Source organism: Bradyrhizobium sp. SZCCHNR1053, assembly GCF_032381235.1.
Lineage (GTDB): Bacteria > Pseudomonadota > Alphaproteobacteria > Rhizobiales > Xanthobacteraceae > Bradyrhizobium.
On record NZ_JAUHJM010000022.1, the window covers coordinates 1 to 41,449 of the forward strand.

Annotated in this window: 45 protein-coding genes and 2 pseudogenes; 29 read left to right on the plus strand and 18 right to left on the minus strand. The window is 65.6% G+C overall.

Annotated elements, in window-relative coordinates; all coding sequences use genetic code 11:
• From QX051_RS29005 to QX051_RS29020, 4 genes are all read left to right on the plus strand, one after another.
• The coding region (locus tag QX051_RS29005) for a flagellin (RefSeq protein WP_315778473.1) at positions 1-848 on the plus strand (848 nt) is incomplete at its 5' end.
• Between the two features lie 226 nt (positions 849-1,074).
• Entirely contained in the window at positions 1,075-2,646 is a 1,572-nt protein-coding gene (locus QX051_RS29010) for a flagellin (RefSeq protein WP_315738794.1), read from the plus strand.
• A gap of 365 nt (positions 2,647-3,011) precedes the next feature.
• Entirely contained in the window at positions 3,012-3,377 is a 366-nt protein-coding gene (gene flaF, locus QX051_RS29015) for a flagellar biosynthesis regulator FlaF (protein ID WP_315738793.1), read from the plus strand.
• A gap of 32 nt (positions 3,378-3,409) precedes the next feature.
• Positions 3,410-3,778, plus strand: a complete 369-nt coding sequence (locus tag QX051_RS29020; RefSeq protein WP_315778474.1) for a hypothetical protein — start codon at positions 3,410-3,412, stop codon at positions 3,776-3,778.
• 97 nt (positions 3,779-3,875) lie between these two features.
• Here QX051_RS29020 and QX051_RS29025 read toward each other — a convergent pair whose 3' ends face one another.
• The 4 genes from QX051_RS29025 to QX051_RS29040 all read right to left on the minus strand — a co-directional run bounded on the left by QX051_RS29025 (position 3,876) and on the right by QX051_RS29040 (position 6,528).
• The gene (locus QX051_RS29025) at positions 3,876-4,262 is read right to left on the minus strand and encodes a hypothetical protein (protein ID WP_315738790.1); all 387 of its coding nucleotides are present in this window, start codon (positions 4,260-4,262) and stop codon (positions 3,876-3,878) included.
• A gap of 213 nt (positions 4,263-4,475) precedes the next feature.
• Entirely contained in the window at positions 4,476-4,961 is a 486-nt protein-coding gene (locus tag QX051_RS29030) for a hypothetical protein (protein WP_315756569.1), read from the minus strand.
• Between the two features lie 56 nt (positions 4,962-5,017).
• Complete coding sequence (flgJ, locus tag QX051_RS29035) at positions 5,018-5,404, minus strand: flagellar assembly peptidoglycan hydrolase FlgJ (protein WP_315756568.1); 387 nt, start codon at positions 5,402-5,404, stop codon at positions 5,018-5,020.
• Complete coding sequence (locus QX051_RS29040) at positions 5,404-6,528, minus strand: flagellar basal body P-ring protein FlgI (protein WP_315738786.1); 1,125 nt, start codon at positions 6,526-6,528, stop codon at positions 5,404-5,406. The genes flgJ and QX051_RS29040 overlap by 1 nt, the downstream gene beginning before the upstream one ends.
• 269 nt (positions 6,529-6,797) lie before the next feature.
• Between QX051_RS29040 and QX051_RS29045 the strand changes: the two genes are divergently transcribed.
• Positions 6,798-7,211, plus strand: coding sequence for a flagellar assembly protein FliX (locus tag QX051_RS29045; protein WP_315716005.1), 414 nt, complete (start codon positions 6,798-6,800; stop codon positions 7,209-7,211).
• A gap of 14 nt (positions 7,212-7,225) precedes the next feature.
• On the opposite strand, the gene QX051_RS29050 is transcribed toward QX051_RS29045, so the two are convergent.
• Positions 7,226-7,600 (minus strand): helix-turn-helix domain-containing protein, encoded by a 375-nt coding sequence (locus QX051_RS29050; RefSeq protein ID WP_315716006.1) that lies wholly within the window; start codon positions 7,598-7,600, stop codon positions 7,226-7,228.
• A 143-nt stretch (positions 7,601-7,743) separates the two neighbouring features.
• On the opposite strand from QX051_RS29050, the gene QX051_RS29055 reads away from it, so the two are divergent.
• From QX051_RS29055 to QX051_RS29070, 4 genes are all read left to right on the plus strand, one after another.
• Positions 7,744-8,355, plus strand: a complete 612-nt coding sequence (locus QX051_RS29055) for an NAD(P)-dependent oxidoreductase (RefSeq protein WP_315778475.1) — start codon at positions 7,744-7,746, stop codon at positions 8,353-8,355.
• A 228-nt stretch (positions 8,356-8,583) separates the two neighbouring features.
• Positions 8,584-8,949, plus strand: a complete 366-nt coding sequence (gene dksA / locus QX051_RS29060; RefSeq protein WP_170323279.1) for an RNA polymerase-binding protein DksA — start codon at positions 8,584-8,586, stop codon at positions 8,947-8,949.
• Positions 8,950-9,154: 205 nt separating this feature from the next.
• Entirely contained in the window at positions 9,155-11,254 is a 2,100-nt protein-coding gene (locus QX051_RS29065; protein WP_315778476.1) for a sensor histidine kinase, read from the plus strand.
• Positions 11,255-11,547: 293 nt separating this feature from the next.
• A complete protein-coding gene (locus QX051_RS29070) occupies positions 11,548-12,339 on the plus strand; it encodes a 2-keto-4-pentenoate hydratase (RefSeq protein WP_315778477.1) in 792 nt (263 codons plus the stop codon).
• 54 nt (positions 12,340-12,393) lie between these two features.
• On the opposite strand, the gene QX051_RS29075 is transcribed toward QX051_RS29070, so the two are convergent.
• The 6 genes from QX051_RS29075 to flgF form a co-directional block, all read right to left on the minus strand.
• Positions 12,394-12,687 carry a helix-turn-helix transcriptional regulator gene (locus tag QX051_RS29075; protein WP_315738781.1) on the minus strand — a complete coding sequence of 98 codons (294 nt, stop codon included), beginning with the start codon at positions 12,685-12,687 and terminating at the stop codon, positions 12,394-12,396.
• Complete coding sequence (locus tag QX051_RS29080; RefSeq protein ID WP_315738779.1) at positions 12,687-13,022, minus strand: type II toxin-antitoxin system RelE/ParE family toxin; 336 nt, start codon at positions 13,020-13,022, stop codon at positions 12,687-12,689. The genes QX051_RS29075 and QX051_RS29080 overlap by 1 nt, the downstream gene beginning before the upstream one ends.
• Positions 13,023-13,408: 386 nt before the next feature.
• Positions 13,409-14,188: a flagellar basal body L-ring protein FlgH gene (flgH, locus tag QX051_RS29085; protein WP_315738777.1), complete on the minus strand. Its 780-nt coding sequence runs from the start codon at positions 14,186-14,188 to the stop codon at positions 13,409-13,411.
• A 5-nt stretch (positions 14,189-14,193) separates the two neighbouring features.
• Positions 14,194-15,261, minus strand: coding sequence for a flagellar basal body P-ring formation chaperone FlgA (gene flgA, locus QX051_RS29090; RefSeq protein WP_315778487.1), 1,068 nt, complete (start codon positions 15,259-15,261; stop codon positions 14,194-14,196).
• A 19-nt stretch (positions 15,262-15,280) separates the two neighbouring features.
• Positions 15,281-16,069: a flagellar basal-body rod protein FlgG gene (flgG, locus tag QX051_RS29095; RefSeq protein ID WP_315756560.1), complete on the minus strand. Its 789-nt coding sequence runs from the start codon at positions 16,067-16,069 to the stop codon at positions 15,281-15,283.
• Between the two features lie 22 nt (positions 16,070-16,091).
• On the minus strand, positions 16,092-16,856 hold the full coding sequence (gene flgF / locus QX051_RS29100) for a flagellar basal-body rod protein FlgF (protein ID WP_315778478.1): 765 nt from the start codon (positions 16,854-16,856) through the stop codon (positions 16,092-16,094).
• A 377-nt stretch (positions 16,857-17,233) separates the two neighbouring features.
• Between flgF and fliL the strand changes: the two genes are divergently transcribed.
• From fliL to QX051_RS29130, 6 genes and pseudogenes are all read left to right on the plus strand, one after another.
• Complete coding sequence (gene fliL / locus QX051_RS29105) at positions 17,234-17,728, plus strand: flagellar basal body-associated protein FliL (protein WP_315738773.1); 495 nt, start codon at positions 17,234-17,236, stop codon at positions 17,726-17,728.
• A gap of 20 nt (positions 17,729-17,748) precedes the next feature.
• The gene (fliM, locus tag QX051_RS29110) at positions 17,749-18,951 is read left to right on the plus strand and encodes a flagellar motor switch protein FliM (RefSeq protein ID WP_315738772.1); all 1,203 of its coding nucleotides are present in this window, start codon (positions 17,749-17,751) and stop codon (positions 18,949-18,951) included.
• Complete coding sequence (locus tag QX051_RS29115) at positions 18,948-19,427, plus strand: DUF6468 domain-containing protein (protein WP_315716016.1); 480 nt, start codon at positions 18,948-18,950, stop codon at positions 19,425-19,427. Before fliM ends, QX051_RS29115 begins: the two co-directional genes overlap by 4 nt.
• Positions 19,424-20,194, plus strand: a complete 771-nt coding sequence (locus tag QX051_RS29120; protein ID WP_315778479.1) for a flagellar protein FlbB — start codon at positions 19,424-19,426, stop codon at positions 20,192-20,194. The genes QX051_RS29115 and QX051_RS29120 overlap by 4 nt, the downstream gene beginning before the upstream one ends.
• 103 nt (positions 20,195-20,297) lie before the next feature.
• Positions 20,298-24,056 carry a tetratricopeptide repeat protein gene (locus QX051_RS29125; protein WP_315778480.1) on the plus strand — a complete coding sequence of 1,253 codons (3,759 nt, stop codon included), beginning with the start codon at positions 20,298-20,300 and terminating at the stop codon, positions 24,054-24,056.
• Positions 24,057-24,096: 40 nt separating this feature from the next.
• Positions 24,097-24,332, plus strand: a pseudogene (locus tag QX051_RS29130) (hypothetical protein).
• Between the two features lie 86 nt (positions 24,333-24,418).
• Here the strand turns inward: QX051_RS29130 and QX051_RS29135 are convergent.
• Positions 24,419-24,826: a helix-turn-helix domain-containing protein gene (locus tag QX051_RS29135; RefSeq protein ID WP_315778481.1), complete on the minus strand. Its 408-nt coding sequence runs from the start codon at positions 24,824-24,826 to the stop codon at positions 24,419-24,421.
• Between the two features lie 66 nt (positions 24,827-24,892).
• On the opposite strand from QX051_RS29135, the gene QX051_RS29140 reads away from it, so the two are divergent.
• The gene (locus tag QX051_RS29140) at positions 24,893-25,555 is read left to right on the plus strand and encodes a cation transporter (RefSeq protein ID WP_315778482.1); all 663 of its coding nucleotides are present in this window, start codon (positions 24,893-24,895) and stop codon (positions 25,553-25,555) included.
• 64 nt (positions 25,556-25,619) lie between these two features.
• Here the strand turns inward: QX051_RS29140 and fliP are convergent, their stop codons facing one another.
• Entirely contained in the window at positions 25,620-26,372 is a 753-nt protein-coding gene (fliP, locus tag QX051_RS29145) for a flagellar type III secretion system pore protein FliP (protein ID WP_315738765.1), read from the minus strand.
• Positions 26,369-27,433 carry a flagellar biosynthetic protein FliO gene (locus QX051_RS29150; RefSeq protein ID WP_315738764.1) on the minus strand — a complete coding sequence of 355 codons (1,065 nt, stop codon included), beginning with the start codon at positions 27,431-27,433 and terminating at the stop codon, positions 26,369-26,371. Before QX051_RS29150 ends, fliP begins: the two co-directional genes overlap by 4 nt.
• Before the next feature lie 356 nt (positions 27,434-27,789).
• Between QX051_RS29150 and flgB the strand changes: the two genes are divergently transcribed.
• The 12 genes and pseudogenes from flgB to QX051_RS29210 all read left to right on the plus strand — a co-directional run bounded on the left by flgB (position 27,790) and on the right by QX051_RS29210 (position 37,071).
• Positions 27,790-28,197: a flagellar basal body rod protein FlgB gene (flgB, locus tag QX051_RS29155; RefSeq protein WP_315756551.1), complete on the plus strand. Its 408-nt coding sequence runs from the start codon at positions 27,790-27,792 to the stop codon at positions 28,195-28,197.
• A 29-nt stretch (positions 28,198-28,226) separates the two neighbouring features.
• A complete protein-coding gene (gene flgC, locus QX051_RS29160; RefSeq protein WP_315716023.1) occupies positions 28,227-28,652 on the plus strand; it encodes a flagellar basal body rod protein FlgC in 426 nt (141 codons plus the stop codon).
• A gap of 16 nt (positions 28,653-28,668) precedes the next feature.
• Positions 28,669-29,025: a flagellar hook-basal body complex protein FliE gene (fliE, locus tag QX051_RS29165; RefSeq protein WP_315738761.1), complete on the plus strand. Its 357-nt coding sequence runs from the start codon at positions 28,669-28,671 to the stop codon at positions 29,023-29,025.
• 107 nt (positions 29,026-29,132) lie between these two features.
• The gene (gene fliQ / locus QX051_RS29170) at positions 29,133-29,396 is read left to right on the plus strand and encodes a flagellar biosynthesis protein FliQ (protein WP_008965881.1); all 264 of its coding nucleotides are present in this window, start codon (positions 29,133-29,135) and stop codon (positions 29,394-29,396) included.
• Between the two features lie 203 nt (positions 29,397-29,599).
• Entirely contained in the window at positions 29,600-30,367 is a 768-nt protein-coding gene (fliR, locus tag QX051_RS29175) for a flagellar biosynthetic protein FliR (protein WP_315738760.1), read from the plus strand.
• A gap of 12 nt (positions 30,368-30,379) precedes the next feature.
• On the plus strand, positions 30,380-31,459 hold the full coding sequence (flhB, locus tag QX051_RS29180) for a flagellar biosynthesis protein FlhB (RefSeq protein ID WP_315738759.1): 1,080 nt from the start codon (positions 30,380-30,382) through the stop codon (positions 31,457-31,459).
• A 155-nt stretch (positions 31,460-31,614) separates the two neighbouring features.
• Complete coding sequence (cckA, locus tag QX051_RS29185) at positions 31,615-34,182, plus strand: cell cycle histidine kinase CckA (RefSeq protein ID WP_315778483.1); 2,568 nt, start codon at positions 31,615-31,617, stop codon at positions 34,180-34,182.
• 167 nt (positions 34,183-34,349) lie between these two features.
• On the plus strand, positions 34,350-35,321 hold the full coding sequence (locus tag QX051_RS29190) for a Tim44 domain-containing protein (RefSeq protein WP_315778488.1): 972 nt from the start codon (positions 34,350-34,352) through the stop codon (positions 35,319-35,321).
• A 56-nt stretch (positions 35,322-35,377) separates the two neighbouring features.
• A pseudogene (locus QX051_RS29195) lies at positions 35,378-35,480 on the plus strand (lectin); the annotation flags it as partial.
• A gap of 60 nt (positions 35,481-35,540) precedes the next feature.
• Complete coding sequence (locus tag QX051_RS29200) at positions 35,541-36,245, plus strand: glutathione S-transferase (protein ID WP_315778484.1); 705 nt, start codon at positions 35,541-35,543, stop codon at positions 36,243-36,245.
• A gap of 59 nt (positions 36,246-36,304) precedes the next feature.
• Positions 36,305-36,631, plus strand: coding sequence for a metalloregulator ArsR/SmtB family transcription factor (locus QX051_RS29205; RefSeq protein ID WP_315756586.1), 327 nt, complete (start codon positions 36,305-36,307; stop codon positions 36,629-36,631).
• A complete protein-coding gene (locus QX051_RS29210) occupies positions 36,631-37,071 on the plus strand; it encodes an SRPBCC domain-containing protein (protein WP_315756547.1) in 441 nt (146 codons plus the stop codon). The genes QX051_RS29205 and QX051_RS29210 overlap by 1 nt, the downstream gene beginning before the upstream one ends.
• 42 nt (positions 37,072-37,113) lie before the next feature.
• Here the strand turns inward: QX051_RS29210 and QX051_RS29215 are convergent, their stop codons facing one another.
• From QX051_RS29215 to QX051_RS29230, 4 genes are all read right to left on the minus strand, one after another.
• Entirely contained in the window at positions 37,114-37,338 is a 225-nt protein-coding gene (locus tag QX051_RS29215) for a hypothetical protein (RefSeq protein ID WP_315738755.1), read from the minus strand.
• Between the two features lie 162 nt (positions 37,339-37,500).
• Positions 37,501-37,980, minus strand: a complete 480-nt coding sequence (locus QX051_RS29220; protein ID WP_315778485.1) for a hypothetical protein — start codon at positions 37,978-37,980, stop codon at positions 37,501-37,503.
• Between the two features lie 139 nt (positions 37,981-38,119).
• Positions 38,120-38,443 (minus strand): Kazal-type serine protease inhibitor domain-containing protein, encoded by a 324-nt coding sequence (locus tag QX051_RS29225; RefSeq protein WP_315778486.1) that lies wholly within the window; start codon positions 38,441-38,443, stop codon positions 38,120-38,122.
• Positions 38,444-38,552: 109 nt separating this feature from the next.
• A complete protein-coding gene (locus QX051_RS29230; protein ID WP_315738753.1) occupies positions 38,553-39,230 on the minus strand; it encodes an alpha/beta hydrolase in 678 nt (225 codons plus the stop codon).
• Positions 39,231-39,465: 235 nt separating this feature from the next.
• Here QX051_RS29230 and QX051_RS29235 point away from each other — a divergent pair, with 235 nt between their 5' ends.
• Positions 39,466-41,121, plus strand: a complete 1,656-nt coding sequence (locus QX051_RS29235) for a fumarate hydratase (protein WP_315738752.1) — start codon at positions 39,466-39,468, stop codon at positions 41,119-41,121.
• Positions 41,122-41,449 lie beyond the last annotated feature (328 nt).

The following is a 41,449-nucleotide window of genomic DNA, read 5'->3' on the forward strand; positions in this document are numbered from 1 at the left end:
TCTCGGGCAGCACCGGCACCTTGGGCAAGCTCGGGCTGACTGCTGTCGGCGACGGCTTGTCAGGTCAGACCTTGACGATCGGCGCGACAGGGGGAGGCACGGCGACGAGTGTCACGTTCGGTCTAGGGACAGGGCAGGTCAAGTCGCTGAACGATCTCAACACCAAGCTCGCAGCCAACAACCTGCAAGCCTCGATCGATACCACCGGCAAGATCTCGATCACCACGACCAACGACGCGGCTTCGGCCACGATCGGTGCGATCGGCGGTACGTCGGCTGCATCCAGCCAGGCCTTCAACGGTCTGACGGCGGCGGCTCCGGTGGCGGATGCGACCGCGCAGACGCAGCGCGCGAGCCTAGTCTCCCAGTACAACAACGTGCTGGCGCAGATCAACACCACCGCGGCCGACGCTTCGTTCAACGGTGTCAACCTGCTGAACGGCGACACGCTGAAGCTGACCTTCAACGAGAACGGCAAGTCGACGCTCTCGATCACCGGCGTGACCTTCAATACCGGCGGTCTTGGTCTGTCGACCCTCACCTCGGGCACCGACTTCCTCGACAACAACTCGGCGAACAAGGTGATCACCCTGTTGAACTCGGCGAGCTCGACGCTGCGGTCGGAAGCCTCCACGCTGGGTTCGAACTTGTCGGTGGTGCAGATCCGTCAGGACTTCAACAAGAACCTGATCAACGTGCTGCAGACCGGCTCGTCGAACCTGACGCTGGCCGACACCAACGAGGAAGCGGCCAACAGCCAGGCGCTGTCGACCCGCCAGTCGATCGCGGTGTCCGCGCTGTCGCTCGCCAACCAGTCGCAGGCGAGCGTGCTGCAGCTGCTGCGCTGATCCGCAAGTATCGCATCTCGACGACCAAGGCGGCGGGGGAAACCCCGCCGCTTTTTTCGCCTGGTTTGGCCGTCCGGCCCGTATCAATACTGGCACGGAACCGGACGCGAGTGGAGCCAAGGATCGCAACCAGTCGTTAAGCAAGAAATTTAAAGCGCCATTAACCATGTTTTAAAAGTGGCTGGACTAGAACCTCCTGGTGAATAACTAGGAAGGTTTCACACATATGTCCGGTATCGTTCTCTCGGCTTCGGTTCGCCAAAACCTGCTGGCGCTGCAAAACACCGCATCGCTGCTGGCCACGACTCAAAACAACCTGGCCACCGGCAACAAGGTCAACACGGCGCTCGATAACCCCACCGAATTCTTCACCTCGCAATCGCTCAACAACCGCGCGAGCGACATTGCGAATCTGCTCGACAGCATCGGCAACGGTGTCCAGGTTCTCCAGGCTGCGAATACCGGTCTCACCTCGCTTCAGAAGCTCGTCGATAGCGCCAAGTCGATCGCAAGCCAGGTCCTCCAGGCCCCGACGGGGTACACCACCAAGTCGAGCGTGACCTCCGCGGTCATCTCAGGGGCGACGGCGAACAACCTGCTCGGCAGCTCCTCAAACAATTTCGTGACCGGCAGCGCGGTCAACAACGACAACCTCAGCTCGGCCGTTGCGATCACCGGATCCACCAGGCTGTCGGGTACGGCGAGCTCGACCTCGAACGACCTGGCGAGCAGCGTCACCACCGGCGATACGCTCGTGGTCAACGGTGTCGTGTTCACCTTCGTGGCCGGCTCGGTCTCGGCCGGTACCAACATCGGCGTCGGCGACACCGTCAGCAACCTCCTGGCTGCCATCGATTCGGTGACCGGAGCCACCGCAACGCCGTCCACGGTGGCAGCCGGCAAGATCCAGCTGGCGACAGGCACGGCGCAGGATCTGACAGTATCGGGCACGGCCCTGGCCAAGCTCGGATTGACCGCCGGCACGACCACACGAAATCCGCCAGCCTTGACAGGACAGACGCTGACAATTGCCTCGACAGGGGGCGGCGTCGCAACGAACATAACGTTCGGCACAGGTGCTTCGCAGATCTCGACGCTGGCACAGCTCAATACGGCTCTCGCGACCAACAACCTGCAGGCCAGCCTGAGCACGACGGGTCAGCTTACGATCCTCACCACCAACGAAGCGGCATCGTCGACGATCGGCGCGGTCGCCGGCTCTTCGACCGCGGCCAGCATGGCCTTTAACGGCGTGACGGCATCGACCCCGGTGGCCGACACCAACTCCCAGACGACGCGTGCCGGCCTGATCGCGCAGTACAACAACGTCCTGGCGCAGATCAACACCACGGCGCAGGACGCCTCGTTCAACGGCATCAACCTGCTCAACGGCGACACGCTCAAATTGGTGTTCAACGAGACCGGACGGTCCACGCTGAACATCACCGGCGTGACCTTCAACAGCACCGGTCTCGGCCTGTCGGCGCTGGTGGTCGGAAGCGACTTCCTCGACAGCAACTCGGCCAACAAGGTGCTCACGACCTTGAACAGTGCATCGACTGCGATCCGCTCTGAAGCGTCGTCGCTCGGTTCGAACCTCTCGATCGTGCAGATCCGTCAGGACTTCAACAAGAACCTGATCAACGTGCTGCAGACCGGTTCGTCGAACCTGACCTTGGCCGACACCAACGAGGAGGCGGCCAACAGCCAGGCGCTGTCGACCCGCCAGTCGATCGCGGTCTCCGCGCTAGCGCTGGCCAATCAGTCGCAGGCGAGCGTGCTGCAGCTCCTGCGCTGAGCGCGAACGCGCTGGAATGATATCTCATCGAAGCGGCGGGCCATGCCCGCCGCTTCTGCTTTTGGCTATGCCGTGCGTGGCAGCGCGGGTCTCCGTTCGATGTCGGTGGGTGAGCTGCGTGAAGGCGCCGTTGTTCGTGTAGTTCGCGCCGCCGAGGCGTGATGAACAACGTACGATCCTCGTCCGGACATTTTGAATCATCGCGTTCGCAAGAAATTAAGAGGTGCACCAAACAAGGCGATTTGCGGTGCTCCGTGGCGCTACGAAACGAATTCCGCTAACGGCCGCTAACCATATTTTAAAGGCACGCAAAGTACAAAACCTGAGCAGTTTGGTCGTGTCCCTGCGTCAGTCCGGAGTAGTTGATGTCATATGCCGCTCAAGCCTATGCCCGCACGTCGCAGACGACGGCATCACCACGGGAGATCGAAGCTCAGGCTCTGTTGAAAGCGGCGCGGCAGCTGCAGGAAGTCCAGGCCAATTGGAGCGGCCCTGATCGCAACATGTACAAGGCTCTGCTCTTCAATCGTCGCTTGTGGACGATCTTCATGAGCGCGATGGAGGCGGACGACAATCCGAATCCGCTCGACATCCGCCAGAACATCGCCAACATCGGCGTGTTCGTGATGAAGCAGACGATCGAGATGCAGATGGATCCGGATCCGGCGAAGCTCAAGTCGCTGATCGACATCAACTGCCACATCGCCGCGGGATTGTCCGGGCGGAGCTGACCGTCGGGGACAGGGGCGGGTGGCGCGTCGTCATGACCGATATCACCAGCATCCTGTCAGCGTCCTACAAGTCGAACCTGCTCAGTACGGCGCGAAGCAACAGCAAATACGTGGCCGTCGATCCGACGCTCTATCAGGGCGGCTGGAGCGGAAAATATGCCAACGGGAAGTCGTTCACGGTCTCGGTCTCCAACGTCAAGGGCTTTCACGCCAAGGTTCGCTACCAGGGCGAGGGCGTGAACAAGTATCAGGACGTGCTGATCAGGGATAATGCGTTGGGGATCGGCGATACGAAGTTCACGCTGACCGGCAACGGCAAGGCCCAGATCAAGAACGTGGTCACCGACGCCGCCTCGGGCCAGACCTATCTCGACACCGCCTACGCGACCCGGAGCAGTTGATCCGCCAAAGCTGCGCCGCTCGATACGGCAACGCCGCCCGGTGGGGCGGCGTGCAGGCGGCGGCGGAATGAAGCGGTCGGCCCCGTGGGGGCTCAGCTCAGGCGGTGCGATCGGTCGCCACGACGCGCGGCACGTCCGCCTTCTGCATATCCTTCTGAAGGTCGAGCGTGTTGAAGTAGGCCCGGCGGCGCAGCACGGCCTCATCCGGATATTGGGTCACGACCTGATCGGTCTTGCGGTTGACCACCTGGAACACCAGGGCGGCAGCGGCGCGATCGTAATAGGCCTGCCGCGACACCGACAGATCGTTCGCGACGTTGACCGGGACGTCGTTGCGCACGGAGGCGCCAGGCTCGGCCGCGGTCACGGTCTGGCTGGGAGGAAGGTCCGTTGGAACAGCGCTCACCACCGCCTGGCTCGACGGCGGAATTATCGGAACGGACGCTGGCGTCCCTACCGCTCTTACGCTGAAATCGGAACTCATGGCAGCCTCCTCATGGCCATCGAGTCAATTCCCAACCCATCCCGCTTGCAACTATGCCGATGACCAATCAACGTTATGTTAGGAAATAGGATGAACGGCGCGTTGTGATTCGCCAGGGCCTTTTAAGCTTATCCGAGCGTTAAACGGCGACGGCCGCGCGGCCCTCGAGGCGGCGCGGCGCTGCAATGCAGTGGGGGGTGCCGGTGGTGAGGCTCAGAGCGTCCGGCTGACGGCGAGCGGGGTGAGGTGCCGTGCGCCCGGGGCGGCGCGGCGGCCGCCGGCGGTATACGTGCTGGGGATGTTCTTGCGCTGAACCTCGGCATTGACGCCGCGCACGATCTTTTCCGAGATCGCGTGCGCAGTCGCCAGCACGGTCAGGTTCACCTGCAACAAGGCGCGGAAGGTGTCGTGGTGGCGGTGCAGGGTGGCGAGCAGCTCCGGCGCGGTCTGCTTCATGAAATCCTGACTCGCCTTGAGGCGGCCCACGGTCGTGACGTAGTGGCGGGACAGCTCGGTCTTCTTCGGGCCGAACGCCATGCCTTCGCGCAGCTTGCCGGCGCGGACCAGCTCGGTCTCCTGCTCGATGACCGCGATCAGCTCGCTCATGACGCTCACCATCTCGTCGGCGAGCGCGCGTGCCTCTGCGGCGCTGGTGGCGGCGGCGTAGGTCGTCTTCTTCGCTTGGCCCTGTGCGGTCATTTCATAACTCCCTTCGGCGTGAGCGTTTGCCGCCCACGCGCTTGTCACGCGAACATTTACGCTTTGCCGTTGGCGCCGGAGCTGCTGCCGGCCTGTTGCAGGATGAGTGTGCGGAAGACGTCGTTGGAGATGCCGACGCCGCCGGCCTTGGCGAAGTTCTTGGAATATTGCTCCGTCAGCATCGAGCGCCAGACGCCGGTGCCCGGCGTGTCGCCGAACGGCCCTTCGCCCTTCACTCCGCTGGTCATCTGCGAAAACATGCTGTTGAGGAACATTGCTTCGAAGTCGGTCGCCGTCGCCTTGGCCCTGGCCTGCGCCTTGGGCGAGACCTTGGTCAGGGCCTCGGCGAGATCGAGATCGGTGCGCGGCGCGGTGACGGCCGCGGCCGTCGGCATGTTGAGAGCGACGCGGCCATGATAGGAGTCGATGAAGGACGTCGCCATCACATCACCTCGATGTCGGCTTCGATCGCACCCGCCGCCTTGATGGCCTGCAGGATGCTGATCAGGTCGCGGGGACCGATGCCGAGGCCGTTGAGGCCGTCGACCAGCTGCTGCAAGGACACACCGTCCTTGACGACCGCGAACTTCTTGCCTTCCTCGGTGACACCGACGCTGGTGCGCGGTGTGACCACGGTGCGGCCGCGCGACAGTGGATTGGGCTGGCTGACCTGCGGACTTTCGGAGATCGTGACGGTGAGGTTGCCTTGCGCCACGGCGACGGTCGCCACGCGCACGTCGCGGCCCATCACGATGATGCCGGAGCGCTCGTCGATGACGATCTTGGCGGCGAGATCAGGATCGACCTGCAACTGCTCGATCTCGGTCAGGAAGGCGACGACATTGCCCTTGAACTCGGCGGGAACGCTGAGCTGCACCGTCGAAGGGTCGATCGGCTCGGCGGTCTTGACGCCGAGGAAATCGTTGATGGCGGCGGCGATGCGCTTTGCGGTGGTGAAGTCGGCGTTGCGCAGGGCGAGCCGCACGTTCGGCAGCCGGTTCAGCGCGAACTCGATCTCGCGCTCGATGATGGCGCCATTGGCGATGCGGCCGACGGTCGGCACGCCGCGCACGATCTTGGCGGCCTCGCCCTCGGCCTGGAAGCCGGAGATCGCGAGCGAGCCCTGCGCCACCGCATAGACGTTGCCGTCGGCGCCGAGCAGGGGGGTGACGAGCAGGGTGCCGCCCTGCAGGTTCTTGGCGTCGCCGAGCGCGGACACCGTGACGTCCATGCGCGTGCCTTGCGTCGCGAATGGCGGCAGGTTGCCGGTGACCATGACAGCGGCGACGTTGCCGGTGCGGATGGTGGCGCCGCGGATGTTGACGCCCATGCGCTCGAGCATCGCCTGCAGCGACTGCTTGGTGAACGGGATGTTGTTCAGCGTGTCGCCGGTGCCGTTGAGGCCGACCACGAGGCCATAGCCGATCAACTGGTTCTGGCGCACGCCCTCGATATTGGCGAGATCCTTGATCCGCGAGGTCGCATTCGCAGACATGACGGTAGATGCCAGCGCCAGCACGGCGGCGCAGGCGACCTGAAACAGGCGCGTGGTTCGGACGCGTCGCATCTTATGCTCCCCTCGAACTCTTCAAGTGATCACTCGGCCACTCCCATGACCGCATGATCGACGTTAACTATGCGAGCGCCGTGCCACGGCGATGCTCCGGGCTAACTCATTGAAAGAGTGTGAAATCGACTCGAAGCTTTGTCGCGGTCCAGGGGTGCTCGGGGGGAACGAAGCTGCCGCCCCGGCAGAATTTGCCGGGCCGTTTACGCACCGTTAACCACGGCGGAGCCAATCTCCCGCTCGACACGCGAAGCTTGCGGGAGCCATCGATGCGCATCTACGGACCGAACGGCACGACCCTGGGCTCGTCGACCAGCAGCACGCGGAAGGCCTCGTCCAGCGGCTTCAAGCTGCCTGACGTCGGCACCACGCAGGACACGCGCGCGACGCTCGCGCCCAAGCAGACCGCGAACATCGATGCGCTGCTGGCGCTGCAGGGTATCGAGGAGGAGCCGGCGGAGCGCCGCAAGCGCTCGGTCCAGCGCGGCAAGCGCGCGCTCGACGTGCTCGATGATCTCAAGCTGACGCTGCTGTCCGGCAAGCTCGACACCGCGATGGCGCTGCGGCTGCGCGATGCCGCGGCCGACCTGAAGCAGACCTCGGGCGACCCGGGACTGGATGCGATCCTCTCCGAGATCGAGCTGCGCGTCGAGGTCGAGCTCGCCAAGGCCGGGCGGAGCTGAGACGCTTCGCGCGTTCAAGCCGCCTTCGACGGCTGTTGCGCGTCGTAGCGCCGCTGCGCGGCGGTGACCTCCTTGAGATGGCGCTCGGCCCAGTCGCGCAGCGGATCGACCGCGGCGGCGAGCGTCAGCCCGAGCGGCGTGATCGAATATTCGACGGTGACCGGAACGGTCGCGATCGCGCGCCGCCGCACCAGGCCATCGCGCTCCAGGCTCTTCAGCACCTGGGACAGCATCTTCTGCGAAATCCCTTCGATCGACCGCCGCAACTGATTGAAGCGCAACGGTTCGTTGCGCAGCAGGATCAGGATCAGCACGGCCCATTTGTCGCCGACGCGATCGAGGATCTGTCGCGTTGGGCAGTCGGCCGAATAGACGTTCGCGGCTCTCATCGGTTACTCCGGCGTGACCAGGTGATCTTAAAGTGCGCTCTTAACACCAGCATTCGTTCCGCTATCTAGTCACTATCGGATACCGAGGCGGCTTCGTCCAGATCTCGGATCCGACCTCGTGATCTCGAACATAGGAGCTTCCCATGAAGATCGCCGTCGCCGGCGCGTCCGGCCGTGCCGGGTCCCGCATTACCGCCGAGCTGGCCAGCCGCGGCCACCAGGTCACCGGCATCGCCCGCAACCCGGAGAAGATCGCCGGTCACGCCAACGTCAAGGCGGTGCGGGGCGATGCCAACGACCGCGCCGCGCTGGCAAAGCTCTGGGCCGGCCATGACGTCGCGATCAGCGCGATCCATTTCTCGGCCAGCGATGTCGAGACCCTGATCGGGGCGGCCAAGGACTCCGGCGTATCGCGTTACCTCGTGGTCGGCGGCGCCGGCTCGCTCGAGGTCGCGCCGGGTGTGCGGCTGGTGACGACGCCCGGCTTTCCGGCCGCCTACAAGGCCGAAGCGGAGAAGGGCGCCGCGTTCCTCGATCGTCTGCGCCAGGAGAAGGAGCTCGACTGGACCTTCCTGTCGCCCTCGGCGATGATCGATTTCGGCGCCCGCACGGGCAAGTTCCGGCTCGGAACGGACCAGTTGCTGGTCGATGCCGACGGCAAGAGTTTCATCACCTTCGAGGACTTCGCGGTCGCGATGGCCGACGAAATCGAGCGTCCGGCGCACCGGCGGGCCCGTTTCACGGTCGGTTACTGAGGCCGTCCACGGCGTCCCGCCGGCTGCGGCCAAATTTGCCTGTGCAACGGCCCGAACGGCGGGGCGCCCGTGCCGATCGAAATATTGTCTGTCACATGAGGCCGCTATATAACGCGGCCGCGAACGGGCGTATTCCGTCCGCCGGTGCCGAAACCGGCGCCAGCACGTACAGATGGGCTGACCTTGGAAAAGTTGAAGAACTACAAACCTTCCGAAAAAGAGCCTTTCATGAACGAACGCCAGCGCGACTATTTCCGCGCCAAGCTGCTGGCATGGAAGGAGGAGATCCTGCGCGAATCGAAGCTCACCCTGCAGGCTCTGCAGGAGGAGAACGTGAACCATCCGGACCTCGCCGACCGTGCGTCGTCCGAGACCGACCGGGCGATCGAGCTTCGCGCCCGTGACCGCCAGCGCAAGCTGATCTCCAAGATCGACGCGGCGCTCCAGCGCATCGAGGACAACACCTACGGTTATTGCGAGGAGACCGGCGAGCCGATTTCGCTGAAGCGGCTCGAGGCCCGGCCCATTGCGACGCTGTCGGTGGAGGCGCAGGAACGCCACGAGAAGCGTGAAAAGGTCTATCGCGACGAGTAGGTCGCGACACTGACCTGAACGAGCGGGGATTGCGGCCGCCTGCCGGGTGCGGCCGCAGTATCTGTTGACGGCTGAGACGGTGCTTGTGCGATCCGCACAGGCTGTGCGGGAGCGAGCGCAAGCGCCTTTGGTTTTCCGAACGTCAGGAACTTTTTCGCGCCTGCTGAATTAACTGCGGTTCCATCTCGGAACGCCGCGGGGAATCATGGGCGAGCCGGACATAGCCAGAGGCGCGCTGGCGACGATGCAGCGCTCCTACGGCGCCCTGAGCATCAAGGGACGCCTCCTTCTGCTGGCCGGCATTCTGTTCCTGCCCTGCGTCGGGCTGATTGCCTATGTCATCGTGTCGATGGCGCAATCCGCCGACGCCTCAATTCGGCACGGCCTGTCCTATGCCGCGCAGACGATCTCCGGAGCTGTCGACGCCGAATTGCGGCGCTATATCGCGCTCGCCGAGGTGCTGGCGAAGTCTCCTGATCTCAGCGCGGCCGATCTCAGCGACTTCGAGGCGGAGGCGCGCCGCGTCGGTGCGGTCAGCGGCGAAGGCTGGATCATCGTGTCGGACGCGAGCGGCCGCATCCTGCTCAACACCGGGGCGACGCCGGGCAAGCCGCTCGGCGAGCGCACGCCCGAAGGCCGGCACTCGCAGGAGCGCGCTTTTCAGTCAGGAAGGCCATCGATCTCCGACATCTTCACCGGTCCCAATTCCGGCGCGTGGGTGGCGACCGTCGATGTCCCCGTCTTCAAGGATGGCAAGCCGTTCCGTTGCCTGTCGATCGCCATGCCGGCCGCGAACTACACCCGGCTGCTGGCCCAGCAGCAGCTGCCGGCCGACTGGCTCGTCGGCATCATGGACGGCCAGGGCCGCTACATCTCGCGCATTCCGAAGAACGCCACCACGATCGGGCAGCCGGCGTCGGCCGGCTGGCGGGCGACTGCCAAGGCCGAGGGGATCGCGGAGTTTCCGTCGATCGAGGGCGATCGTGTCATCAACGCCAATGCGCGTCCCCAGCTGAGCGAGTGGACGGTCGGCGTCGGCATCAAGCAGGCGGCTTTCGCCCAGGCGATCTCCTCGACGGTCCAGACCGCAACCATCGCCGCGACCACGATCTGCGCCCTGGCGCTGCTGCTGGCGGCCGGCATCGGCCGAAGCATCGCCCGGCCGCTCGAAAGCATCGCCGTCAAGAGCGCCATTCCAGGCGAGGCCGCGCCCTCCGATCCTCCGGAGGTCCGGGCGCTCAACGCCCGACTGGCTGCGGCCGAAAAGGCGCAGGCGGAGAGTGCGCGCGTCATCCAGGAGAATTTCGGGATGCTCGCCCAAGCCAGGGACGATGCGTCGCGCACGGCCGGGCAGCTCAAACTCGCCGCGAAATACGGACGGCTTGGCACCTTTACCTGGGACGGCAGATCCGGCGCCAGCCACTGGTCCGACGAGATCGAAGAACTCTATGGGCTCGCGCCGGGCACGTTCCCAGGGACCTATGACGCTTGGCTGGCGCTGGTGCATTCCGAGGACCAGGCGCGTGCCGATCGGGACAACAAGCAGGCGCTGATCACCGGCGAGCTCGATTCGGAGTGGCGGGTGGCGCTGCCCGACGGCTCGATCCGGTGGATCGAGGCGCGCGCCCGCATGTTGGGCGGCGAGGGCGGCGGCGATCCGTACATGATCGGCGTCAACATCGACGTCACGGCCGCGAAGGAAGCCGACCGCAAGCGCGAGCTGCTCGTGCATGAGCTCGCCCATCGCGTCAAGAACAGCCTCGCCGTGGTGCAATCGCTGGCGCATCAGCTGCTGCCGCGGCACGACGCCAAGGTCCGCGATTTCACGTCACGCCTGCATGCGCTGGCGACGGCGCACACGAGCCTTGCCGAGAACGACTGGCAGGGCGCCGATCTCGCCGCCCTCATCAGGAGTCAGGTCGCGCCGTTCGCCAGCACACCGGATCAACTCGCCACCAGCGGCCCCGCCATCCTGGTCCCGGTCGAGCTGACGACGCAGCTGGCTCTCGTCATCCACGAGATGGCCTGCAACGCCAGCAAATATGGAGCGCTCACCACGCCCAACGGTCACGTCGATGTCAGCTGGTCGCTGGCCCAGGACGCGCTGCATGTCCGTTGGCAGGAGAGCGGCGGTCCGCCGGCGCGTGAGCCTCCGGTGGTCGGCTTCGGCAGCCGGCTGCTGACCCGCACGGTCAGGCATCTGCAGCGCACATTTGCCGAGAGCGGGCTGACCTGCCAGTTCGAGCTGCCCTGGCTCACGACACGTGACGAGAGCTCGATGGCCGCAACGGGCGAGGCGAGTTGAGCGTCAGCGCGCGAAGCGCCGCTCGGCTGGTCCTGACATGGCCTCACATGGCCTCGCCATCGCGCTCTGCCATACCCGCGTCCGGGGTATCGGCGCAGAGACGGCAATTCCGATGAGCGAGGTACTGGTTACGGGCGGCTGGTCGGTTGAAAGTGCTGCTTGCGCCCGCGGCCGCGCCGTCTCAAATTGTTGATGAAGCTGAGATGGGAGCCAAAATCTCGTTAATAAACAATCCGTTCACCATAAATCCTGCGATGCCGGTTCGGGCCGCGGGCCAGGGGAGTTGAAGGGCCATGGGAGCAGACGAGATCCTTGCCGCTGCGCAACTGATTGTAGATGCCCGCAAGCGGCGGGCGCCCTTGGGCGCTCTGCCGCCGCAGCTTCAGCCGAAGGATGAAGCTGCCGGTTACGAGATCCAGCGTGAAGTCCATTGGCTGCTCGCCGAACAGGCCGGTGACTTCGCCGGCTACAAGATCGGCTGCACCAGCAAGGTGATGCAGGACTATCTTGGCATTCCGCATCCCTGCTCCGGCGGGGTGTTCGCGCGCGGCGTTCACCAGACGGGGGTCGGATTGCGCACGGCCGACTTCGTCCGCGTGGGCGTCGAATGCGAGATCGCCGTGCGGATCAAGCACGACCTGCTGCCGTTGGACGCGCCGTTCACCATGGATCGTGTCGTCGAGGCGATCGGCGACTGTCATGCGGCGATCGAGATCGTCGACGACCGTTATGTGCAATGGCAGACGCTGGGGGCGCCGACGCTCGTCGCCGACGATTTCTTTGCTGCCGGCTGCGTCCTCGGCCCGGCGCTCCCGCGCGCTGCCGTAGCGGACTTGGCCGCGGTGCAGGGCCGTGCCATCGTCAACGGCACCCTGGTCGGCGAGGGCACCGGTGCGGATGTGCTGGGACATCCGGTCCACGCGCTGGCCTGGCTTGCCAATCATCTCGCCGCCGGTGGTGACGGGCTCGAGGCCGGACAGCTCGTCCTGACCGGCAGCCTGGTCAAGACGATATGGCTGAGCGCGGGCGACCGGGTGCGGATGGAGCTGGACGGCCTCGGTGTGGTCGAGGCGACGTTCATGTGATCCCGCGTCGAGGAAGACCTGCCGATCTCTGAGCGGGGCGTTGCTCCGCTCCAGCTAGACGAGCTCCATGCGCAGATGACGGCCTACGGCTCTGGCGGCGCGCGCCAGCGTGCCGAGCGTGACGGATTCATTGTCGGGATCGAGCAGCCGGTCGAGCTGGGCGCGGCTGGTCTCCATGCGGGCCGCCAGCTCGGTCTTGGAGATCGCCTCGCGCTTCATTAGCTCCTCGAGCTGCCGTACCAGCACGCGCTTGATCGCGCGCGCCGTCACGGTCTCGTAGAGACCGTCCTCCTTCAGAAAGTCGTCGAAGGCAGAGCCGACCTTGCCGGCAGTCTTAGGTGCGCGCATCACGAAATGTCTCTCATGCGTTTGACGGCCAATTCGATATCGGATGCCGGAGTCTTCTGACTCTTCTTGATGAAGGCATGGAGCAGGATCATCCGGCCGTCTCGCAAGCAAAAGATCACACGGGCGATCCGGCCCTGCGTGAGGCTGCTGCGAACCTCCCACAGTCCATGACTCAATGGCCGACACAGAGGAAGCCCGATCGGCCAAGCAAACTCGACGTCCTTGATATCCTCGCCGAGGATCCGACGATCCTCGGCAGGCAATTCCTTGAGCCAGTCCCGGACGGGTTCGCGGCCGGATGGCAGCGCGTAGAAGAACGCCGGTAGCCGTTTCATTGAAATGTACCATTTTTGGTACGTTCTGCAACAGGGAAAATGCTGAGCAGGCTCTCAGTTGATCGCCAAGTGAACGACACTTGTCTAGGCAAGTAAACGAACACGGCCTCCGGCAGGGGAGCTACCGGAGGCCGCGTATACATCGCCCGCTGCGCCTAGGTTCGCATTGGGCAATGTGGGAGCTCGCTTTCAGAGAAGGGCGGCGGCTGCGGATCATCTCATGACCAGTGTCGCGCTCGGCCAAGTCCTTGTCTGACCCTCCGGGGAGGGATTTTCATCGTGTCTCTTCATCCTTGTCCGATTGCCGACCCAAGACATTCAGGTCGGAGCTTTCGCGGCGACCGGGCGTGGTTGGATCCGCCCGGCCTTTCCATGTGATCTTCGCCTCAGAACGGCAGCAGGATGTCCATCACCTGCTGGCCGTAGCGTGGCTGCTGGACGTCGGAGATCTGGCCGCGGCCGCCGTAGGAGATACGGGCCTGGGCGATCTTGGTGGAGTCGATGGTGTTGTCGCTCTGGATGTCCTCGGGCCGCACGATGCCGGCCACGATCAGCTCGCGGATCTCGTAGTTGACCCGGATCTCCTGCTTGCCTTCGACGACGAGGTTGCCGTTCGGCAGCACCTGCGTCACCACCGCGGCGACGCTGGTGGTCAGGGATTCCGAGCGCTGGATGGTGCCCTTGCCGTCGGACGACGAGGTGCCGTCGGCGGTCAGGATGCGGCCGGGCAGCACCTTCTGCGCCTGCACGCCGAGCGTCTTCGCGCCGATGAAGTCGGTGATGCCCGAATCCTCCTTGTTGGTGCGGCTGCGCTGGGTCTCGTTGGCGAAATTGGCCTTGTCGGAGATGCTGACCGTGACGGTCAGGAGGTCGCCGACCTGACGGGCGCGCTGGTCCTTGAAGAAGGCGCGCGAGCCGTTACGCCACAGCGAGTTCGGCGCGTAGGACACCGTCTCGGGCTTGGGCATCGGCATCTGCACCGGCTTGTAGCCCGGCTGCGTGGTCGGGTTGTCGATCTCCGTCAGCTTCGGCCGCTCGCCGATCTGCGACAGCCGGTCGATCGAGGAGCATCCGCCGGCGATCGACAGCACTGCGAAGGAGACCGAGACCAGCGCAACCCGGCGCAGGCTCGAGGCGCCCCGATCATCAAACTTGAACTTCGACATGAAACTTACTCGGCTTTCGGGGTGGCGGAGGTGGGAAGGCGGCTGGCGACGGCGACGGGCGCGGCGATGTCGGCTTCGGAGGTCTGCGCCGGCTTGGCGACGGCGATGTCGACAGAGACCTGGCCGCGACCCGAGACGCGGCCGGTCACGGTGCGCTTGGACTGCAGATTGAGCACGCTGACGACGTCGCCTTCGGTGCCCGACTCCAGCGCCTTGCCGCGCGTGGTGAGATAGATGCCGGCGGTCTGGTAGATCAGCGTGACCGCCTGGTCGCGCTGCACGAGGTCGGGCTTGGCGAGGTCGGTGGTCTTCAGCGCCTGGCCCGCGCGCACCGCGCGGCGCATCTGCATGCCCACTGCGAGCTCGCGCGAGGCAGGCTCGCCGCCGCCGAGCTCGGCGCGCGGCCGCCGCTCGGTCTGCAGGTCGCCTGAGCGGATCGTCTCGTTGCGATCGATGTTGCGGGTCAGCACCACGGCCTCGACGGTCTCGATCGCCGTGCCGGTGTAGCGCAGCTTGGTCGGGCTCGCGCCATTGGCATGGCCGAGCTCGAAGGTGATGTCGAAGCGGCCGCTGCGGGGGTCGAAGCGGGCGCTGGTCGGCGCCAGCGTGCCTGACGTCGAGGCCTCGAATTTGAGATCCTGCACCGGCTGGTCGAAGCTGATGCTGAGGTTCGCGGCATCGCCAAGTCCGTTGCGGTGATCGAGCGCCTGGGCCACTGCCGTGCTGATCTCCTTGGCGTCGATGGCGCGGGCCAGCCGCGTGACCGCAACCTCCTTGATGTCGCGGACCTCGACGCCGATGACCTGGTGGGTGCGCAGGGTCGCGATCACCTGCGCGGCCGGCAGCACGCCGGTCGTGCCGAGATCGGGCGCGCGGTAGACGGCGATATTGGCCGCGACGCCCGCATTGTCGATCAGGTCGCCGACGCGCACGATGTCGCCGGTGACGTTGACGGTGGAGCGCAGCACGGGCGCCTTGATCTGGTCGTCGGCCTCGCCGGCCAGCGCCGACAGCGCGGTCGAGGCGAGCAGGGCGGCTGCGAGCAGGAAGGGACGGACGGTGCGGGTCATGATGGCGATCTCCCTTCGAACCTCAGCGGAACAGCGCAGTGGTCGATTGCAGCATCTGGTCGGCGGCCGAAATGACCTTGGCGTTCATCTCATAGGCGCGCTGGGCGGCGATCAGCTCGCTCATCTCGCTGACGACATCGACGTTGGCCTGCTCCAGGCTGCCCTGGGTGATGCTGCCGAGGCCATCCTGGTTGGCGACGCCGTCCTGCGGTGCGCCTGACGACGGCGTGTCGGTGAACTGGTTGTTGCCGACCGGCTGCAGGCCGGCCTTGTTGATGAAACGCGTGACCTGGAGCTGGCCGATGATGTTCGAGGTGGTCGAGCCCGGCAGCGTCACCGAGACCTGGCCCTGCGCGTTGACGGTGATGCCCGAGGCGTTCTGCGGGATCGTGATCGTCGGCTGCACCGGGTTGCCCTGCGCGGTGACGATGCGGCCCTGATTGTCCATCTGGAAGGTGCCGTCGCGGGTGTATTGGAAGGTGCCGTCGGGCATCAGGATCTTGAAGAAGCCCTCGCCCGAGATCGCGAGGTCGAGATCGTTGCCGGTCTGCGACAGCGTGCCTTGCGTCATCGAGCGCGGCGTGCCGACGGTCTTGACGCCGCCGCCGATGTCGATGCCGACGGGGAGGATCGTGCCCTGGTCCGACGACTGCGCGCCGACGCGGCGCATGTGCTCGTAGATCAGGTCCTGGAACGCCACCGTCTGCTTCTTGAAGCCGGTGGTGCGGAGGTTGGCGATGTTGTTGGAGATCACCTGAACGTTGAGTTCCTGTGCCGCCATTCCGGTCGCAGCGGTGTGAAGCGCCTGCATGTCACGTCTCCTTCAAGATCTGTCAGGCCGGAACGTCGGCGAGTTTCTCGATCGCGTTCTTGCGCAGGTCGCTCTGGACCTGCAGCATGTTGGCGACCTGGGTGTAGGCGCGCATCACTTCGACCATCTTGCTCATCTCGCCGACCGCGCTGACGTTCGACTTCTCGATGTAGCCCTGCTGGATGGTCGACTTGGTGTCCTGCTGCGGGATGGCGCCGGCGGCGGCGGCGTAGAGGTTGTTGCCTTGCTTCTGCGCGGCCTGCGGATCGGCGAAGTTGACGATGCGCAGCTTGCCGCGGATCGAGTCGGTGCGGTTGACGCCCTCGACCACCGTCACGGTGCCGTCGGGCGAGATGTTGATGTCGTGGTCGGTCGGCTGAAACACGATCGGACCGCCGGTGCCGAGCACCAGGTCACCGGCGGAGGTGACGAGCTGGCCGAGATTGTTCATGTGCAGGTTGCCGTCGCGGGTGTAGCGCTCGCCGGCCGCGGTCTGCACCGTCAGGAAGCCGTCGCCCGTGACGGCGACGTCGAGCGCGTTGCCGGTGCGCTGCATCGAGCCCTGCGAGAAGTCGCGATAGGTGCCGCGGTCCTGGACATAGGACACCCTGCGGGCGGCGCCCGGAAAATTGTCTTCATGCGCGCCGGAGGAGAGATACTCCTCGAACAGCTGCTGATCGGCCTTGAAGCCGTTGGTGTTGACGTTGGCGACGTTGTTGGCAACGACGTCGAGCTGCCGCTCCAGCACCATCTGCCGCGACAATCCGATGAGAAGCGCATTCTCCACCGGTCGATCTCCCCTTTTAACGAATCCCGTTCGCGGCACCTCTCCCAAGGCGGTCTCGATCGGGTCTTCAACGAACCGTTCGGCTCTCCCAAGCCGGCGGGTTCGCAAGGGGTACAGCGAAAGCCGTGCCAACTCCGAATCTATCGATAAATCAACGATTTGGATTTAAGCCCGGGTTCAGAACGCCCGGCAATAACGTCTCGCTAACCATAATTGCCCGGCAAGATTTTCCCACCGCCTCGGCAAAAGAAAGCTTCCGTTAACCATTGTTACCGTAGCGTTCCCTCAACAAAGCGCAGATGCGCTGGGAGCGTTGGTTTCGCGTCATTAAGCTTTCTGGCGGCATCGGCTCGATTTTCCGGAAGGATCCGAAAGCCATGGCCGAGAACGACGCCGGAGCAGGCGAAGGCGAGGAGCAAGCAGGCTCGCCGAAGAGCAAGCTCAAGCTGATCATCATGGTCGTCGGCGCGCTGGCGCTGCTCGGCGTCGGTGGTGCGGCCTATTTCTTCTTCTTCAGCCACAAGAACGACGAGCATCACGCCGAGGCGGCGCCGCCGCCGAAGCCGCCGGCCTTCGTCGAGGTGCCGGACCTTCTCGTCAACCTGGTCGGCAATCCCGGTGACCGCGTCCAATATCTGAAAGTGAAGATCGTGCTGGAGGTGAAGGAGGAAAAGCAGGTCGAGACGATCAAGCCGACGCTGCCGCGCGTCACCGACATCTTCCAGACCTATCTGCGCGAGCTCCGGCCGAGCGACCTCAACGGCTCGGCGGGCCTGTTCAGGCTCAAGGAGGAGCTCACCAAGCGGGTCAACGTCGCGCTGGCGCCGAACCAGGTCAACGCGGTGTTGTTCAAGGAAATCGTGGTCCAGTAAGGCAAAGAAGCTCAACGATCATGGCGGGCAACGATCAAGTCGACCAAGATGCGATAGCCGCGCAATGGGAAGCCTCGCTCGACTCGGAGGATCCCACAGAGGCCGCGGAAGCCGCAGCAGCCAATGAACTCACCGAATCGATGGCCCTGCAATGGGCCGCGATGGTCGAGGACGGCAGCCGCGATTTCGGCGCCACCAAGAACGGCGGCGAGCGGGTGCTGTCGCAGGAGGAGATCGACAATCTCCTCGGCTTCACCGCCGGCGAGGTCAGCCTGGACGACCATTCCGGCATTCGCGCCATCATCGATTCGGCGATGGTTTCCTACGAGCGTCTGCCGATGCTCGAAATCGTCTTCGACCGCCTGGTGCGGCTGATGACGACGTCCTTGCGCAACTTCACCTCCGACAACGTCGAAGTTTCGCTCGACCGCATCACCTCGGTGCGCTTCGGCGACTACATGAACTCGATCCCGCTGCCGGCCGTGCTCAGCGTGTTCAAGGCGGAGGAGTGGGAGAATTTCGGGCTCGCCACCGTCGACTCGACCCTGATCTATTCGATCATCGACGTGCTGCTCGGCGGCCGCCGCGGCAACACCCAGCTCCGCGTCGAGGGCCGCCCCTACACGACGATCGAGACCAACCTGGTCAAGCGCCTGATCGAGGTGGTGCTGAGCGATGCCGAGCAGGCGTTCCGGCCGTTGTCGCCGGTGCGCTTCACCATCGACCGGCTCGAGACCAATCCGCGTTTCGCCGCGATCAGCCGGCCCGCCAACGCCGCGATTCTGGTGAAGCTGCGGATCGACATGGAAGATCGCGGCGGCAACATCGAGCTGCTGCTGCCCTATGCGACGATCGAGCCGATCCGGCCGGTGCTGTTGCAGATGTTCATGGGTGAGAAGTTCGGCCGCGATCCCGTTTGGGAAGGCCACTTCGCCACCGAGATCACCAAGGCCGAGATCGCCGTCGACGCCGTGCTCTACGAGGCCGACGTGCCGCTGAAGCAGCTCATGAAGCTGAAGGTCGGCGACACCCTGCCGCTCGACATCCGTCCCGATGCGCTGGTCGCGGTCCGCTGCGGCAGCACCATGCTGACGGAGGGGCGGATGGGCCGGGTCGGCGACCGCGTCGCGATCCGTGTCACCAAGAATTTGCGCAAGCCGAATACGACCCTTGCGATGTTCGAAGGCTCCGAAGGCCAGAACAAGTTGATGGAGGCCCAATGAACCACTCCCTCGGATTGATCATCGAAAGCCTGGTGGCGGTCCTATTGGTGCTGACCATCGGCTATTGCATGCTGCTGAATTCCAGGCTGAAGCGGTTGAAGGCGGATGAGCATTCGCTCAAAGCCGTGATCGCGGAGCTGATCACCGCGACCGAGATCGCCGAGCGGGCGATCGGCGGCCTCAAGCTCGCCGTGCGCGACGTCAACGACAATCTCGGCAATCAGCTCGCCGCCGCGACGCAGATGTCCGACCAGTTGCGCAAGCAGCTCGCCGAGAGCGACGGCGTGGTGCGCCGGCTGTCGCGCATCGCCAGTGCCGCGCGACCCATCACCTCGCCTGAAGCCGCGCCCGAGCCGGCGCCTGCGCCGGTGCCGGCGATCACGACCGAGCCGGTGCGCGTCTCCGGTGCCAAGGCGGTTGCCGCCGCGGCCCAGGCATTCTCCGAACGTCGAAGGACTGGTGGCCTTGCCGCATGAATGCGTTTCGTAACATCCGCGTCATTCCCGTCGTCCTGATCGCGGTGGTCTGCCTTGCGGTCCTGAAGGTGGCCGGCCTCGTGATCGATGGCGGCTACGTTTTCGACTATGACCCTCACCCGACCAAGCGGTCCTGGGCCCAGGAGAACCTGGGCTATCCGGGCCGCGAGGACAATGACATCGTCACCGGCTCCACGCACGGCGCACCGAAGGAGAAGAAGGAGGAGGCGCCCAAGCCCGCCGCTCCGGACACCAAGCCCGAGGGCGTCGTGATCAAGCCGGAGGAGAACCAGCAGCAGGTGTCGCCAGCGGAGAAGGCGATCCTCGAGCGGCTGCAGTCGCGTCGCCAGGAGCTCGACGCGCGCGCGCGAGAGATCGACATCCGCGAGAGCCTGTTGCGCGCCGCCGAGCAGCGCATCCAATCCAAGACTGAGGAGATGAAGGCGATCGAGGGCCGCATTTCCGGCGCGCAGGCCGCCAAGACCGAGGCCGACAACGCCCGCTTCAAGAGCATCGTCACGATGTACGAGGGCATGAAGCCGAAGGATGCCGCCAAGGTGTTCGACCGGCTCGACATGTCGGTGCTGATCGAGATCGCCTCGCAGATCGCGCCACGCAAGATGTCCGACATTCTCGGACTGATGACGCCGGAGGCGGCCGAACGGCTCACCGTCGAGCTGGCGCGCCGGGCCGGCGCCGACAGGCCCGAGACCAGCGCCGAGCTGCCGAAGATCGAAGGCAAGATCGTGCCCGTGAAGAGCAATTGAGCCGCATGTTTAATGCGCCCTTAAACGCCGACACCTAGATTTCCGGCGTGGCGGGGCAGGCGTATCCGTCAAGTTGCGGATGTCGAACCGGAAGCTTGTGACCATGGCGCGCACGACTCCCATTGGATTGCGGTCGAAGGCCCGCGCACGGGCGCGCGCTGGCCTTGCGCTGCTGTCGGCCATCGTCATCGGCCTGGTGCTGTCCACGGTCGCGGCAGGCGCTGCGCCGGTGCCGGGCGAGGCGAGCCTGTCGGCTCAGGACGGCTATGCGCGGCTGGTGCTGAAATTCTCCGAGGACATCAACGCCGACGTCACCACCGCCGGCTCGATTCTGCTGATCAGGTTCGATCGCGCCGCCGCCGTTCCGATCGACCGCTGGGTGGACGCGGCGCCCGACTACATCTCGTCGGCCCGCGGCGACCCCGACGGCTCGGCGCTGCGGTTGTCGCTGTCGCGCAAGGTCCGCGTCAACACCATGACCGCGGGCGAACGCGTCTTCATCGATCTGTTGCCCGACAGCTGGACCGGCCCGCCGCCGCCGCTGCCGGCCGAGGTCGTGCGCGAGCTCGCCGAGCGAGCGCGCGCCGCCGAACGGGCGCTGCGGCTGCAGCGCGCCGAGGCGGAATCGAAGAAGCGGCCGCCGATCCGCGTGCGCGCGCTGGTGCAGCCGACCTTCGTGCGCTTCGTATTCGAGATCCCCGACGGTGTCGGCATCTCCTCGGTGCTCAACGACCAGAAGCTGTCGCTGTTCTTCACCGCGCCGCTGTCCTTCGATCTCGCCGACGCCAAGCTCGTCGCGCCGCCGAACGTCGCCGCGATCAACCAGCGCATCGACGGCAGCAGGACCGTCGTCGAGCTCGGCCTGGTCGGCGAGGTCGACGTTCGCGCCTTCCGCGAGGAGAAGAACTACAACATCGACGTCGCCTATCAGCAGCCGGACAAGAAGGTCTCCGCAGTCTCCTCGGACACGCTGCCGGGCGCCAAGGCGGCCGCGGCCGAGAAGCCCAGCGGCAGCAAACCCAATGGCGACAAGCCGAAGCAGGCTGCGCAGCCCGAGATCGTGCCGCCGACCTCCGACACCATCGCCAAGGAGATGAAGACGGAGACCAAGCCTGCGGTCGCGGCGCCAGCCACCGAGCTCGCAGCCGAGCCTGCGCCGTCGGCAGCGGCTGCTGCCGCGCCGGCCGCCGCGAAGGCCGAAGCCGCGCCCGAGGCCCCCAAGCCTGAAGCTGCTGCGCCTGAAGCTGTCAAATCCGAAGCAGCCAAATCCGAGCCAGCGAAGTCCGAGGCGATGAAGTCGGAGGCGGGCAAAGCCGAAGCCGCCAAGCCTATCGAGACCAAGTCTGCCGAGATCAAGTCTGCCGAAACCAAGGCCGCCGAAACCAAGCCGGCCGAGAAGGCAGCTAATGGAGCCGCCACCCTGGAGGCCCTGCGCGACAGTGAGGGCCTGCGGCTCACCTTCGGCTTCGGCCAGGTCACACCGGCGGCGCTGTTCCGCCGCGGCGACACGGTATGGATGGTGTTCGATTCGACCAAGCCCGTCGACGTCGAGCCCATCCGCGCCAAGGGCGGCGCCATCATCGGCGAGGTCAACAGGATGCCGCTCGACAAGGGGCAGGCGATCCGGATCCGTCTCAACCGCCCGCAGATGCATTCGCTCGGCAGCGACGATGGCGGGCGCAGCTGGACCCTGTCATTCGCCGACAAGGGCCTGACCAATCAGCAGCCGCTGATGGTGATGCGCAACGTCACCGATCCCGCGCTCGCCAATGTCATGGTGCCGCTCGCCAATCCCGGAGCTGGCATGCTGCACCGGCTGACCGACCCGGATGCCGGCGACACGCTGCTGGTCGTGACGGCGCCGCCGCCGATCCGCGGCTTCATCAAGCGCCAGGATTTCGTCGACCTGTCGCTGCTCGATTCGATCCACGGCATCGCGGTGCGTCCGAATTCGGATGACGTCGCCGTCGAGATCGCGCCCGACAAGGTGATCCTGGGCCGGCCGGGCGGGCTGACCCTGTCGTCGATCGGCTTCTCGCCGGAGCGGGCGCCGACCGCCGTACGGCCGATGTTCGACATCGACGAATGGCAGCAGAACCAGACCCTGCCGTTCGTGCCGCGCGAGGATCTGCTGATCAAGGCCGCGGCGAACGCCGAGCCGGAGCGGCGGGCGCAGACGCGGCTGGCGCTGGCGCGCTTCTACATGGCGCGAGCGATGTATCCGGAAGCGCGCGGCGTCACCAATCTGATGATCTCCGACGCCGACCCGCGCACCGACGAGACCGCCATGCTGATGATCCACGCGGTGGCGAGCATCCTGATGGGCCGGCCGGACCAGGGACTCAAGGATCTCGCCACTCCGTCGATCGGCAATAATTTCGATTCGCAGATGTGGAAGGGCCTCGCCTTCGCCCGCCAGGGCAAGTTTGCCGACGCGCGCGAGAAGCTGAAGAACGTCGAGTTCGCCATCGCCTCGCTGCCGCTCGACCTGCAGCGCGTCGTGATCGCGGATGCGATGAAGTCGGCGCTCGAGATCAAGGATTTCGCCGGCGCCGCCAAGCGGCGCGCCGAGCTCGACGTGATCGGCGTGCCCGCGGACATGAAGCCCGACATCGCCGTGCTGCGCGGTCGGCTCGCCGAGGCGATGGCGCAGGAGAAGGATGCGCTCGACGACTATCGCTTCGCCGTCAATTCCGACGACCGCCTTGCGGCCGCGGAGGCCAAGCTGCTGGAGATCAAGCTTCTGCAGAAGCGCGGCGAGATCAAGCCGCCGGACGCGCTGAAGGAGCTGGAGACCTTGCAGGCGATCTGGCGCGGCGACGCCATCGAGGTGCAGACGTTGCAGATGATGGCGCAGCTCTACGAGGAGGCGGGGCGCTATGCGGACTCGCTCGAGGCCGCGCGTCAGGCCACCCGCCTGATGCCCAACTCCGATTTGGCGCGGCAGGCCCAGGATGCAGCCTCCCGCCTGTTCTCGCAGTTGTTCTTGAACGGCAAGGCCGACGAGCTGCCGCCGGTCGATGCGCTCAGCATCTTCTACGGGTTTCGCGAGCTGACGCCGATCGGCCGCCGCGGCGACGAGATGATCCGCAAGCTCGCCGACCGCTTGGTCGGCATCGATCTGCTCGATCAGGCCGCCGAGCTTCTGCAATACCAGGTCGACCACCGCCTCGAAGGCGCGGCGCGCGCCCAGGTCGCCGCGCGTCTCGCCATGGTCTATCTCACCAACCGCAAGCCTGAACGCGCCATTGAGGCGCTGCGCACCACGCGCATCGCCGATCTCGCGGGCGAGCTGCGCCAGCAGCGGCTGCTGCTGGAAGCCCGCGCCAACAGCGACATCGGGCGTTACGACCTCGGACTGGACATCATCAGCAACATCGGCGGCCGCGAGGCGATCCGGCTGCGCTCCGACATCTACTGGGCGTCGCGGCGCTGGCGCGAGGCGTCCGAGCAGATCGAGCTCTATTACGGCGATCGCTGGCGCGATTTCCGCCCGCTCAATCCGGCGGAGCGCGGCGACATCCTGCGCGCCGTGGTCGGCTATGCGCTCGCCGACGACGCCATCGGCCTCGCCCGCTTCCGCGAGAAATATGCGCCGCTGATGACCGGCGAAGCCGACAAGATCGCATTCGACGTCGCCAGCAAGCCGGCGAGCGGCTCCAGCGCCGAATTCGCGCAGATCGCGAAGATGGCGTCGAGCGTCGATACGCTCGACGGCTTCCTGCGCGACATGCGGGCGCGCTTCCCGGATGCCACCGGCAAAGGACCGGACGGCGGCAAGGATGCTGCGAAGGCCCCGTCGGAGGCGACCGGCGCCTTGCCGCGCATCCAGGGCGTCAAGCAGGCGATCGCGGGTCGATGACGTCGTGCGTCAAGGCGTGTAGCCAGGAGGACCTGGCGACATGACGAAGCCGACCAAGACCGAAGCCGAGCTCATCGCGATGGCCAAGGCGGAGCTGAAGGCGCGGGTCGGTTGTCCCGACGGCATGGCGATCTCGGTGCTCCGCTGGGGCACCAAATGGAGCTCTGCGCCAAGGCCGATCCCGGCACGGCGACGCGCACCGGCTATCCGGAGAGCGTGTCGATGCTGGTGAAGATCGGCGACGAGCTGAGCAAGCAGTACGACGTCGCGGGGTGAGCGATTCTGAATCCGTCCGAAGCGCGCCAAGACGAAAGTTCGAGACTGCTTTGCGAAGCCAGTGGATCGGTAATTGTCTTGTTCGTTCAGTCAGAGCGATGCGGCGCAAGCGCTTCGATGATGCGGCAGTCGGCAACGGTGCCGTGCTTGCAGCGCCCTATGACATCGGCAAGTTCGTCACGCAGCGCCACGAGGTCTGCGATCTTGCGCTCGATCTCTGCCAAGTGTTGGCCGGCGATGACGTCAACCGCTTCGCACGAGCGGTCTCGCTGATCGGCGAGATCCAGCAGGTCACGGACTTGGTCGATGGAGAAGCCCAAGTCGCGGGCACGCCGAATGAAGCTCAGTCGTCCGAGTTGGTCGTTGTCATAGGTTCGGTAGTTGCCCTCGGTTCTCGCCGGAACCGGTAGCAGGCCGATCCGCTCATAATACCGGATCGTTTCGACCTTGGTACCGGTCCGCTTCGCGAGGTCTCCGATGGTCAGTCGTGACATGGCTTGACCCTGTAGTGGCTACAGGGTCCATATAGGACGTCGCATCATCTTGTAAGAGGCGACGATATGGCTGGTTGTCATGATGACTGCTGTTCGTCTTCCCCTCCGAGGGAACTGGACAGCCCCCGCTGGCGTCGTGCGCTCTGGGTTGCGTTGGCCATCAACGGAGCCATGTTTTTGGCCGAGATCGCAGCAGGCGTGGCGGCCGGGTCGGCCTCGCTGCAGGCGGACGCAATCGACTTCCTCGGTGATACGGCCAACTATGCGATCAGCCTCGGAGTGGCGGGACTCGCGTTGACCTGGCGAGCACGCGCCGCCCTTCTGAAGGGCTGGTCGCTCGTCCTGCTTGGCGTCCTTGTCCTTGCCTCCACTGTCTGGCACGCAATTGCAGGCACCCTCCCGGAGGCGAGGACGATGGGGGTCGTCGGCATGCTCGCTCTTGTCGCCAATGCAGGCGTGGCCGTCATGCTCTACCGTTTCCGCGTCGGCGACGCGAATATGAGGTCAGTCTGGATCTGCTCCCGGAACGATGCGCTCGGCAACCTCGCCGTGCTCGCGGCCGCAGCCGGTGTGTTCGGCACCGGCACGGCGTGGCCGGATCTCATTGTGGCGGCGATCATGGCCGCGCTTGGTTTGAGCGGTGGCTGGCACATCATACAGCGAGCTCGCGTCGAGTTGCGCGGCTCCTCCACATCGCGCCCCGTCGCAAGCCCAATCCGGGCGAACTGATCGAGGGTACGCGTCAATGGGAGACACGAACCTACTGCCTCTCGCTCATCATGACAGGTGAAACCTACCCGCCGTAGCTCTGCACCAGGCTGCCGGCGACCAGCGACCAGCCGTCGACCAGCACGAAGAAGATCAGCTTGAACGGCAGCGACACCACGACCGGCGGCAGCATCATCATGCCCATCGACATCAAGACCGAGGCGACCACGAGGTCGATGATCAGGAACGGCAGGAACAGCAGGAAACCGATCTCGAAGGCGCGCTTGAGCTCGGAGATCATGAAGGCCGGCACCAGGATGCGCAGCGACAGGTCGTCGGGCGTCGCCGGCGGCGGCTCGCCGGAGAGGTCCATGAACAGCTTCAGGTCCTTCTCACGCACGTTCTTCTGCATGAAGCCGCGCAGCGGCACCGAGGCGCGCTGCAGCGCGTCCTCGACGCCGATCTGGTTCTCGACCAGCGGCCGGATGCCGTCCTCATAGGATTTCTGCAACACCGGCCCCATCACGAACGCGGTCAGGAACATCGCGAGCGCGATGATGACCGAGTTGGGCGGGGCGGTCGCAGTGCCCATCGCCGTGCGTAGCAGCGACAGCACGACCACGATGCGCGTGAACGACGTCATCATGATCAGGATCGACGGCGCGATCGACAGCACCGTGAGCAGCGCGATCAGTTGGACCGCGCGTTCGGTGACGCCGCCACCGCCAGCGCCGAGATTGATGCTGATGTCCTGTGCAGCAGCACGTCCCGCCAGTAAACCGGCGGCAGTCAGAACAGCGATGAAGACAACTCTACGCGGGGGAAGCAGCGATCTCACTGAGACGACTTCGGACGTCCGAGCAGCGAGGCCATCTCGTCCTCCAGATTCTCGAAGCTGGTCTTGACCGGCGCGGCTTGCGCCGGAGCCGGCTCGCTGCGTGCGGCCGCCCGGGGACCCGAGGCTGGAGCAGCCGACGGATCGGCCGATGGACGCCGCAGCGCGGCCTCGAGCCGTTGCGCCATCTCGGCCAGATTGGCTTCGGCGCTCTGATCGGCCGCTGCGGGCGGCGGCGCAACCGGCGGCGGGGGCGGTGGCGGTGGCATCTGCGCAATCGGCGGCAGCGGCGGCGCCGCCACGCGTTCGACGCGCTCGGCTGCGCGTTCAGCGCTCCGCACCGGCGGCAGCCGGGGCCCCTCGGAGGGGCGCGGCGCCTCTGCCGGCCGTTGCGGCTCGGCGGGGCGCAGCGGGCGCGGCATCACCGGTTCACCGCGGGGCGCCCGCTCGGGGCGCGGCTCCAGGCGGGCTTCGTCGCCGCCGCGCGTCTCTCCACGGACGTCTGCCCGGAGGTCCTGGCGGGGATCGGGACGGCGCGGAGGGAGCGGTGATTCCGGCGGGAATGCCGGTGCCGGCTCACGCCGCTCAGCAGCAGCCGGCCCCGTGCGGCGAACCTCATCGATGAACGACGGCCGCATCGGGCGCTGCGGCGGCTCCGGCATCTGCGGCTCGGCATGCTCGGCGGCCTCGGTCTTCGGCTCGTTGTCGGCCCAGGACGGCGCATCCGGCAGCGGCGCGATGCGCGCCGCCGGCCGCTCTTCATTGATGCCCGGCCGCTGCGGCAATTGCTCGCGCGCCGGCATGGCGCGCACGATGTTGGATTCGACCACGATGTCGGTCGGCCCGCCGATCATCAAAAGATGCTCTATGTTGTCACGGCGCACGAGCACGAGACGGCGGCGGCCATCGACGGCGGCGGCATCGATTACGGCAAGCCGGGGCATGCGGCCGCGATTCGGGTTGGTGCCGAGACGATTGCCCGCGAATCGACGGACCAGCCACGCGGCGAGGCCGATCAGAGCCAGCACCGCCACGAATGCAAAAAAGAACGTCAGTGCCTGCATCTCTGTCCCCGGCAAATACCGCGTCCTTTCGAAGTCTCTCGTCTGTCCAACGCATCGCCGGCAGCGAACGGAGCTTCAGAACCGGAACCAACCTGTTAACGCATGACGGCAGGAACTGCCGCTCGGCCTCTTAATAACCCATGAATCGGCCGGGCCAAAACGACTTCTTGGCGAGCCGCGCCGTCCCGTAATGATGCATCGGTCGGCTGGGACCCCGGCACTTTCCTAAGAAATCGTCAAAACCCCGGGAATGTCCCGGTGGGCATCGCACCGTTTCTTAACTCCTTGTTAACCATATGCACGGCAATTTCTACCTACCCAAACCGTCCGGTAGCCGGACATAACCGAGCAGCGCCATGTCCATCAACGATCTCCCCGTGTTGTCGGCGTTGCGGACCAAGATGCAATGGCACCAGGAGCGCCAGCGCGTGCTGTCGGAGAACGTGTCCAATTCGGATACGCCCAACTTCAAGCCGAAGGATCTGGTTGAGCCGAAGTTCGATTCAACCGGCCAGGCGGTCGGCGGCTTTGCGCCGCTGTCGCTGACCCGGACCAGCACCGCGCACATCGCACCGTCGTCGGGCGAGAGCGCGAGCTTCGACCAGAACCGCAAGGCCGGATTTCAGACGAGGCCCGCCGGCAACGCGGTGAGCCTCGAAGAGGAGATGCTGAAGGTCTCCGCCAACCAGATGGACTATGCCGCGGCAACCTCGTTGTACGGCAAGAGCCTGCATCTGTTGAAGACGGCGATCGGCAAGGCCTGAGCCGGAGTTGAGGACGGAGACCGACAAGCATGGCAAACGACTCCAGCGATTTCCTGCGCTCGATGAGCATTGCGACCTCCGGCCTGCGTGCGCAGGCGGGGCGTATGCGCGTCATTTCCGAGAACATCGCCAATGCCGATTCGACCGCCGCCAAAGCGGGTGGCGATCCGTATCGCCGCAAGGTCCCGACATTCACCTCGGCGCTCGACCGTGCGCTTGACGCCAAGGTGGTGGCACTCGGCAAGGTGGTGCCCGATCAATCGTCGTTCCGCGTCAAATACGACCCCAGTAACCCGGCCGCGGACGCGTCCGGCAATGTCAAGTACCCCAACGTCAATCCGCTCATCGAGATGACCGACATGCGCGATGCACAGCGGTCCTACGAGGCGAATTTGAACATCATCGGCGCCACGCGCCGCATGATCCAACGCACACTCGACATTCTGAAGACCTAGGACAGGAACGAAAGTCATGGCCTCCCCAATCTCCGCAGCTAATGCCTATGCGAATTCCGCCCGCGTGCTCGACGCCGGCGGCTCGAGTGGTGCCTTCGGCAGCCTCGGGCGCGTGCGCGACGTGCTAGGCAGCGGCAACGGCGCCGACAAGGGTGGTCCGTCATTCAGCGCGGTGCTGAAGGATGCGATCGGCAGCGTGATGGAGGCCGGACGCAAGTCGGACAGTCAGGCGGTCGCGATGGCCGCGGGCAAGGCGAACGTCATGGATGTCGTCACGGCGGTCGCCGAAACCGATGTCGCGGTATCGACGCTGGTGTCGGTGCGCGACCGCGTGATCCAGGCCTATGAAGACGTGATGAAGATGACGATCTAGGCGCAGCTCGTAACGAATCAGGGATTTGCCGTCTGCCGCGACTGCGCGCGATGCGCGATGAGGCGGGTGCCGGACCGGAACCGATCGACAGTGAGGAACGACAGGACATGACGGGAGCTGAAACGCTCGATGTGGCGCGCGATGCGATCTGGACCATCGTGCTGGTCTCCTCGCCGCTGATGGTGGTCGGCCTCGTCGTCGGCGTGGTCGTCTCCCTGTTTCAGGCGCTGACGCAGATCCAGGAGCAGACTCTGGTGTTCGTGCCGAAGATCATTGCGATCTTCGTGACGCTGCTGCTGGCGCTGCCGTTCATGGCCGATGCCCTGCATTCGCACATGATGCGGATCTCGTCGCGAATCATCGGCGGATGAGGCAATGTCCGGGGCAGCAGGGCTAGCCTGCGTGAGGGCGCTGCGAGCGGTCGCGAGGAGCAGTGCGGGGGGCGCTGCTGCTTTCGGCCGTGAGCTGGCGGCCTTTCGGGCCAACTCTTCGCAAGCTGTCTCGTCGCAGGCTGTCTCTTCAAAGACCGTCGTGCCGCACCAGCATGCGGTCGAAAGGGCCGTGACGGCGGACGATGCGCATCGATATTTCCTTCCTTCCGGCGCTGGCCGCCGTGTTCATGCTGGCCTTCGCGCGCGTCGGTGCGATGGTGATGCTGCTGCCGGGCCTCGGCGAGGTCAACATCCCCGTCCGCATCAAGCTCGCGACCGCGCTGCTGCTCACGATGATCGTGCTGCCGCTGCACCGTCAGGCCTATCAGGTCGACCTGCAGGCGTTGTCGCCGCTCCTGGTGATGATGGTGCACGAGATCGTGATCGGCATCGTGCTCGGCGCAACGGCGCGGGTGACGCTGTCGGCGCTGCAGGTCGCGGGCTCCGTGATCGCGCAGCAGATGGGGCTCGGTTTCGTCACCGCGGTCGATCCGACGCAGGGCCAGCAGGGCGTCCTGATCGGCAACTTCCTCACCATGCTCGGCGTGACCCTGCTGTTCTCGACCGACAGCCATCACCTGGTGATCGCGGCGCTCAGCGACAGCTACAAGATCTTCGCGCCGGGCGAATTGATCCCGAGCGGCGACGTCGCCTCGCTGGCGACCAAGGCCTTTGCCACGGCGTTCAAGATCGGCCTGCAATTATCGGCGCCGTTCCTGGTGTTCGGACTGGTCTTCAACATCGGGCTCGGCGTGCTGGCGCGGCTGATGCCGCAGATGCAGGTCTATTTCGTCGGTGCGCCGCTCTCGATCCTGATCGGCTTCCTGATCTTCGCGCTGGTCCTGACCGCGATGATGGGAACGTTTCTCGGCTATTTCGAAGGCGTCATGCACGAGATGATGCCGCGGTGAGGGGGCCGATCGATGTCCGATGAGGCCGATTCCGAAGACAAAACAGAAGACCCGACGCAAAAGCGGCTGGACCAGGCGCTCGAGCGCGGCGACGTCGTCAAGAGTCAGGAGCTCAACACCTGGTTCGTAATCGCCTCCGCGACCTTGGTGATGTCGACCTTCTCGGGCTCGATCGGCACCGCGGTGCTGGTGCCGATGCGCAACCTGATCGCCAATTCCTGGATGATCCACACCGACGGCGCCGGCCTGCTGGCGCTGGCGCGCAGCCTGTCGTTCGCCGTGATCGCGGCGATCGGCGTGCCGATCCTGATGGTGATGCTGGCGGCGATCGCCGGCAACATGATGCAGCATCGCCTGGTCTGGTCGGGCGAGCCGATGAAGCCGAGCCTGAGCAAGATCTCGCCCTTGGCCGGCGCCAAACGCCTGTTCGGCAAGCAGGCCGCGGCCAACTTCGCCAAGGGTCTCTTCAAGCTCGTGCTGCTCGGCACGGTCATGGTCATGATCCTGTGGCCGGAGCGGCTGCGCCTCGAATCGCTGCTGCACATGGACGTCAGCGAGCTGCTCGGCGTCACGATGTCGCTGACCACGCATCTGATGGGCTCGGTGGTCGCGCTGCTCGCCCTGGTCGCGATCGGCGACTACCTGTTCCAGTATCGGCAATGGTACGAGCGGCAGAAGATGTCGGTGCAGGAGATGAAGGAGGAGTTCAAGCAGTCGGAAGGCGACCCGCACGTCAAGGGACGCATCCGGCAGATCCGGCAGCAGCGCATGAAGAAGCGCATGATGGCTGCGGTTCCAAAGGCCTCCGTGATCATCACCAACCCGACCCACTACTCGGTCGCGCTGTCCTACGAGCGCGGCATGTCGGCCCCGGTCTGCGTCGCCAAGGGCGTCGACAACATCGCCTTCAAGATCCGGGAGGTCGCCAAGGCGCACGACATCCCGATCGTCGAGAACGTGCCGCTGGCGCGCGCGCTCTACGCCACGGTCGAGATCGACGAGGAGATCCCGGTGGAACATTATCACGCCGTCGCTGAGATCATCGGCTACGTGATGGGGCTGCGGCGCAACCTCTCGGGGCGCCCGCGATGACAACCGATTCGGTCCCCGGACGGACCGCAAAATACGGATAAATCATGGAATATCGGCTTGACGGGCTTGCGCTTGACCCGTCGATTCAGGCAGGTGGAAGGGGGAGCCGCGCGAACGGGCTGGGGCTCCCAGCCGACAGGTCGCGTCCCCGAGCCATGAGCGCCGATTCCGACAACGATGGGTTACAGGATCAGGTGGGCCTGCCGGAGCGGCCGCGCCGCAGCGGCAGCATTCTGCTGATCCTGCTGGTGGCGTTCGGTCTCGTCGCGGTCGCGATCGCGTTGATGACGATCGGCCGCGCCCAGGCGCAGCCCTACATTCTCGGGCTGCTGTCGCTGCTTGCCACCGTCGGCCTGTTCAATCTGTTCGCGTTCGCCGCCGGCATCGTCCGCTTCGCCGACAAGGCGACCGACGATCCGGTGATGGGCGCGATCGCCGATCACGCCTTCGATGGCCTCGCGGTGACCGATCCGCGCGGCCATGTCGTCTACGCCAACGCTGCCTATCTCAACATGACGGGAGCGGCGACCGCGCAGGAAGCGCGTCCCGTCGAGCGTGTCTTCATCGGCAATCCCGATGTCTCCGAAGCGGTGTTCCGCCTGCTCAAGGCGGCGCGCGAGGGCAAGCGGCAGCAGGAGGAGGTACGCATCACTGCGGCCGAAGGCGCGCAGGGGCGCTGGCTGCGGATGCGCGTGCGCCCGCTCGGCCAGACCAAGCGCCATGCCCGCTACGCGGTGTGGTCGATCGCCGACATCACCAGGGATCGCGAGCGCCAGGAGGACGTGTTCCAGGAGCTGCAGCATGCGATCGAATATCTCGACCACGCGCCGTGCGGCTTCTTCTCGGTCAATCCGGAAGGCAGCCTCGTCTACGTCAATGCCACGCTCGCCAACTGGCTCGACTACGATCTCGCCGAGATCGGCTCGGGCGGGCTGAAGCTCGCCGACGTCGTCTCCGGCGACGGCGCGTCCTTGCTGAGTTCGATCGTGGCGGTGCCCGGCGAGGTCCGCACCGAGGTGTTCGACATCGACCTGAAGATGCGCGGCGGCAAGACCATGCCGGCGCGGCTCTATCACAAGCTCGCCTTCGGCGCCGACGGCAAGCCCGGGTCGTCGCGCACCCTGGTCATCAGCCGCGCCCGCGACGAGCGCTCCGATCCGGAGCGCGCCGCCGAGGTGCGCTTCATGCGCTTCTTCGACCACACGCCGATGGCGATCGCGACCGTCGACCGCGGCGGCGCCGTCGTCAGGGCCAATGCGCGCTATGCCAAGCTGGCGCAGAGCGTCAGCGGCGACGTGGCCGCGGCGAAATCGATCTTCCGCACCGTCAGCCAGCGCGACCGGCATCTCCTGATCGCGGCGATCAACCAGGCCTCGGAAGGGCAGGCGGACATTCCGCCGGTCGAGGTGATGCTGGAGGGCGCGAAGGAGCGCTTCGGCCAGTTCTTCGTCACCGCCGTCGACGAGGACGAGCGCGAGACCGAAGCCGCGATCGTCTATCTGCTCGAGACCACCGAGCGCCGCGCGCTGGAGAACCAGATCAACCAGTCGCAGAAGATGGAGATGGTCGGCCAGCTCGCCGGCGGCATCGCCCACGACTTCAACAACGTGCTCTCGGCCATCATGATGGCCAACGACTTCCTGCTGAACGCGCACAAGCCGACCGATCCGTCGTTCCAGGACATCATGCAGATCAAGCAGAACGCCACCCGCGCCGCGACGCTGGTGCGGCAGCTGCTGGCGTTCTCGCGCCGCCAGACCTTGCGGCCGCAGGTGCTCGATCTCGGCGATGCGCTGTCGGACCTCACCATGCTGCTGCGCCGGCTGATCGGCGAGAAGGTCAAGCTCGACCTCGTGCACGGCCGCGACCTGTGGCCGGTCAAGGTCGACGTCTCGCAGTTCGAGCAGGTGGTCGTCAACCTCGCGGTCAACGCCCGCGATGCGATGCCCGACGGCGGCAAGCTCTCGGTCCGCACCGCCAACGTCTCGGCCGACGAGGTCGCGCAGGCGGCCTACAAGGGCATGCCGGTCGCCGACTACGTCCGCATCGACATCAGCGACACCGGCACCGGCATTCCGGCCGAGATCCGCGAAAAGATCTTCGAGCCGTTCTTCTCGACCAAGGAGGTTGGCAAGGGCACCGGCCTCGGCCTGTCGACCGTTTACGGCATCATCAAGCAGACCGGCGGCTTCATCTATGTCGACAGCGAGGTCGGCAAGGGGACCTCGTTCCAGATCTTCCTGCCGCGGCACATCGTCGTTCCGGAGGTCCAGACCGAGCCGCACGCGGTCAACGGCGCCGCCAAGGAGCCGGCCGCAGCGGAAGCGTCGAAGCCGCGCGCCGACCTGACCGGGCAGGGCACCATCCTGCTGGTCGAGGACGAGGAGGGCCTGCGGGCGCTGAACGCGCGCGGCCTGCGCTCGCGCGGCTATAGCGTCATCGAGGCGTCGAATGGCGTCGAGGCGATGGAGGCGCTGGAGGAGTGCGATGGCGCGCTCGATCTCGTGGTGTCCGACGTGGTGATGCCGGAGATGGACGGGCCGACGCTGCTTAAAGCGATGCGCGAGCGCAATCCGGAGATCAAGATCATCTTCGTCTCGGGCTATGCCGAGGATGCGTTCGAGAAGAGCCTGCCGGAGAACCAGCAGTTCGCGTTCCTGCCGAAGCCCTTCACGCTCAGCCAGCTCGTGGCGGCGGTCAAGGAAACCATGGCGCCGCAATAGGTTACCGCAGTTCCTTGGGAAGTTCCTTGGCAAGGCGGCCGAGCGCCTTCATCCCGCGACCCAGCGCCGCAGCCGCGCGGCCTCGTGCCGCCTTCCCTTTTCGCCGGTTGTGCCCATCTTACAGGCATCCCCATTCCGGGGAGTTATGGGAAACACAGATGAGCTTCATGCAGCGCAAAAGCGGCCTCCTCAAGGCGATGGCCGTGGCCCTTTCACTGGCGCTGCCGACGGTGCTCGCCGTCTCGGCGGCCGACGCCCGGATCGGCGGCGGCTCCAGCTCGGGCTCCCGCGGCACGCGCACCTTCTCCGCGCCACCTCCCACCTCGACCGCGCCAGGATCGGCGTCGCAGTTCAACCGCACCATCACCCAGCCGGGCCAGCCCGGCGGCTTCAACACGGCCGCGCCCGCGCGTGGCGGGCTGTTCGGTGGCCGCGCGGGTGGCCTGCTCGGCGGCCTCGCTGCCGGCTTCCTCGGTGCCGGCCTGTTCGGCATGCTGTTCGGCGGCGGGCTCTTCTCCGGCCTCGGCGGCTTCGCCTCGATCATCGGCCTGATCCTCCAGGTCCTGCTGGTGGTGTTCCTGGTGCGCATGGCGATGGCCTGGTGGCAGCGCCGCAACCAGCCGGCCTATGCCGCCGGCCCGGCGCCGTCGCCCACCGACGGCCAGCCGAGCCTCCGCTCGGGCCTGAGCGGCCTTGGTGGTTTCGGTGGCTTCGGCGGTGGCAGCAACACGCCGCCGCTGCAGATCCTGCCGGCCGACTACGAGGCGTTCGAGCGGCTGCTCGGCGAGATCCAGTCCGCCTGGTCGAACGAGGATGTCGGCCGCCTGCGGCTGCTGTCGACGCCGGAGATGGCCTCGTATTTCGAGCGCGATCTCGAGCAGAACCAGGCCCGCGGCGTGGTCAACAAGGTCAGCGCCGTGAAGCTGCTGCAGGGTGACCTCGCCGAAGCCTGGCGCGAGAATGGCGCGGACTACGCCACGGTCGCGATGCGCTTCACTTTGGCCGACAAGACCATCGAGCGCGCCTCGGGCCGGGTGGTCGACGGCTCCGACCAACCGCAGGAGGTCACCGAGATCTGGACCTTCCTGCGCCACGCCGGCGCCGATTGGCAGCTATCGGGAATCCAGCAGGTCAGCTGAGCCTGACTTGAGACCCTCATCAGGCGCCGCGGAGCAATCCGCGGCGCCTTTGCTTGTGGAACAATTCCCATCTCTCGCGGGCCCGATGGCGGCTGTTCCCAGGCCGATCTGAAGCGCACGGGCGGCGACGGGCTGCTATACTGCTTCGCGGCGAACTAACACCGCGTCCGTTGCGTCGTCCGAGCCGAACGTGTGGGCGCATCACTGCGAGGATGGCCCATGCGTTACGAGCTCTACTACTGGCCCATGATCCAGGGCCGCGGCGAATATGTGCGTCTCGCGCTGGAGGAGGCGGGCGCCGCCTATCGCGACGTCGCGCGCGAGGACGGCATCGGTGCGATGACGGCGATGATGGAGGCGGACAGCGACACGCCGCCCTTCGCGCCACCGTTCCTGAGAGCGGGCCGCCGCGTCATCGGCCAGACCGCCAACATCCTGCTGTTTCTCGGCAGCCGCCATGGCCTTGCGCCCAAGGCCGAAGCCGGCCAGCTCTGGGTGCATCAATTGCAGCTCACCGTGACCGACTTCGTCGTCGAGATCCACGACACGCATCATCCGCTGGGGCCGACGCTGTACTACGAGGACCAGCGTGCGCCGGCCAGGAAGCGCACCGCCGAATTCTGGGGCGAGCGGGTGCCGAAATTCCTCGGCTATTTCGAGCAGCTCCTGTCGAAAAGCGGTGGCGCCTACGTCACCGGGCGCAGGCTCACTTATGTCGACCTGTCGCTGTTCCAGATCGTCGCCGGCCTGCGCTACGCGTTCCCGAAGCGCATGATGGCGTTCGAGCGCAACATCCCGAGCCTCGTCGCGCTGCATGACCGCGTCGCCAGCAGACCGAACATCTCAGCCTATCTCGCCAGCGAGCGCCGCATCGCCTTCAACGAGGACGGCATCTTCCGCCACTACAAGGCGCTGGATGCGTGAAGGCGAAGCCCTGCGGCGCCGCGCTTGACGATGTATAAGCATTTGCTTATACATCTGGCATGATCGTCGAAGCCCAGCTGACATCCGTCATGAAGACGCTTGCCGACCCGACGCGGCGGGCCGTGTTCGAGCGCATCGCGCGAGAGGGGGAGGTGGCGGCCACCGGCCTGGTGCAGGGCTCGCGCGTGTCGCAGCCGGCGATCTCACAGCATCTCAAGGCGCTGCGCGACGCCGGGCTGGTCAGCGAACGGCGCGACGGCCGCCACAACTATTATAGCGTCGCGCCAAAGGGGCTGGCGCCGCTGGTCGACTGGCTCGGTCATTACCGCGCATTCTGGCATGAGCGTATTGCCGGCCTCGAGGCACTGTTGAAGGAGACCGAGTGATGGGTGAGACGCATGCGATCGTGGTGGAGAAGCATCTGCCCCATTCGCCCGACAAGATCTGGCGCACGCTGACCACGAGCGACCTGATCGCGAAATGGTTGATGCCGAACGACTTCGTCGCGGCCACCGGGCATCGCTTCACCTTCCGCACCAAGCCGGTGGGCGACTGGGATGGCGTCGTTCACTGCGAGGTGCTCGCCTGTGAGCCGCCGCATCTGCTCAGCTATTCCTGGAAGGGCGGTTCGGACTCCAACCCGGCCTACGGCTTACGGCTCGACAGCGTCGTGACCTGGACGTTGACGCCGGTCGAGGGCGGCACGCATCTGCGGATGGTCCATGACGGCTTCGTCTTCCCGGGCAACAAGTTTCAGTTCGACATCATGGGACAGGGGTGGAGTCGGATCGGCGATGCCATCACACGTATAGCGGCGGATGCCTGAGGCGCCGCCGCTATACGAAGTTGGCCTGAGGGTGTGGGATCGTCAGGCGAGAATGTCGACGCGCGTGCCCTGGCCGGGCGGCAGCGGCGGACGGGAGGCCTGCTTTTCAGCGGCCGCTTCGTCGCCGGTCTTGTCGGGCTTGAAGGCCTGGCTCTGCTGCGTCTGATTCCGGGTCTGCGTGTCTTGGGTCTGCGGCTTGGTCGTCTCGGTCGAGACCGGCGGCGGTGAGGGCGGCGGCGATGACGACGAAACGCTCGAAACGGACATGGTCCAGCTCCTCGCTTGGTGTTGCGATGAGCGTGGCCATCCCTGACGAAAACTTCGTCAACCAGATCGCTCGAATTGTCTGCAACTGTCGGTGGCGCGGCGAATAGTGAACGGGTCGCTGCCGCCGGCGCAGAAACGACAGGACTATCGCGTCACCCCGGCCTATTGGTCCTTGCTGCGGCTGATCGTGATCGAGGACTCGGTCTTGGTCCGGGCGCAGCGCATGTCGAGCCGGCGGTAGCGGCTGGCGACGTCGTCGCCGCGGAAGATCCCGAGCCGGCGGTAACAGCGTGTGACGCGGCGCTGCATGTCGTCCTTCGGCAAGGTGAACACGATCGCCGCCGCGCTCGCCATCAGGTCGATGAAGGCCGGCGGCGGCTTGCGGTCGGTTTTTCCGAACAATTGATTGCTGAAGTTCTTAGACGAGCAGCCGAGCGTGAGCTCGCGCGCCTTGGGATGGGCGAGATAGACCGTGCCCGCCGCGGTCTGTCCGATCTTGATGCCGTCGATGCCGTTCTTCAATTCCTTGGCGAGGTCGTCACAGCGATCGGCGCGCGCGGGCTGCGGCAGCAGAGCCGCGCCCAGAGCAAACACGATGGCAAACAGGGCCGCCCGGCCGAATGAGCAATGATACGAACGCATTTCGAATTCTCCCCGCGCCATTGAACCCGGCGCGAGGAGATCACGCAAGCGCCGATGCTCCGCCTCCGCACAAGATCATCGTGCGTGTGACACGAGTCGGGAGACGCAGTCAGATGTCGGCGAAAGCGGCGCGATCGGTCTATTGGAATAAGCAGCGGCCCTGACGCATCAGCTCTACGCCGGCGGCCAGGCGTTGACAGTCGCTATTATAGGTTTGGTAATTGCAGCCGCAGACCGGCCTGTAGATGCGAGGGCAGGCCCGCGGCTTCACCCGGCAAACGCCCCTTAGGACGAACCCCTGGCCACAATGGTCGACCGGGAGGTCGCAGAACAGGCCGAAATTGCAGGTGTTGCCGTTAAGGCCGCCGCACAAATAACCTGGACCGACCGCACCGGCGCTGCCGGGGAGCATGGTCGCGAGGCTTAGGGCGAAAGTGATTGCAAAGAACAGACCCTTTTTCATGATACCTCAGGCGCAAATGGATGGATCAACAGCTTTAGGTTTAGCAGGGTGCTGCCCTGGTTCAATTCATTTCGCCGTTCGCTCGTGACGGCGTCGAACCGCGGCGGCTTCACGCCGAGGCGATCTGCCGGGCTGTCTCGATCAGCACCTCGAACGTTTCATCAGGCGCCAAGTTCACCACGTCGTGGGCGCAGGCGACGGTGCGCACGGTCCAGGCGGGATCACTGCGCAGACGCTCGTACTGCGCCGTAAACGGTGTCGCGCTCCATCCGGTCGCGTAGACGAAGACGCGCGGCAGCTCGGGATGAGGGCGCGTCAGACGAAGCCGCTGCACGAAAGTGCCGAGCGGATGCGGCCGGCACCGGGGATCGACACCGTCCCGCGGCAGCACCGTGAGCCCGTCATGTCCGGCCTGCGCGATCACCAGCCGTCGATAGTCGTCCCCGGCAAGGTCCCACCAGGCCTGACCATCGTCCGGCGCGAACGCATCCAGGTAGATCAGCGCGGCAAGCCGCTCCGGCGCGCGATCCGCGACTCCCGAGGCCACCATGCCGCCATAGCTGTGCGCGCAGAGGATGACACCTGAGAGATCTTTGACCGCCAACAACTCCAGCACGTCAGCGATATGCGTCTCGAGGTTGATGCGCGCGCCCGGGGCAGGCGTCTCCTCGAGCCCGCTCAGGGTGATCGCATGGGCTGCATGACCGGCCTGGCAGAGACGCGCCGCGAGCGGGGCATACCACCAGCCGCCGCGCCAGCCGCCGGGAATGAGGACAAAAGTCGCCATGGTGATCCTCCGCGATGTGATGTCGAAGCGTGTCTCGATCAGCTCTCGCCTTGCAGGCTATCAGCCTTGTCAAGCCCCCCGCCTGGGCTCGCTGGACCACCCCCCGCTGCGGACCAGCCGCATGGGCGCCATCCGCAGTCCGGCAGCTTTCTTTTCCCCAAAAAGGGCTTAGAACGGCTCTATCGCCGGGTGCCTCGGACAGGCGTTTTCCGGCCCTTCAACCCACGAGTCTTCCATGAACGCGCCCACCGCTTTCCCCGACCAGTCCAAGCCCGTCCCGCCCTACAAGCACACGCCGCTGTTTCCGCTCGGGCCGGACACCACGCCCTACAAGAAGATCACGGCCGAGGGCGTGCGGGTCGAGAAGGTCTTGGGCCGCGACATGCTGGTGGTGTCGCGCGACGCGTTGCGGACGCTGTCCGAGGCCGCGTTCGGCGAGATCAACCACTTCCTGCGCCCCGGCCATCTGAAGCAGCTGCGCAGCATCCTGGAGGATCCGGAGGCCAGCCCGAACGACAAGTTCGTCGCGCTCGACTTCCTGAAGAATGCCAACATCTCCGCCGGCGGCGTGCTGCCGATGTGCCAGGATACCGGCACCGCGATCATCATGGGCAAGAAGGGCTGCAACGTCATCACCGACGGTGACGACGAGGCCGCGCTGAGCCAAGGCGCGCGCGACGCATACTTGCGCCGGAACCTGCGCTACTCGCAGGTCGCGCCGCTGTCGATGTATGAAGAGAAGAACACCGCCAACAACATGCCGGCGCAGACTGAGATCTACGCCGAGGGCGAGGACGCCTACAAGTTCATGTTCATGGCCAAGGGCGGCGGCTCGGCCAACAAGAGCTTCCTGTTCCAGGCGACGCCGTCGGTGCTGACCAAGGACCGGCTGCTGGCGTTCCTGAAGGAGAAGATCCTGACGCTCGGCACCGCCGCGTGCCCGCCTTATCATTTAGCGATCGTGATCGGCGGCACCTCGGCTGAATTGTGCATGAAGACGGTGAAGCTCGCCTCCGCCCGTTATCTCGACGCGCTGCCGACGCAGGGCTCCCCGGACGGCAACGCCTTCCGCGATCTCGAGATGGAGCAGGAAATCCACAAGATGACGCAGTCGCTCGGCGTCGGCGCGCAGTTCGGCGGCAAGTATTTCTGCCACGACGTCCGCGTCATCCGCATGCCGCGTCACGGCGCGAGCTTGCCGATCGGTCTCGGCGTGTCCTGCTCGGCCGACCGCCAGGTGCTCGGCAAGATCACCAAGGACGGCGTCTATCTCGAGGAGCTCGAGCATCATCCGGCGCAGTATTTGCCGGAGGTCGAGCAGGCGCTCGGCGGCGAGGTCGTCAAGATCGACCTCAACCAGCCGATGAAGGACATCCTCGCCACTCTGTCGAAGAACCCGATCAAGACCCGGTTGTCGCTGACCGGCACCATGATCGTCGCGCGTGACGCGGCGCATGCCAAGCTGCGCGAGCGCCTCGACCGTGGCGAGCCGCTGCCGGACTACTTCAAGAACCATCCGGTGTATTACGCCGGTCCGGCCAAGACTCCGGACGGCTATGCCTCCGGCGCGTTCGGCCCGACCACCGCGGGCCGCATGGATTCCTTCGTTGACCAGTTCCAGGCGGCCGGCGGCTCGATGGTGATGGTCGCCAAGGGCAACCGCGCGCCGGCGGTGCGCGAGGCCTGCAAGAAGCACGGCGGCTTCTATCTCGGCTCGATCGGCGGCGCGGCGGCGAACCTCGCCGAGCACTGCATCAAGAAGGTCGAGGTCGTCGAATATCCCGAGCTGGGCATGGAAGCCATCTGGCGCATCGAGGTCGTCGACTTCCCCGCCTTCATCATCATCGACGACAAGGGCAACGACTTCTTCAAGGAGCTGAACCTCGGCTGAGGTGAGGCGGGCGTGATGTTTGTTGCGGCGGCCGGGAGCGATCCCGGCCGTTGGTGTATGGGGGAGGCCCATCTCGCCCGAGTGCGTAGCGTGGCAACCGAATTCGCACGCCGACGGTGCGCTCCCCTCCCCCTTGCGGGGAGGGGTGGGGGTCCACGAGTCGCGCTCTATCTGATGGGCGAGGAAACGCAGCGAGATGCGACCTCGCTCTCTCGATAGTTTGGTGGTTGATGTGTATGCGCGCCCATAGCGTTCAGCGCCCTGACCGACCGGGTTGATCCCTGACATTTTGGACCGGGCTGATCCCTGACACTATTCGATCACTGCT

Excerpts from the sequence above, each read along its gene's own strand:
- QX051_RS29010 (WP_315738794.1), top strand. The coding sequence starts at position 1,075 with ATGTCCGGTATCGTTCTCTCGGCTTCGGTTCGCCAAAACCTGCTGGCG.
- flaF (WP_315738793.1), top strand. The coding sequence starts at position 3,012 with ATGTCATATGCCGCTCAAGCCTATGCCCGCACGTCGCAGACGACGGCA.
- QX051_RS29020 (WP_315778474.1), top strand. The coding sequence starts at position 3,410 with ATGACCGATATCACCAGCATCCTGTCAGCGTCCTACAAGTCGAACCTG.
- QX051_RS29025 (WP_315738790.1), bottom strand. The coding sequence starts at position 4,262 with ATGAGTTCCGATTTCAGCGTAAGAGCGGTAGGGACGCCAGCGTCCGTT.
- QX051_RS29030 (WP_315756569.1), bottom strand. The coding sequence starts at position 4,961 with ATGACCGCACAGGGCCAAGCGAAGAAGACGACCTACGCCGCCGCCACC.
- flgJ (WP_315756568.1), bottom strand. The coding sequence starts at position 5,404 with ATGGCGACGTCCTTCATCGACTCCTATCATGGCCGCGTCGCTCTCAAC.
- QX051_RS29040 (WP_315738786.1), bottom strand. The coding sequence starts at position 6,528 with ATGCGACGCGTCCGAACCACGCGCCTGTTTCAGGTCGCCTGCGCCGCC.
- QX051_RS29045 (WP_315716005.1), top strand. The coding sequence starts at position 6,798 with ATGCGCATCTACGGACCGAACGGCACGACCCTGGGCTCGTCGACCAGC.
- QX051_RS29050 (WP_315716006.1), bottom strand. The coding sequence starts at position 7,600 with ATGAGAGCCGCGAACGTCTATTCGGCCGACTGCCCAACGCGACAGATC.
- QX051_RS29055 (WP_315778475.1), top strand. The coding sequence starts at position 7,744 with ATGAAGATCGCCGTCGCCGGCGCGTCCGGCCGTGCCGGGTCCCGCATT.
- dksA (WP_170323279.1), top strand. The coding sequence starts at position 8,584 with ATGAACGAACGCCAGCGCGACTATTTCCGCGCCAAGCTGCTGGCATGG.
- QX051_RS29065 (WP_315778476.1), top strand. The coding sequence starts at position 9,155 with ATGGGCGAGCCGGACATAGCCAGAGGCGCGCTGGCGACGATGCAGCGC.
- QX051_RS29070 (WP_315778477.1), top strand. The coding sequence starts at position 11,548 with ATGGGAGCAGACGAGATCCTTGCCGCTGCGCAACTGATTGTAGATGCC.
- QX051_RS29075 (WP_315738781.1), bottom strand. The coding sequence starts at position 12,687 with ATGCGCGCACCTAAGACTGCCGGCAAGGTCGGCTCTGCCTTCGACGAC.
- QX051_RS29080 (WP_315738779.1), bottom strand. The coding sequence starts at position 13,022 with ATGAAACGGCTACCGGCGTTCTTCTACGCGCTGCCATCCGGCCGCGAA.
- flgH (WP_315738777.1), bottom strand. The coding sequence starts at position 14,188 with ATGTCGAAGTTCAAGTTTGATGATCGGGGCGCCTCGAGCCTGCGCCGG.
- flgG (WP_315756560.1), bottom strand. The coding sequence starts at position 16,069 with ATGCAGGCGCTTCACACCGCTGCGACCGGAATGGCGGCACAGGAACTC.
- fliL (WP_315738773.1), top strand. The coding sequence starts at position 17,234 with ATGGCCGAGAACGACGCCGGAGCAGGCGAAGGCGAGGAGCAAGCAGGC.
- fliM (WP_315738772.1), top strand. The coding sequence starts at position 17,749 with ATGGCGGGCAACGATCAAGTCGACCAAGATGCGATAGCCGCGCAATGG.
- QX051_RS29115 (WP_315716016.1), top strand. The coding sequence starts at position 18,948 with ATGAACCACTCCCTCGGATTGATCATCGAAAGCCTGGTGGCGGTCCTA.
- QX051_RS29120 (WP_315778479.1), top strand. The coding sequence starts at position 19,424 with ATGAATGCGTTTCGTAACATCCGCGTCATTCCCGTCGTCCTGATCGCG.
- QX051_RS29125 (WP_315778480.1), top strand. The coding sequence starts at position 20,298 with ATGGCGCGCACGACTCCCATTGGATTGCGGTCGAAGGCCCGCGCACGG.
- QX051_RS29135 (WP_315778481.1), bottom strand. The coding sequence starts at position 24,826 with ATGTCACGACTGACCATCGGAGACCTCGCGAAGCGGACCGGTACCAAG.
- QX051_RS29140 (WP_315778482.1), top strand. The coding sequence starts at position 24,893 with ATGGCTGGTTGTCATGATGACTGCTGTTCGTCTTCCCCTCCGAGGGAA.
- QX051_RS29150 (WP_315738764.1), bottom strand. The coding sequence starts at position 27,433 with ATGCAGGCACTGACGTTCTTTTTTGCATTCGTGGCGGTGCTGGCTCTG.
- flgB (WP_315756551.1), top strand. The coding sequence starts at position 27,790 with ATGTCCATCAACGATCTCCCCGTGTTGTCGGCGTTGCGGACCAAGATG.
- flgC (WP_315716023.1), top strand. The coding sequence starts at position 28,227 with ATGGCAAACGACTCCAGCGATTTCCTGCGCTCGATGAGCATTGCGACC.
- fliE (WP_315738761.1), top strand. The coding sequence starts at position 28,669 with ATGGCCTCCCCAATCTCCGCAGCTAATGCCTATGCGAATTCCGCCCGC.
- fliQ (WP_008965881.1), top strand. The coding sequence starts at position 29,133 with ATGACGGGAGCTGAAACGCTCGATGTGGCGCGCGATGCGATCTGGACC.
- fliR (WP_315738760.1), top strand. The coding sequence starts at position 29,600 with ATGCGCATCGATATTTCCTTCCTTCCGGCGCTGGCCGCCGTGTTCATG.
- flhB (WP_315738759.1), top strand. The coding sequence starts at position 30,380 with ATGTCCGATGAGGCCGATTCCGAAGACAAAACAGAAGACCCGACGCAA.
- cckA (WP_315778483.1), top strand. The coding sequence starts at position 31,615 with ATGAGCGCCGATTCCGACAACGATGGGTTACAGGATCAGGTGGGCCTG.
- QX051_RS29190 (WP_315778488.1), top strand. The coding sequence starts at position 34,350 with ATGCAGCGCAAAAGCGGCCTCCTCAAGGCGATGGCCGTGGCCCTTTCA.
- QX051_RS29200 (WP_315778484.1), top strand. The coding sequence starts at position 35,541 with ATGCGTTACGAGCTCTACTACTGGCCCATGATCCAGGGCCGCGGCGAA.
- QX051_RS29205 (WP_315756586.1), top strand. The coding sequence starts at position 36,305 with ATGATCGTCGAAGCCCAGCTGACATCCGTCATGAAGACGCTTGCCGAC.
- QX051_RS29210 (WP_315756547.1), top strand. The coding sequence starts at position 36,631 with ATGGGTGAGACGCATGCGATCGTGGTGGAGAAGCATCTGCCCCATTCG.
- QX051_RS29215 (WP_315738755.1), bottom strand. The coding sequence starts at position 37,338 with ATGTCCGTTTCGAGCGTTTCGTCGTCATCGCCGCCGCCCTCACCGCCG.
- QX051_RS29220 (WP_315778485.1), bottom strand. The coding sequence starts at position 37,980 with ATGCGTTCGTATCATTGCTCATTCGGCCGGGCGGCCCTGTTTGCCATC.
- QX051_RS29225 (WP_315778486.1), bottom strand. The coding sequence starts at position 38,443 with ATGAAAAAGGGTCTGTTCTTTGCAATCACTTTCGCCCTAAGCCTCGCG.
- QX051_RS29230 (WP_315738753.1), bottom strand. The coding sequence starts at position 39,230 with ATGGCGACTTTTGTCCTCATTCCCGGCGGCTGGCGCGGCGGCTGGTGG.
- QX051_RS29235 (WP_315738752.1), top strand. The coding sequence starts at position 39,466 with ATGAACGCGCCCACCGCTTTCCCCGACCAGTCCAAGCCCGTCCCGCCC.